At 48.4% G+C, this 56810-nt stretch carries 63 protein-coding genes and 1 riboswitch; of the genes, 53 read left to right on the top strand and 10 right to left on the bottom strand.

Features of this window, described 5'->3' with window-relative positions:
* Positions 1 to 93 precede the first annotated feature (93 nt).
* The 21 genes from F4V51_RS19175 to F4V51_RS19080 all read left to right on the top strand — a co-directional run bounded on the left by F4V51_RS19175 (position 94) and on the right by F4V51_RS19080 (position 22119).
* On the top strand, positions 94 to 480 hold the full coding sequence (locus F4V51_RS19175; protein WP_153979262.1) for a phBC6A51 family helix-turn-helix protein: 387 nt from the start codon (positions 94 to 96) through the stop codon (positions 478 to 480).
* A gap of 1054 nt (positions 481 to 1534) precedes the next feature.
* Entirely contained in the window at positions 1535 to 2971 is a 1437-nt protein-coding gene (terL, locus tag F4V51_RS19170) for a phage terminase large subunit (RefSeq protein WP_236146598.1), read from the top strand.
* A 13-nt stretch (positions 2972 to 2984) separates the two neighbouring features.
* A complete protein-coding gene (locus tag F4V51_RS19165; RefSeq protein WP_236146597.1) occupies positions 2985 to 4436 on the top strand; it encodes a phage portal protein in 1452 nt (483 codons plus the stop codon).
* Positions 4436 to 5278 carry a phage minor capsid protein gene (locus F4V51_RS19160; protein WP_153979261.1) on the top strand — a complete coding sequence of 281 codons (843 nt, stop codon included), beginning with the start codon at positions 4436 to 4438 and terminating at the stop codon, positions 5276 to 5278. Before F4V51_RS19165 ends, F4V51_RS19160 begins: the two co-directional genes overlap by 1 nt.
* Positions 5279 to 6427 carry an SGNH/GDSL hydrolase family protein gene (locus F4V51_RS19155; RefSeq protein ID WP_153979260.1) on the top strand — a complete coding sequence of 383 codons (1149 nt, stop codon included), beginning with the start codon at positions 5279 to 5281 and terminating at the stop codon, positions 6425 to 6427.
* Between the two features lie 79 nt (positions 6428 to 6506).
* Complete coding sequence (locus F4V51_RS19150; protein ID WP_153979259.1) at positions 6507 to 7115, top strand: scaffolding protein; 609 nt, start codon at positions 6507 to 6509, stop codon at positions 7113 to 7115.
* Positions 7116 to 7171: 56 nt separating this feature from the next.
* Positions 7172 to 8098, top strand: coding sequence for a major capsid protein (locus F4V51_RS19145; RefSeq protein ID WP_153979258.1), 927 nt, complete (start codon positions 7172 to 7174; stop codon positions 8096 to 8098).
* An 18-nt stretch (positions 8099 to 8116) separates the two neighbouring features.
* Positions 8117 to 8341 carry a hypothetical protein gene (locus F4V51_RS28870; protein WP_153979257.1) on the top strand — a complete coding sequence of 75 codons (225 nt, stop codon included), beginning with the start codon at positions 8117 to 8119 and terminating at the stop codon, positions 8339 to 8341.
* 15 nt (positions 8342 to 8356) lie between these two features.
* A complete protein-coding gene (locus F4V51_RS19135) occupies positions 8357 to 8740 on the top strand; it encodes a hypothetical protein (protein WP_153979256.1) in 384 nt (127 codons plus the stop codon).
* Positions 8740 to 9060 carry a hypothetical protein gene (locus F4V51_RS19130; protein ID WP_153979255.1) on the top strand — a complete coding sequence of 107 codons (321 nt, stop codon included), beginning with the start codon at positions 8740 to 8742 and terminating at the stop codon, positions 9058 to 9060. The genes F4V51_RS19135 and F4V51_RS19130 overlap by 1 nt, the downstream gene beginning before the upstream one ends.
* Positions 9060 to 9464: a hypothetical protein gene (locus F4V51_RS19125; RefSeq protein WP_153979254.1), complete on the top strand. Its 405-nt coding sequence runs from the start codon at positions 9060 to 9062 to the stop codon at positions 9462 to 9464. Before F4V51_RS19130 ends, F4V51_RS19125 begins: the two co-directional genes overlap by 1 nt.
* Positions 9464 to 9838 carry a minor capsid protein gene (locus F4V51_RS29480; protein ID WP_416226482.1) on the top strand — a complete coding sequence of 125 codons (375 nt, stop codon included), beginning with the start codon at positions 9464 to 9466 and terminating at the stop codon, positions 9836 to 9838. The genes F4V51_RS19125 and F4V51_RS29480 overlap by 1 nt, the downstream gene beginning before the upstream one ends.
* A gap of 57 nt (positions 9839 to 9895) precedes the next feature.
* Positions 9896 to 10426, top strand: coding sequence for a hypothetical protein (locus F4V51_RS19120; RefSeq protein ID WP_153979253.1), 531 nt, complete (start codon positions 9896 to 9898; stop codon positions 10424 to 10426).
* Between the two features lie 50 nt (positions 10427 to 10476).
* A complete protein-coding gene (locus F4V51_RS19115) occupies positions 10477 to 10872 on the top strand; it encodes a hypothetical protein (RefSeq protein ID WP_153979252.1) in 396 nt (131 codons plus the stop codon).
* A 77-nt stretch (positions 10873 to 10949) separates the two neighbouring features.
* Positions 10950 to 11159, top strand: coding sequence for a hypothetical protein (locus F4V51_RS19110; protein ID WP_153979251.1), 210 nt, complete (start codon positions 10950 to 10952; stop codon positions 11157 to 11159).
* A 6-nt stretch (positions 11160 to 11165) separates the two neighbouring features.
* Positions 11166 to 11765 (top strand): phage tail tape measure protein, encoded by a 600-nt coding sequence (locus tag F4V51_RS29135; RefSeq protein WP_236146596.1) that lies wholly within the window; start codon positions 11166 to 11168, stop codon positions 11763 to 11765.
* 1045 nt (positions 11766 to 12810) lie between these two features.
* Complete coding sequence (locus tag F4V51_RS19100) at positions 12811 to 16494, top strand: phage tail tape measure protein (RefSeq protein WP_268893512.1); 3684 nt, start codon at positions 12811 to 12813, stop codon at positions 16492 to 16494.
* Positions 16494 to 17279: a phage tail domain-containing protein gene (locus tag F4V51_RS19095; RefSeq protein ID WP_153979249.1), complete on the top strand. Its 786-nt coding sequence runs from the start codon at positions 16494 to 16496 to the stop codon at positions 17277 to 17279. Before F4V51_RS19100 ends, F4V51_RS19095 begins: the two co-directional genes overlap by 1 nt.
* A 17-nt stretch (positions 17280 to 17296) precedes the next feature.
* The gene (locus F4V51_RS19090) at positions 17297 to 19405 is read left to right on the top strand and encodes a right-handed parallel beta-helix repeat-containing protein (protein WP_153979248.1); all 2109 of its coding nucleotides are present in this window, start codon (positions 17297 to 17299) and stop codon (positions 19403 to 19405) included.
* A 10-nt stretch (positions 19406 to 19415) separates the two neighbouring features.
* Positions 19416 to 21527 (top strand): phage tail protein, encoded by a 2112-nt coding sequence (locus F4V51_RS19085; protein ID WP_153979247.1) that lies wholly within the window; start codon positions 19416 to 19418, stop codon positions 21525 to 21527.
* A 49-nt stretch (positions 21528 to 21576) separates the two neighbouring features.
* A complete protein-coding gene (locus tag F4V51_RS19080; RefSeq protein WP_153979246.1) occupies positions 21577 to 22119 on the top strand; it encodes a stalk domain-containing protein in 543 nt (180 codons plus the stop codon).
* A gap of 149 nt (positions 22120 to 22268) precedes the next feature.
* Here the strand turns inward: F4V51_RS19080 and F4V51_RS19075 are convergent, their stop codons facing one another.
* Positions 22269 to 22508: a hypothetical protein gene (locus F4V51_RS19075; protein WP_153979245.1), complete on the bottom strand. Its 240-nt coding sequence runs from the start codon at positions 22506 to 22508 to the stop codon at positions 22269 to 22271.
* Positions 22509 to 22576: 68 nt separating this feature from the next.
* Between F4V51_RS19075 and F4V51_RS19070 the strand changes: the two genes are divergently transcribed.
* From F4V51_RS19070 to F4V51_RS19055, 4 genes are all read left to right on the top strand, one after another.
* Entirely contained in the window at positions 22577 to 22771 is a 195-nt protein-coding gene (locus tag F4V51_RS19070; protein WP_153979244.1) for a hypothetical protein, read from the top strand.
* Entirely contained in the window at positions 22752 to 23060 is a 309-nt protein-coding gene (locus tag F4V51_RS19065) for a BhlA/UviB family holin-like peptide (protein WP_153979243.1), read from the top strand. The genes F4V51_RS19070 and F4V51_RS19065 overlap by 20 nt, the downstream gene beginning before the upstream one ends.
* Positions 23061 to 23124: 64 nt before the next feature.
* A complete protein-coding gene (locus tag F4V51_RS19060) occupies positions 23125 to 23748 on the top strand; it encodes an N-acetylmuramoyl-L-alanine amidase (protein WP_236146595.1) in 624 nt (207 codons plus the stop codon).
* Between the two features lies 1 nt (position 23749).
* A complete protein-coding gene (locus F4V51_RS19055) occupies positions 23750 to 23926 on the top strand; it encodes a hypothetical protein (RefSeq protein ID WP_153979241.1) in 177 nt (58 codons plus the stop codon).
* Positions 23927 to 23988: 62 nt separating this feature from the next.
* Here the strand turns inward: F4V51_RS19055 and F4V51_RS19050 are convergent, their stop codons facing one another.
* From F4V51_RS19050 to F4V51_RS19040, 3 genes are all read right to left on the bottom strand, one after another.
* On the bottom strand, positions 23989 to 24306 hold the full coding sequence (locus tag F4V51_RS19050) for a hypothetical protein (RefSeq protein WP_153979240.1): 318 nt from the start codon (positions 24304 to 24306) through the stop codon (positions 23989 to 23991).
* Positions 24307 to 24383: 77 nt separating this feature from the next.
* Positions 24384 to 25415, bottom strand: coding sequence for a tyrosine-type recombinase/integrase (locus F4V51_RS19045; protein WP_153979239.1), 1032 nt, complete (start codon positions 25413 to 25415; stop codon positions 24384 to 24386).
* Positions 25416 to 25712: 297 nt separating this feature from the next.
* Positions 25713 to 26483 carry a FlxA-like family protein gene (locus tag F4V51_RS19040; RefSeq protein WP_153979238.1) on the bottom strand — a complete coding sequence of 257 codons (771 nt, stop codon included), beginning with the start codon at positions 26481 to 26483 and terminating at the stop codon, positions 25713 to 25715.
* Between the two features lie 563 nt (positions 26484 to 27046).
* Between F4V51_RS19040 and F4V51_RS19035 the strand changes: the two genes are divergently transcribed.
* From F4V51_RS19035 to F4V51_RS19025, 3 genes are all read left to right on the top strand, one after another.
* Positions 27047 to 28084: an NAD(P)/FAD-dependent oxidoreductase gene (locus F4V51_RS19035; RefSeq protein WP_153979237.1), complete on the top strand. Its 1038-nt coding sequence runs from the start codon at positions 27047 to 27049 to the stop codon at positions 28082 to 28084.
* Positions 28085 to 28274: 190 nt separating this feature from the next.
* Complete coding sequence (locus tag F4V51_RS19030; RefSeq protein ID WP_236146594.1) at positions 28275 to 28919, top strand: hypothetical protein; 645 nt, start codon at positions 28275 to 28277, stop codon at positions 28917 to 28919.
* A gap of 536 nt (positions 28920 to 29455) precedes the next feature.
* Positions 29456 to 29932 carry a hypothetical protein gene (locus F4V51_RS19025; protein WP_153979236.1) on the top strand — a complete coding sequence of 159 codons (477 nt, stop codon included), beginning with the start codon at positions 29456 to 29458 and terminating at the stop codon, positions 29930 to 29932.
* A gap of 179 nt (positions 29933 to 30111) precedes the next feature.
* On the opposite strand, the gene F4V51_RS19020 is transcribed toward F4V51_RS19025, so the two are convergent.
* A complete protein-coding gene (locus tag F4V51_RS19020) occupies positions 30112 to 30705 on the bottom strand; it encodes a thymidine kinase (protein WP_095290464.1) in 594 nt (197 codons plus the stop codon).
* A 178-nt stretch (positions 30706 to 30883) separates the two neighbouring features.
* Between F4V51_RS19020 and F4V51_RS19015 the strand changes: the two genes are divergently transcribed.
* Positions 30884 to 31096: a hypothetical protein gene (locus F4V51_RS19015; protein ID WP_153979235.1), complete on the top strand. Its 213-nt coding sequence runs from the start codon at positions 30884 to 30886 to the stop codon at positions 31094 to 31096.
* 8 nt (positions 31097 to 31104) lie between these two features.
* Here F4V51_RS19015 and F4V51_RS19010 read toward each other — a convergent pair whose 3' ends face one another.
* A complete protein-coding gene (locus F4V51_RS19010) occupies positions 31105 to 31452 on the bottom strand; it encodes a potassium channel family protein (RefSeq protein WP_095290467.1) in 348 nt (115 codons plus the stop codon).
* A 165-nt stretch (positions 31453 to 31617) separates the two neighbouring features.
* Positions 31618 to 31935 carry a DUF2627 domain-containing protein gene (locus F4V51_RS19005; protein WP_095290469.1) on the bottom strand — a complete coding sequence of 106 codons (318 nt, stop codon included), beginning with the start codon at positions 31933 to 31935 and terminating at the stop codon, positions 31618 to 31620.
* A 229-nt stretch (positions 31936 to 32164) separates the two neighbouring features.
* Here F4V51_RS19005 and lpdA point away from each other — a divergent pair, with 229 nt between their 5' ends.
* The 5 genes from lpdA to lipB all read left to right on the top strand — a co-directional run bounded on the left by lpdA (position 32165) and on the right by lipB (position 38047).
* Positions 32165 to 33589: a dihydrolipoyl dehydrogenase gene (lpdA, locus tag F4V51_RS19000; RefSeq protein WP_153979234.1), complete on the top strand. Its 1425-nt coding sequence runs from the start codon at positions 32165 to 32167 to the stop codon at positions 33587 to 33589.
* 140 nt (positions 33590 to 33729) lie between these two features.
* Positions 33730 to 34758 (top strand): thiamine pyrophosphate-dependent dehydrogenase E1 component subunit alpha, encoded by a 1029-nt coding sequence (locus F4V51_RS18995; RefSeq protein WP_095290473.1) that lies wholly within the window; start codon positions 33730 to 33732, stop codon positions 34756 to 34758.
* Positions 34759 to 34760: 2 nt separating this feature from the next.
* The gene (locus F4V51_RS18990) at positions 34761 to 35747 is read left to right on the top strand and encodes an alpha-ketoacid dehydrogenase subunit beta (protein WP_095290475.1); all 987 of its coding nucleotides are present in this window, start codon (positions 34761 to 34763) and stop codon (positions 35745 to 35747) included.
* A gap of 71 nt (positions 35748 to 35818) precedes the next feature.
* A complete protein-coding gene (locus F4V51_RS18985) occupies positions 35819 to 37222 on the top strand; it encodes a dihydrolipoamide acetyltransferase family protein (protein WP_153979233.1) in 1404 nt (467 codons plus the stop codon).
* A 117-nt stretch (positions 37223 to 37339) separates the two neighbouring features.
* Positions 37340 to 38047 (top strand): lipoyl(octanoyl) transferase LipB, encoded by a 708-nt coding sequence (gene lipB, locus F4V51_RS18980; RefSeq protein ID WP_153979232.1) that lies wholly within the window; start codon positions 37340 to 37342, stop codon positions 38045 to 38047.
* 25 nt (positions 38048 to 38072) lie between these two features.
* Here the strand turns inward: lipB and prli42 are convergent, their stop codons facing one another.
* Positions 38073 to 38174: a stressosome-associated protein Prli42 gene (gene prli42 / locus F4V51_RS18975; protein WP_095290480.1), complete on the bottom strand. Its 102-nt coding sequence runs from the start codon at positions 38172 to 38174 to the stop codon at positions 38073 to 38075.
* Positions 38175 to 38259: 85 nt separating this feature from the next.
* Here prli42 and F4V51_RS18970 point away from each other — a divergent pair, with 85 nt between their 5' ends.
* Positions 38260 to 39393, top strand: coding sequence for a M20/M25/M40 family metallo-hydrolase (locus tag F4V51_RS18970; protein WP_153979231.1), 1134 nt, complete (start codon positions 38260 to 38262; stop codon positions 39391 to 39393).
* A 128-nt stretch (positions 39394 to 39521) separates the two neighbouring features.
* Here the strand turns inward: F4V51_RS18970 and F4V51_RS18965 are convergent, their stop codons facing one another.
* Positions 39522 to 39656 (bottom strand): Z-ring formation inhibitor MciZ, encoded by a 135-nt coding sequence (locus F4V51_RS18965; protein WP_153979230.1) that lies wholly within the window; start codon positions 39654 to 39656, stop codon positions 39522 to 39524.
* Positions 39657 to 39777: 121 nt separating this feature from the next.
* Between F4V51_RS18965 and F4V51_RS18960 the strand changes: the two genes are divergently transcribed.
* The 12 genes from F4V51_RS18960 to sigF all read left to right on the top strand — a co-directional run bounded on the left by F4V51_RS18960 (position 39778) and on the right by sigF (position 48797).
* Positions 39778 to 40362, top strand: a complete 585-nt coding sequence (locus F4V51_RS18960) for an NUDIX hydrolase (protein ID WP_153979229.1) — start codon at positions 39778 to 39780, stop codon at positions 40360 to 40362.
* Positions 40362 to 41579 (top strand): endonuclease Q family protein, encoded by a 1218-nt coding sequence (locus F4V51_RS18955; RefSeq protein WP_236146593.1) that lies wholly within the window; start codon positions 40362 to 40364, stop codon positions 41577 to 41579. Before F4V51_RS18960 ends, F4V51_RS18955 begins: the two co-directional genes overlap by 1 nt.
* A 133-nt stretch (positions 41580 to 41712) precedes the next feature.
* Positions 41713 to 42342: a stage II sporulation protein M gene (gene spoIIM / locus F4V51_RS18950; protein WP_153979228.1), complete on the top strand. Its 630-nt coding sequence runs from the start codon at positions 41713 to 41715 to the stop codon at positions 42340 to 42342.
* Between the two features lie 108 nt (positions 42343 to 42450).
* Positions 42451 to 42918 (top strand): ferric iron uptake transcriptional regulator, encoded by a 468-nt coding sequence (locus F4V51_RS18945; RefSeq protein WP_024630961.1) that lies wholly within the window; start codon positions 42451 to 42453, stop codon positions 42916 to 42918.
* A gap of 167 nt (positions 42919 to 43085) precedes the next feature.
* Complete coding sequence (locus F4V51_RS18940; RefSeq protein WP_153979227.1) at positions 43086 to 43328, top strand: DUF4227 family protein; 243 nt, start codon at positions 43086 to 43088, stop codon at positions 43326 to 43328.
* 74 nt (positions 43329 to 43402) lie between these two features.
* Complete coding sequence (locus F4V51_RS18935) at positions 43403 to 44293, top strand: tyrosine recombinase (RefSeq protein ID WP_153979226.1); 891 nt, start codon at positions 43403 to 43405, stop codon at positions 44291 to 44293.
* Between the two features lie 181 nt (positions 44294 to 44474).
* Positions 44475 to 45299 carry a purine-nucleoside phosphorylase gene (locus tag F4V51_RS18930; protein ID WP_153979225.1) on the top strand — a complete coding sequence of 275 codons (825 nt, stop codon included), beginning with the start codon at positions 44475 to 44477 and terminating at the stop codon, positions 45297 to 45299.
* 184 nt (positions 45300 to 45483) lie between these two features.
* Entirely contained in the window at positions 45484 to 45705 is a 222-nt protein-coding gene (locus F4V51_RS18925) for a hypothetical protein (protein ID WP_153979224.1), read from the top strand.
* A gap of 254 nt (positions 45706 to 45959) precedes the next feature.
* The gene (locus tag F4V51_RS18920) at positions 45960 to 47081 is read left to right on the top strand and encodes a D-alanyl-D-alanine carboxypeptidase family protein (protein WP_236146822.1); all 1122 of its coding nucleotides are present in this window, start codon (positions 45960 to 45962) and stop codon (positions 47079 to 47081) included.
* Between the two features lie 143 nt (positions 47082 to 47224).
* Positions 47225 to 47578, top strand: coding sequence for an anti-sigma F factor antagonist (spoIIAA, locus tag F4V51_RS18915; protein ID WP_036663380.1), 354 nt, complete (start codon positions 47225 to 47227; stop codon positions 47576 to 47578).
* A complete protein-coding gene (gene spoIIAB / locus F4V51_RS18910) occupies positions 47575 to 48030 on the top strand; it encodes an anti-sigma F factor (protein ID WP_095290499.1) in 456 nt (151 codons plus the stop codon). The genes spoIIAA and spoIIAB overlap by 4 nt, the downstream gene beginning before the upstream one ends.
* An 11-nt stretch (positions 48031 to 48041) precedes the next feature.
* A complete protein-coding gene (sigF, locus tag F4V51_RS18905; RefSeq protein WP_095290500.1) occupies positions 48042 to 48797 on the top strand; it encodes an RNA polymerase sporulation sigma factor SigF in 756 nt (251 codons plus the stop codon).
* A gap of 73 nt (positions 48798 to 48870) precedes the next feature.
* Here the strand turns inward: sigF and F4V51_RS18900 are convergent, their stop codons facing one another.
* Positions 48871 to 49818, bottom strand: coding sequence for a DMT family transporter (locus tag F4V51_RS18900; RefSeq protein WP_153979222.1), 948 nt, complete (start codon positions 49816 to 49818; stop codon positions 48871 to 48873).
* 109 nt (positions 49819 to 49927) lie between these two features.
* Between F4V51_RS18900 and F4V51_RS18895 the strand changes: the two genes are divergently transcribed.
* From F4V51_RS18895 to F4V51_RS18870, 6 genes are all read left to right on the top strand, one after another.
* Positions 49928 to 50839: a helix-turn-helix domain-containing protein gene (locus F4V51_RS18895; RefSeq protein ID WP_153979221.1), complete on the top strand. Its 912-nt coding sequence runs from the start codon at positions 49928 to 49930 to the stop codon at positions 50837 to 50839.
* 489 nt (positions 50840 to 51328) lie between these two features.
* Complete coding sequence (locus F4V51_RS18890) at positions 51329 to 51985, top strand: stage V sporulation protein AA (protein WP_153979220.1); 657 nt, start codon at positions 51329 to 51331, stop codon at positions 51983 to 51985.
* Positions 51966 to 52394, top strand: a complete 429-nt coding sequence (locus F4V51_RS18885; RefSeq protein WP_164764228.1) for a stage V sporulation protein AB — start codon at positions 51966 to 51968, stop codon at positions 52392 to 52394. The genes F4V51_RS18890 and F4V51_RS18885 overlap by 20 nt, the downstream gene beginning before the upstream one ends.
* 86 nt (positions 52395 to 52480) lie before the next feature.
* Complete coding sequence (locus tag F4V51_RS18880; protein WP_153980770.1) at positions 52481 to 54088, top strand: spore germination protein; 1608 nt, start codon at positions 52481 to 52483, stop codon at positions 54086 to 54088.
* A gap of 106 nt (positions 54089 to 54194) precedes the next feature.
* Entirely contained in the window at positions 54195 to 55526 is a 1332-nt protein-coding gene (gene lysA / locus F4V51_RS18875) for a diaminopimelate decarboxylase (RefSeq protein WP_153979219.1), read from the top strand.
* A gap of 214 nt (positions 55527 to 55740) precedes the next feature.
* Positions 55741 to 56172, top strand: coding sequence for a peptidylprolyl isomerase (locus F4V51_RS18870; protein ID WP_095290511.1), 432 nt, complete (start codon positions 55741 to 55743; stop codon positions 56170 to 56172).
* A gap of 155 nt (positions 56173 to 56327) precedes the next feature.
* Positions 56328 to 56492, top strand: a riboswitch (FMN riboswitch).
* Positions 56493 to 56810 lie beyond the last annotated feature (318 nt).

The raw sequence follows: 56810 nt of genomic DNA, 5'->3' as shown, positions 1-56810 counted from the left end.
CATGTTGGCAAGATCAAAAGAATAGCGCGGTATCTCTTACGCCTTGCCTGAGCGTAGGAGACTCGCATTATTCACGTAAAGGAGACGGTATTTATGGCGCTTAAACGCCTAGAGACGCATCACCTCATCGCTCTTAACTATCTCGCGCAGCCTAAGCGCGCAGGCATTACGATGGAGCAGATCGCAACGGAAGCAGGCGTTAGCCGCCAAGCGTTGTATGACTGGATGAAAGATCCGTTATTCGAACGTGAGCTAAAGAAACAGATTACGCGTAATGTACTCGATCGAATACCCGCAGTGACCGACGCAATGGCGCAAGCAGCTATCGAGGACCGGAACGCAGCGGCTGCCAAGTTGCTACTAACTATGACGGAGATGCTGACGGAGAAGATCGACGTTACCAAGACGGATGCGACTACGCTTGACCGTGAGGAGCTGGACCGTAAGCTTGCGGAGTACCAAGCTAGACGCGGAGTGTAAAGCGTATAGATGGCGTGTGTTTAGCGCGTCATTATATGAAGGAACGCGATGGAGTGCGTATGTACTGCGGTTGACAAGACGTCAATTACATCTACTGCGCGCTCCTGGCGCGTGACCCTTCGAAATTTTTCGTTTTGCCTTCGTAATTCACCACGTCACAGTACGAAGGGTTATTCACTCCTCGGTGAATGACGCTGTATAACGTGTGAATACGGAAGGGCAAAGACACCGGGAAATGACCGTATATTTTTCCAGTGGGTAACGGGTGTAATCCGCATAGCAACGCGGGTTGTACGCGTTATTAATTGGAAATGTATATGCGATGCATAACACGTAATTATACATCGTTCATAAACGTAGGCTGGGCGCGGGTTTGCGGATCAGACTAGTGTCTAGTATCTGGCTTTTGTGCACAAGTCTGTGCATAACGTTGCATAAACGGAAGCTTACGATTATGCAAAAGCGGATGAATAAACGGAGTGATTGCGGAAGGGTCAGCGAGTGAGAGGGCGGCCCACCCCCCTCGACCCCTAACGACCGCCTCAACAAGTGCCGGAAAAATCCGCGAACAAAAATTAACTTTGGACTCGGAATGTTCCCGTAGTTTTACCGTGCTTTCAGCGTGTATTTAGCGCGTTTAACCAAGTCCGAGTGTATTCGGTAGGGTCACGCAACAACAGCGTTATTTCACGCTGAAAATTAGCGAAGAGGAGGCGGAGTCATGGCGTGGGTAAACGATCGGTGGGTCGATAGAGATGAGCGCGAACAGATTATCGATAGATTAGACGCGTTAATTCACGCGATGACTGCGGAAGGTGTTCCGGAGTTGCTAACGAGTGAAGAAGAAGCGGAACTAACGCAGTACCTCGACGAATCAGAGCGATTGTCACGAATCCATAGAGCGGAGGCCGACCTCCTATACTTCGCGCTCGAATATTTCTCGGAGGTACATAATCCTGGCAACGCGGGTAACTGGGACGGATTCGACGTCGAAAGTGTCGAAGATTCACCGTCGTTTCACCGTGAAATTTGCGAGACAATGGACGACGTATCCATGCGGGAGATAAATGCTAAGGTAGTGCGTGCGGCGCCCCGTTCTCACGCGAAATCGTCGTACTTATCAAAGGCATTCCCTCTACGTGAGATCGCGTATAGACATCGTAAATACATCATCAACATATCGGAAACGCCTGCGGTATCTACTGGCAACCTTGAGTGGATTGCGAATCAGCTCAAGAGTAACGCGAAACTACGCGCAGACTTTGGTCCGTTACTGAATCCGAAGCAGCAAATGAACCCGAAAGATAACTCCTCGGAGTTTGTTGCGTGGGAGCCTACAGCGGACGGCGGCCAGCGTCAGTTAACGAAGATGGAGGCGGCATCCAGTAACCAGGCATTGCGTGGACGTAACTGGGAGGGTGTACGTCCTGACCTGATAATCTGCGATGACCTGGAAGACATACGCTCTAACGCGGCCACTCCGGAACTGCGCCAGAAGATGCGCGATTGGTTTTCGCAAACGGTGGTGCCGCTCGGTGATCCGAAAGGTAAGCGGACTGCCTTCGTATATATGGGAACGGTTGTACATGCTGAGTCGCTGTTAAGAACGGTTATGAAGCGGTCCGACTTTAACTCAAAGCTATACAAGGCGTTGATTGAAGAACCGGAGCACACCGAACTGTGGGAAAAATGCCGCGCTATATACTTGAATCCTGACATCGAGGATAGAGTTAAGGCTGCGCGAGCGTTCTACGAAGCAAACCGAGAGGAAATGGACAGAGGAGCGGTCGTACTTTGGCCGGAAGTTCAGCCGTTATGGGCACTGATGACCTGGAAGTGGGCCAACGGATCAAAAGCGTTTAACACGGAATATCAAAATACTCCGATCGATGAAGAATCGATGATATTTAACCCGGAATTGTTCCGGTATTACGATGAATCGGATCTTATTGATAAATTCGGTCGAGAACTTCCGCTTGATTATTACGCTTTCTGGGACATCGCGCAGGGCAAAAGCTCGCGTTCCGACTATAACGCGATCGTAACGGTCGGAATAGACCGGAACACTCGTGTAATGTACGTAATTGAGGCATGGGCGAGGAAATGCGCAGCTCATATAGCGTTGGAGCAGGCGGTTGAGATTATCAAACGTTACGGACATAAGGCTTTTGCAGTGGAAACGGTCGGTGCGCAGCATGATATGTATCGGCAATTGAGCGAAAGATTACGGAAAGAAGGCATCGGAAGCGTACGCCTCAAGGCGGTTGTGTCCCGTACAAAGAAAGAAATACGCATTGAATCATTGGAGCCGCTTATCGAGAGCGGTTTTTTGCGTTTTAACAAATCGCACAGGCTATTGCTCGAGCAAATGGAGCAGTTTCCCTCCGGAACTCATGATGATTTACCGGATTCTCTTGCTGGCGCGGTTGAGGCTGCAGGAGGCATAGCAAGACGGGGAAGATCGTGGAGCAAAAAACCTATAGGACTATAAAGGAGGCGTCGCATTGTTTGAGGTTGGTAAGATGTATCCGCCAAAAGAACACAAGGAACGGGTAGACCGATACCGGGAAAACGCGGAGCTTGTCAGATGTAACGCTGATTTGATAAAGAGACTGAGCGAAGAAATAGAAGTTGAGCCCAAACGCTATATCTACGCTAACTACGCGGGATTGATATGCAAGAAAGCTGCCGATTTGCTATTTGGAGACTCTCCGATTTATAGCGCAGGAGAAGAGGCGTCAGCAGAACAAACCGCGTTGGACCGGATAGTCAAAGAAAATACGCTCAATACGACAAACTACGAAATGGCTCACGGAAATGCTTACCGTGGAGACTCGTTTTATAAGGTCAAATGGGCGCAAGAATATCGCGGAATCTTACCGGAATCACAAGATCCTTATCGCGCGGTGATTGAATCACAGAATGCGGCTTATGTTTTTCCGGAAACAGTGCCCGGCAATGCTAAAAAAGTCGCGGCATACCACATAGCTGTCCCAATTGCCTTTACTGAAGAAGGGCGGATTCGCTGGGAGCTGCACGTTGAAACTCATGTTCCAGGTGAGATTACGTTTTCCAAGTTCGAAATGACCGCTTTGACTACGCGAAATGATGAAGTTACCTCGTGGTCTATTACGAAAGAGTTGGAAGACGTTGAGGCACCGCTGAAAACTGGAGTGCCCGCGCCTCTTATCGTACACGTCCCAAACTTCTCTTTTGACGATACATGGAGCGGATCGGACGATATAAGCGAGCATAAAGCTTTGTTCCGAGAGATTAATAACCGATTGACTCAAATTGCATCAATCTTAGATAAACACGCGGACCCGATATTAACTGTTCCGGCAGGAGTTTTAGAGGATGGTCCGGACGGAGTTCCTCAACAAAGAGCTGCTTATGCTAAAGTCTTTGAAGTCATAGACTCTGGCTCAGTCGTACCTCAATATGTTACTTGGGACGGTCAGCTTGAGTCGGCATTTAAGGAACTCGACAAGCTCATAGACACACTCCTGACCACATCAGAGCTCCCACCCATTGCATTAGGAAAAGAGAATGCAGGTACTAGCGGAGCGACAGGACTCGCGGTCAAATATCGCATGAATCCTTTGCTTTCTAAAATAGCGCGTAAACGTCAGTACTTCGATAAGGCGCTCACAGAGGCACTTTTTATCGCGCAACTCCTTGAGCAGGCGCAATCTAAAGCTAGTATCGACTACACGCCAACAAAGCCGCACATTATATTCTCTGACGGACTTCCGACGGATGATCGTGAGCAGGCAGAAATAGCGCAAATCCGTACCGGTGGTAAACCGACGATGTCCGTACGTGACGCAGTTAAACGACTTGACGGGCTCACTGATGAGCAGGCGGAACAAGCGATGAGCCGCATTGACGACGACGAGAAACGAACGGCAGGCACCGTCGACGGCACGATATTTAACGAAGAGGTAGTCGTATAATGGCGCGGATTCCTGATCCGAACTATGACCGCGATATCAACCGTCTCGTCGACGCCTACAAACGCGGAATCCTCGCAATCACAACGGAATTATCACGCCTAGACGTTTCCGATATATCACGCGCACATGCAAAGGCCGCTCTCGCTGAGATTGCGGCTATTTTGCGTGATCTAAACGCGGAGTCGGCCGCCTGGGTTGCGGAGTATGTGCCGAAAGCGGCAACGGATGGAGTAGCGCGGGCTATCGTAGGGCTAGGCGTCGCCAATACGCTAGCCGAAGCGGAAAAGATCGTTAAGTTTAACCGGATCAACCGCGAAATGGTAGCGTCGGCTATTGCGGATACACAAGCGGATTTGCTTGCGGTTACGCAGAACATCGACCGCCGAGTCCGTCAGGCCGTCCGCCAAGCAACTGCGGAGTCTTTCCGCGCTAACATGGCGTCGGGCATCAACGGCCGCAGAACGATTAACGCGGACACGCTCGCAGGCATCCGTAAGACACTAGGCCAGGCAACAGACACCGGTATTATTGACGCGGCAGGACGGCGTTGGAAGCCGGAAGTCTACGTCGATACCGTAACACGTACGAAACTTAATTCCGCGCACCGAGACGCAACGATAAATGAGGCGATCGGACGCGAAACATATTACGCGCAGATATCAAGTCATGGCGCGAAAGATGCGTGTCGTAACTGGGAAGGCCGCATCGTCAAGTTAGTACCGGATGCTCCCGGAGATTATCCGTATGTAGGCGATTTACCTCGAAGAGACATATTCCATCCGCGCTGTCGTCACGTGCTTTCTCCGGTCCGCAATCCGGAAAATATCGGAGGAGGAATTTAGATGGCGCACGATTCACGCGCGAGATACAGCGCGAGGAAAGTACTGGAACAGGTGAAGCAAGCGGAGAAACAATCCGGGTACTTGTATAACGGAGACGAAGGACTTACGCGTTGGCGGTCGGACTTGGCCAAAGTACAAAACGGCGACAAAATAGCCAATCTAGTCATCATTGGATCTAGCTCAGTAGTAGGCCAAGGCGGCGGAGGCGGTGGTGTTGACGGTAGTGTTGCGATTGATAAACAACTAGGATGGTTCAATGGCGGGTTTGTCGGACGATTCCGATCCAAATTAGCGAAGGAGTTCGGAAATGTCGGTAGGGGATTTATTCCACACACTCATCCAGACTTTTTCGTAAATAAGACGGGAACTTGGAACAACCTCGCAACGCATGGGTTTCTCGGAGTTCCGGCGATTAAGTCTTCCGGAGACGCTTCGTTATCAATTAAATTCTCTGGAACTTCTTTAACACTTATCACGGTCTTGGGGACACTGGGTGCCGGATTCACTGTTGCGGTAGATCAAGGTGCTCCCAAATCTTTCACCTCAATCGGATCAGCTAGTCCCGCGGCTGAACTGGTCGTTGCTACAGGATTGACCGATGCGGAACACACCGCAGTCCTAACGGTTACTGATCGACCTCAGGCAGCCAGCGGAGTTACATTAATCGGAATGTACGAAGGAAGAGCCTCCGCAGGAGTGCGAGTTAATGGAATGGGTTTAAGAGGTTCGAGAACTAGCTCGGCACTCTCGGGAGAGAACTTTATGCAAACACAAATCGATATCTGGAAGCCTGCACTGACTGTAATCGCGTACGGATCGAATGACTATGCAGCTCAGGTCCCGCTTGATACGTTCAAGAATCAAACCCAAACGTTGATTGACCGCGCAAAGCAGTACGGAGACGTAATACTCTACTCGGCGGGATTCAGAAGTTCCGAGTTAGCGATCCCACTCGATGCTTACGTTCAGGTATACCGTGAGTTAGCTGAGCAAAATAACCTAGCTTTCTATGAGACGTACAAGCGCTGGCGAACATTTGATTACGCGAAGAGCGTACTGCAGTTCGTCGCGTCCGATGACGTCCACATGAACGACTACGGGCATCAAGACTTAGCGAACGCATTATATAACGCGATTATACACAACTAAAATCGCACGACCTACGATACGTCGTTAAACTGACGGATACTATGCGCTACGCGGCGCTAAAACGCGGGAGGATACAATCATGAAAACCGAACATATTCGCACTAAGTTTCCGATGAATCTGCAGCTCTTTGCGGTAGGAGATCCGGAACCGGCACCGCAAGAACCTGAAAAGACATTTACGCAGTCTGAACTAGACGCAATTGTCCGTGAAAGGCTCATGCGTGACCGTAAAGGACGTGAGGATTACGAGGATATTAAGGCTAAGTTAGCGGAGATGGAAGGTAAGCAGCCGGAATACGCGGCGGAGAAAGAAGCCGCTGAGAAACGCGCACAGGAAGCCGAGGAAGCTCGAACCAACGCGTTAAAAGTGGCGAATGAGCGCCTTGTTAAAGCGGAGTTTAAAGCTTTGGCGGCAACCGGCGAGCAAAAGATCCGGCCGGATGCGATCGAGGACGCGTTTAAGCTGGCGGATATTTCCGGAGTTATGGTTGATGATTCCGGCAATGTTGCGGGGATGGCTGAAGTTATCAGCGCGCTCATCTCTTCAAAGCCATATCTTGCAGATCAAAGCGCAGGAACACGCCAAATTGGCGGAGAGACCAACGGAGGCAGTCATAAGATTGATACTTCCGTAATGGATGCGCGCAGTAAGATGGCTCTCGGGTATTCGAGTACGAGTAACAAATAAGAACCTTGTCGGTTCTTTTTTTTTATTTTCAATAAATAATAGGGGGATTTTTAACAATGGCATTGACACTTTTAGAATCCGCAAAACTTTCACAGGACACGCTTCAACAAGGAGTTATCGAAACATTCGTTCAGAACGCTCCGGTCCTTCAATACCTGCCGTTCATGGAGATTCAAGGTAACGCTTATGCGTACAATCGCGAGGCATCTCTGCCTGGAGTAGCTTTCCGTGGAGTAAACGAGGGTTATGTGGAATCTACCGGCGCTGTAAACCAATTGACTGAATCTCTGTCCATCATGGGCGGCGACGCTGACGTCGATAAGTTTATCCAACGGACACGTTCCAATGTTAACGATCAGCGTGCGATTCAGACCGCATTGAAAACAAAAGCAGCGGCATTCAAATTCCAAGATACATTCTTCAATGGCGATATCGCTACTGACTCCAAGTCTTTCGATGGATTGAAGAAACGTCTTACGGGTTCTCAAGTCATTACAGCAGCTACAAATGGTCTAAATATCGGAGACGAAGGAAACTACGATTTGTTCCTTGAGGCACTTGAATCCTTGCTGTATCAAACGCGTGGACGTGCGGATGCATTGTACATGGACTCCAAAACGAAGATTCGTTTGAGCACGATCGCAAGAAAACTCGGATTCCACGAAAACAGCGTGGATGCATTCGGTAAACCGGTAATTGCATTCAACGGTGTCCCAATCTTCGACGCAGGAGATAACGCTGCTGGCGGTAAAGTAATCGGTCACAACGAAACTACCGGTACAGCTACGAACACAACCTCCATCTACGCGGTGAAATTCGGAGCTGACGAGTATACTTCCGGACTGACTAACGGCGGCGTACAAGTAACGGATTTGGGCGAGGTACATGATAAGCCAGTTCTGCGTACTCGTATCGAGTTCTACACTGGTATGGCGCTGTTCGACGGTAAATCCGCTGCTCGTCTGTCCGGTATCATCGTCTAATAATCGGGAGGTGCGCAGATGTTCGTAATCAAAACGCCGAATCCTAATTATGACGGAGTTACGTGCGGCGTAAAATTCGAAAATGGCACGGCCGTAGTTGAAGACGAAAATCTGCGCAGGGTTCTCGTTAACGACTACGGCTATTTGTCGGAAGCAAAATCGGAGGAAAAGCCACCGCAAGAAGAGGACGCGCCCAAAGCGCCTAAACCTCGGAAAGCAGCAGCCAAACCCTCCGCTAAATAATCGGAGGTGTGAGGCATGGCTCTAACAATAACTGCAGCAGACGCGTACATCGGCCTTAACGTGATTGATACAGAGGGATGGGAAGATTCTGACGCCGCCAAAAAACAACGAATGTTAAACGTGGCAGAGCGAACATTGAACCGTCTCTATTCCAAGTATACGATTCCGGACGAGGCTGTGTACGAATTCGCTGCGGCCTTATCTGTCGTCTTTAGCGATACGATGGTGCAAGCACAGCGCGGCATCCAGTCGACCTCAATAAGCGGGGCGGTTTCAGTCTCGTTTGGTGTTGGCGAAAGGAAATTAGCGCAATTAGTTCCGCAATCAAGTCGCGATATTATCGGAGATGAGAATGGCGTTAAGATTTCTGCGCAACGCTTCGGGAGGTTGATTCCTTAATGCCAGCTATGCCTTTGCGTCAGACCGTCATCGTCTCGCCATTCCTCAGCTATGATCCAGATTATAACGAACCGTCCTACGGCGATGATTACGCGTTAAAATGCCGCTTTTCCGAAGAGGTTAAATTAGTACGCAATCAGCGCGGAGAGGAAGTCGCCAGTGTTGGCGCGTTCTTCTTCGACCGTTTGCCCTCGTTAAATATTTCGGACCGACTCACGTACACAGACGAGAATATGCGGACGACATCGTACACGCCAATCGCAATCAGCGTAAAGAGGGCGCTCAACGGTAAGCCGATATTGACGGAGGTGCACGTGTAATGTCGATCGAGTTCGATATGACTGGTTTCTTCAAATCGCTAGACTTTTCGAAGGCAAACGTACAGGATGCGGCGGCCCTCGGCATGCATGACGCGACCGATGAGTTATTACGTATCTCACGCGAAGAAGCTCCGCTCGATAAAGGTACGCTTCGGGAGACGTCAGGTAAACGCGTCACGGTAAGCCCGACCGGAGTAACCGGCGAAGTCTACTATTCCGTAAATGAGCGCGGCAGTAGTGGCGATCGCGTTAACTACGCGTTGATTGTCCACGAAATGGATACGTTCAAGAACCCGACTACTCCCGGAACGAAGCCGAAATATCTCGAAGATCCGCTCACGCAGAACGCGTCGAAGTATCAACGCATGATTGCGGACGCGATCCGAAAGGGGCTGGCGGAGTAATGGCGATTCTAGGAGTGCCGGATATCACGGCTTATTTGCGCGTGGCTGTCCCGTTTACTTACGTTGCTAACGAGTTCGCGTCAGGCAATCCGGACGACTGCGCCTATGTACGTATGAGTGGTGGATATGAGCCGAGCGAATGGACGAGTAAGCGGAGGCCAGCGTTTCAAGTGTTAGTGCGCGCTAAGTCTCCGGCAAAAGCTACGCAAATAGCTGACGCGATATACGAGGACCTGGCGAGTAAAGGCGAGTTTTACTTCGGAAGCACACGCATAGTTAAATCTCGCGCTAACCAGTCGTCTCCGATTTATCTCGGCAAAGACACGAATGATCGAACGATGTTTTCCCTTAATTTCACACTGACAACAATCTAGGCGGTTCCCATACGGGGCCGTCTTTTTGTATGTCCAAATTCGAGGAGGAACCTACAAATGGCACAAGACTTTTCCAAGATTGAACTCGGTCCAGCTATCGTTGAGTACGGTACAGGCGTGGATATGGTTAAGTTCGAAACCACCATCGGCGGCGTAACGTTCGCAACCGAAACAACTTACCGCGATCAGCTCACGGACCAAACGGGCGAGACAATCGTCGGCAAACGGATCACTGGCCGTAACTGCAGCATTACTATCCCGTTCGCTGAGTACGAATTGTCCGTAATTCCGAAGATTATGACGGGTGCAAGCGTCGTAACGGACGGCACAGATTCGAAAATCGAGCTGAAAACGGGCGTCGGTCTCAACCTGATTGATTCCGCGAAGCAAGCTGTTATCAAACCGCTCGCGAAACTGAACGATCCGAACTATTGGGTAACGCTGCCTAAAGCGTATTCCGAAACGGACCTGAGCTACGCGTACGATAACGAAAACGAACGGATCACCAACGTAACACTGCGGTCGACTCCGGACGAAGACGGTGTGGTAGCGATCCTGGGCGATAGCACAATCACAGCAACGCCATAATTAACGCGCGGTCCTTCGGGGCCGCTATTTCTTTAACGGAGGCGATAATATTGCGATTAATCGGCGCGAACAAATACAAGATCGGCGGCAAGACGGTAACGCCACGTAAGATCACGATTGCACAATGGCGCGACCTGTTCGATTCAATCCACGCAGTACCGCAACTCATCGTGAGTGTAATGACCGCTGCTCCCGGAGACAAGGCGGCTTATTTCGTTGCAGCTATCCGCGAATCTTTCGACGATATCGTGCGAGTGACGGCCGTCCTGACGGGCATTGACGAGGAGTACATCGAACAAAACGCGTCCATTGACGAATTGGTGGCGTTCTACGGTGCGGTAGCGAAGGCGAACAATTTCGGTGAACTGCTAAAAAACGGGCGGGGCGTCCTGAACCTGGCGGGACTGGCAACGGGTCAGACTCCGGACGCGCAGAACGCAGAGTAACGATCGACGAGTTTTTTATAGAGTGCGCAGTCCGTCTCGGCAAGACGCAAGTCGAGTTTGAAACGGGCTATTTCGTCATGGACGTTTTTACCGCGCTTGAGGCTAAACGGAAAGTCGATGCCGAGGATTGGCTGACGTCATTGTCCGTTCAGCATTCGACCGGCGACGACATGAAAAAGCTCATTGGTAGTTTGCGGGAACGTGCCGGCATGAACGCGGTAACAAAAACGGAGTTTGACGAATCAGGATTCGAAGCCATGCGGAGGCAACTACAGCACGGACGATAAGGAGAGGTGATAGCGATTAGTACGGTAGATGTCGGAGGAATACGCGCAACGATTACGGCAGACGTCAGCGGTTATAACCAAGCGATCGACCGCGCAAAAACGAAAGCGAAGGAACTCGGGGATGCCGGCAAAGCTGCGTCCTCTTCTTTCTCTGCGCTGAATACGCGGCTGTCCGAAGTAGGCGCTTCGGCCGCACAAATCGAGAAGATAAACGCGAGCTTACGGAAGGCTAATCCGGAGCTCTTGCGTAAACAGATCGAAGCGGTCACCGCGGAGATGAAGCGTTTAGGCGCGAGTAGCACGGAGATTACGAAGATTACCAACGAGCTCGAAAAGAACGCGAAGTCGGCGAACGGTGCGAGTGCGGAGGTTAAGCAGCTAGGACTTGCGTATGCTGCGTTGTCGGCTGCGATGGCTGTCGTCATTACGAAGGCGATACAGACCGCGGCTACTTTCGAGCAATCTATGGCGAAGGTTAAGGCGATATCAGGCGCGACGGGCGAAGAGTTCGAAAAGCTACGTCAGCAATCGATTGACCTCGGTGCGACAACGGTATTTACGTCAAGCCAGGCGGCTGACGCTCAGAGCTTTTTAGCAATGGCTTAAATTCGGGTCAGTTCGGCAGAAATGCCGTTCTAAAAACACTTGGTGAATTCGGTGAAAGCTAATCCATCCAACGCTTATTCTAATAGATCGAAGGTGGTAGTTTGAATAGAAACTGCGACGGTTGCTCTAAAGAGATAAGCGTGAGCCCCCATAAAGTAAAAACTCAAAAGTATATTTTTTGTTCAAACGAGTGCTATAAAGCAAATATCGGTAAGTACTTTGCAGGAGAGTTGAATCCAAACTTCAACAGTCTGGAATGTACCTGCGAGACGTGCGGTAAAACCTTTCTCAGAAAACCTTCCCAAATAGGAAAGCACACTTTCTGTAACAATGAGTGCTACGGAAATTGGGCAAGACCCAAAACAGAGCCAAAGGGGAAGAGAGATTATTCTTGTGACTACTGTGGCGGAACTTTCAAAAGGTATCCTTCTCAAGTTAAGGATAAAAAATGGAAGTACTGCTCCGTTGGATGCAAGAATAGTCACAATTCGGTTATTCTTTCGGGAAAGAACCATCCAAAGTGGAACCCTGACTTAACCGAGGAGGATCGTATTAACGCACGTAAGTATCCTGAATATTTTGCATGGCGAACTAATGTATTTTCGCGAGATTCGTTCACTTGTCGCTGTTGTGGCGATAGTAAGGGCGGAAATTTAATCGCGCATCACATTTATAATTTCGCTGAGCACGCGGACATAAGAACGGAAATGTATAACGGAGTTACAATGTGCGACGTGTGTCATAAGGAGTTTCATGATTCCTTTGGCTACACACAAAACGACCTAACGCAATTAATAGAGTATTTCAAATTAAAGGGCAGAGTTGATTCTGCCTTATTTGCGTTGGATGGGATGCTAATACCGAGCGAAGCCTGTTGAGAAATCACAGGAACGTGTAGAGACTAGGCGGAGTAATCTAACTCTTTGGACATGAGGAAACGCCCACGAGCGCCGAGCACCGTAATGCGTAAAGGCAACGGTGAAGATATAGTCCGATACTCCGGGGAAACGCGGAGAGTCGAGGATAAAGAGCCTCGATGTAACGATTGGGATTTAAGACAAACGAGATTATGGCGGCCATGCCTGGCGTACTTAATCTCGCGGCGGCGGGCCAGATGGAACTCGCGCGTACAGCGGATATCGCTTCGAACATTTTAACGGGATTCCAACTCGAAGCCGGCGAAACGAGCAGCGTCGTAGACGTTATGGCGAAGACGATGACGAACTCGAATACGAACATTGAGCAGCTTGGTTACGCGATGAAATACGTCGCACCGATCGCAGCTAACCTCGGAGTTAGCGTCGAAGAGACGTCCGCAGCCGTTGCGAAATTGTCTGACGCCGGTATCCAAGGCGAAATGGCCGGTACCCAACTTCGCGCAATCATGCTCAGACTCGCGAGCCCTACGAAAGACGTCGCGTTTGTTATGAAGCAGCTCGGCGTAACTGTAACGGATGCGGCCGGTAACTTCTTGCCATTCGCGAACATTATCGGTCAGTTCGAAAAGGGCTTCGGTAAATTAACGGAAGCTCAGCGTGCACAGGCGGCTGCCATCGTCGCAGGACAAGAGGCGGCTTCCGGATTCCTTACGCTGATTAAGGCGGGCGAGGGCGATCTTAACGCGTTTACCGAATCGCTTAATAACGCCGGTGGTACGGCAGCACAGATCGCAGAAACGCAAATGGATACGCTAAACGGCGCAATCCAAGAGATGCAATCCGCACTCGAAGCGGTCGGTATTACGGTCGGCGATAACTTTGCGCCAGTTGTTCGGAAGGCAGCCGAAGGTATCTCCGCTTTACTGCTCGGATTTAACGATATGGACCCGGTACTGCAGAACGCTATTATCGCGTTTGCAACCGGTGCAACGGGCGCGCTTGCACTTGCGACAGCCATCGGTGTACTGTCGATCGCGCTAAAAGGACTTACGGTCAGCAATCCGATATTGCTTGCGATTTCGGTAACGCTCGGACTTGTGGCTGCGGGAGTGACGGCGCTGATTTCGAGTAACAGCGAGGCGGCTGATGCCGTACGTCAGCATGATGAGGCACAGCGCTCGCTCAATAATACGCTGTCTCAATCGCCGCTCGACCGTACTGTTTCCGAAGTTCAGGCGTTACAGGAGCAGACTGCGGAGTTGAACACGATTCTTGAGGAGCGCGCGCAGTTACAATCGCGTCTGAACGAAATCGAATCGTTGCAAGAACAAGGACTCGGAACGCCTGCGCTTCTTGACGAGATGATCGACATTAACGAGCAGCTTGCGGATATGGACGGTAAACTGCGCGGACTCGGATATGACGGCGTGGAAGATGCTACAAGCAAGCTTGATATTTTAAATCGTACTATTGAAGAATCGACTCCGGCGTTGTTGAAGATGCAAGAGGCCGAGATTGCGGATGTTACCGCAAAATATCGACAAGTGGAAGCTTCGGAAGCACTACTCGCACGTTACAACGAACTATCCTCCGCACAACAACTTGATGACGCGCAAAAACAGGAATTAGCTAGCACAGTCGATCAATTACGTAAAAAGTACCCCGATCTTATCCGCGTAATGGACGAATCAGGTCAGGTGCGGATTCAGAATATCGGTATTATCGATGAGCACATCGCTGCTGAACGAGCTTTCATTGATCAGTCAGCGGAAGCTGTAAATGCCTATGTTAGTAATATGGAGGCAATGGCTAAGGCAAACTTGGCCTCAGTTAAGGCGCAGATCAGTAACTACGAGAGTCTAGCGAAGGCTATGAACGCTGTCGGAGGTATTCAGTCTGGCCCCGTGAAGAAGACCGTTACAGGCATCGGCGGCATAAGCGTTAACCCTACGTTTGAGAGGATGGCAAACGGAGATAGCGAGATACTTGATGGGCTATACGAGAAAGAAGTAAAGGCACAGCAGGCGTTACTCGACATCTCACGTGCGAAAGAATCGCTCTCTTCCGGAGAAGCATACGCTCCTGCTAAAGGTAGCTCCGGAATTAGTCTGAAAGAGGATAAATCAAAGAAAGCCGCCGGCAAGAAGGCAAAGTCCTCGAAGGCCAAAACCGGAAAGTCTGCCGCAGAGGTTGCGAAGGACCTACGGGATGACGCGTATAATGCTGATCTCGCAACTATTCGCTACCAAGCGGAGATGTACGACTGGTCAGCGGATCAGCAGATTAAAGCGTACGAGAAGCTTAAGAAAGCTCACGCGCAGCATCTCAAAGAAACGGTCGAGGATTCGCGCACACTCAATCTGCAGCTCAAGCGCTTGGAAGAAGACAGCGTCAAATCGCGCTATGACTTCTCGATGACGTGGATCGATAAAGAGGAGCGCCGCATGGAGGATTCCGGTAAGTCCGAAGTCGCCATCGCTGAAATGAAGATCGCCGCGCTTACTCGGGTACGTGACCGTTATAAGAAGGATTCCGACGAATATAAGGACGCGGATGAGAAGCTGTACAAAGCGCGTAAGGAACTCGTTAAGGCGAACGAACAAGCGGTAGCTGATGCGTATGGCGCGTCCGAAAAGTGGATCGGCAAGGAAGAACGCCGCATGGAATCCGCAGGCAAATCGGAACTTGAAATCACGCAGATGAAGATCGCAGCCTGGACGCGAGTACGCGACCGTCACGCTAAGGATTCGGAGTATTACGAAAAGGCGGAGGACCAGCTTTATAACCTGCGCAAGAAGCTCGTCACCGAAACGGAGAAACTGGCAGATCAGCTCCTGAAAACGGAGAAGACGAATATTGATGCCGCGTTAAAGGCCGATCTCGCTGCGATTGAGGAGCGTAAGAAGGCGTACGTTGCGGAAGTCGACGAGAAGATTGCGGCGATTGACGCATTGATTGCGAAGGAAGCCGAGTACAATTCTGACGCGGACTATGAGACGCAACGTTCCGAAAAGCTGGCGCGCATTGACTTGCTATCATCCGCTGTCGGTCCGGAAGGTATCCAGGAACGCGAAGACTTGATCAAAGAGCTTGCGCGCATGGAACTCGAACACGATCGCGAACTTCGCAAACGGGATCTCGAATCGCAGAAGGCCGCGCTCCAGGACGAAAAGGACGCACGCAATACGGCTTTTGACGAAGAGAAGTCCGCAACACAGCGACAGTACGACGCGCTTAACGATGCGTTCGAGAATCACGCAGATGACGTTAAGTTTATCGAAGCGGCCATCGCGGAGTTCCGTACGAATGCTAACGCGGAAGCTAACGCAACAATCCTCGCGTCACTTGATTCGTTTGTCACCGAGTATAACGCAAAGATGGCTACGTTGAGTACTGGCATTCCTTCCGCTGGGACTAACGGGGACCTCGCCGAATACAACGCGAATAAAGACGCATGGGACGCGGCTAAGGCGAAAGGTGATACGGCTGAGATGGCGCGTCTGACCGCACGTAACGAGGAATTGCGTAAGCTTTACGGCATCGACAAGGATACCGGTAAGCTACAGCAATTTGCGGAAGGTGGCGTTGTCCAAGGTCCGAGAGGTGCGGCGGTACCTGTAATCGCGCATGCTGGCGAGATAATCCTTAATCCGGAGCAGATCGGCAATGTCTTCCGTATGATCGCGTCCGGTCCATCAGATACTGTCGCGGCACCAACGCAAGTCGTTAACCACATCGATATGTCCGTTAATGACGTTACTCTCGCGGATAAGGCGGATACCGAAACGTTGTACGACGAGAGAGCACGCGCAGTCCAACGATTACAGACGCAGGGGGTGAAGACGCGCTAATGACGGAATGGGGTATGAAGATAAACGAGATTGACCTCGAAACGATCGGCTTCGCTTTAACCGAGCGGAGCCTGCCCGTTCTTCCGGAAACGGAGGACAATACGGTTAAACTCGCGGGATCGGACGGCGTACTTGATTTCGGGTCTACGTTTGGACCGCGCGTAATTAACGTGACGCTTTATTGCTTTGCGCAGGATTACCACGGGGCGCTAGCGAAATTGGCGGCGATGCTGAGCGTACACGGACCGCAGATCTACGTTGAGTTTCACGACTTGCCCGCGAAGAGATATCCGGTAGTTTATAGCGGGACACTTTCTGTACAGGCAACCGGAAGTCGCACGATTAACCTTCCGCTTAAGATGAACGATCCGTGGCCGCAATCTTTACGTGATACCACGGTAAATGAATACGGTCAGGGGTTATCCTACGGACAGGGTTACGTATATTCGGATTACGCGCAATTCTTTAACGCGGCGGGTGCGATGCCGGTACGAAACGAGGGGACATTGCCGCAATCGCCCGTTATCAAAATTAGCGGCGCGTTTACGAATCTTACGCTATCTGACGGAAGCCAAACGATAGTAATTAACGCAACGAGTACCGCGTCCGATACGTGGGAAATCAATTGCGAAAAATATACGGTTAAGAAAAACGGAGTCAACGCCTACGGATCAAGTAACGGCGTCTTTTTTGCGTTGAATCCAGGAACAACGACGATTACGGTTGGAGGCGCGGGTCTTGCAGTATCGCTTGCGTTCGTCTTCCGTTACAAATACCTCTACTAACGAAGGGAGCGCGGACAATGGCATTTAATCCGCAAACGATTAACAAAGAGCTGGACATGGCTAACCTCGCGAAACATAATGCGAACTACTCCGCCATTAAAACGGAGCTTGACGCACATGATACTCACGTAGCCGCTCAAACTGCGCACGGGTCAACTTCGGCCGCAACCGCGGGCAAGATTATGCAACGAGATAGTGCGGGACGGGCGAAAGTAGCTGCGCCGAGTGAATCGGATGACATCGCGCGTAAAGCGGAAGTTGACGTGGTTCAGACGAACCTAGACGCGCACGGAGCGGACAGCATCGCGCATCTAACTAGCGCGGAGCACACGAAGCTGACTGGGATTGCCGACGGCGCAGAAGTGAACCAAAACGCATTTGCGCAAGTGAATAACGTTGTAGCTAGTGCGGAATCCGATACGCTGACTATCGCAGGTGGAACGGGCATCACGGTATCTTCGAACCCGACCACGAAGACTCTCACGGTTACGGCTACGGGAGATGCTACGCCGGGTGCGCACGGATCTTCGCACAATAACGACGGAGCCGATCCGATTCCGGATTTAGTCGCAATACGTGCGGAGTTTGATATGATTCGGGATGAGTACGGGGATCAGTTGAAAGATACGATGCAGGTTGCGAATGTTAAAACCGGATTCGGAGCAGTAGGCGATGGAGTTGCGGATGATACCGCGGCTTTCGTGGCGGCTTTTAGTTCGGGGAGTTACATCGGTATTCCGCCAGGTACGTACAAAATAAATCAGATGACGGTACCAAGTTCGGTTAAATTACTCAAGGGATACGGAGAGGTAAAGCTTGTTCCGGGGGATCTGGTCCCAGCAGAATCGGCAGCTTCGTGGGTTACCGCTCTTGGCTTAAGCAACGCTGAGATTAGCGGAATCAGTTTCGAGGTAGATAGTGAAACTTACCCTGAACTCCGTTGCTTGGACCTCACTCTATGTATAAACGTGCTCGTCGAACGAGTCCATGCTATCAAAGGCGGTGGAATAGCGATCTATGGCGCGCAATGTAATTATGTGACCGTGCGAAAGTGTAAGATCGAGTCGTTTTCGGTGAAGGGTATTTCCTTTGATGGCGCGCAGCAGTCTAACAACACCATTGAGGATAATGTGGTAATTGGGACCGGTCTTGCACACTGTATCTCTGCTCAGTTGGGTACTCAGCTAAAGGTTACCCGGAATTTCTGCAAAAATACTGCTACTTTCGGTATTGGTCTTTATCAGGTGACCGACAGTATTATCTCTGACAACACTACTCTGGATACAGGTAAGGAAGGAATCAATATCGAGGACAGTAGTTCTGTGACGATTTCAGGAAATATATGCAAGTGGACGACAGGCACAGGGAGTGAGACCGGCACCGATTTCGGTATCTCTGTCTTCGGTAACGCCGTAGCAACTCAGTTTAACTCCGTTACTAATAATACGGTCGTTAGTCCGTTCGCATCCGGAATAGCCCTGGCTGACAACGTTAGCTTCAACCTCGTATCGGACAATCAGGTATTAAACGCTAATCAAGGAAGCGTCGCGAACCATGCGGGTATCTTGCTCTACGGAGCAGACTGCCTAAAGAACAAAGTCACTGGCAATAACGTCACGGACACCGCGGGCACTCACCACAACTGGGGGATTGCAGAGTACGACTTCGGGACCGGTTCGCCCATGCTTAACGAAATTACCAACAACCGGGTTGAGGGGTATGCTGTAGCAGACATTAAGACAACGAACACTACTACAATTACCGCGATGAACAGCAAGGATCTTTCCGGTTTCCGTACGTACACTCCTACCGTTAGCGCCTCAGCTGGCTCAGTTGGAGCAGCGAGTGCAACCGGACACTATTTACAGATCGGCAAACTCGTTTTATTCTACGCACGGGTAACGGTCTCGACTAACGGATCAGGAGCGGGAGCTCTGCGTGTTGGTCTTCCGTTTACAGCGGCAATGGGCTCCGGTTCGGGTAAAGAGATCGCTACCTCTGGGAGAGCCTGCACCGTGGAAATCAACGCAGACAGGAATTACGCTGAGGTCCGGGTGTACGACAACTCTTACCCAGCCGCGAACGGATCAATCGTTGACATCATCGGAATTTTCCAAATCAGCTAAGCGGAGGTGAATCGCAATTTTACGTATATTCGATAAATCACGCAATCCCATCGGAGTCCTCCCGTCCGCATACGATGTCCAGCGTCAGCGCCGCATCAACTCGGATTACACGCTGACTTTTAACATTCCGATGTCTTCGGAGGAGTACCGCGAGCTCATAGCGCTAAAAGGCCACGTTCAAGACGAGCGCGGCCAACTTTACGTTATCAATTCGCGCAGACGTAATCGCGAAGGCAAGACGTTAAACGCGCAAGTATCATGTTCTCACGTTATGTTTAAGCTCGCGGACTATAAAATGCCGTACTCTTCGTATATTTCCGAGGCGTACGGCATTCATATTTCACGGCTTACTGACGCTATTAGCGCGGCCACTAACGGTAGATTTACGTTCTCAATCGATGATACATTCGACTTGTACGACGTGAAGGATTGGGGCCGCACGAACGCACTCGAAGCGCTAAACGCGGTAATATCGATGTACGTTGCGGAAGTCGATCCGGATAACTTCGTCATTCATTTGCGCAAGAAGATCGGCGGCGACTTCGGCCATCAATACCGGATTAATAAAAACATTGTATCCTCTTCGTACGGTGACGACGGCAGTGCGTTAGTTACCCGTATGTACGCGCAGATGAAAGACGGACGCACATGGATCGGACAGCCTGCGACCATTCTTACCGCAGATGAGCGCGCAAGGTTGGCGGCAATTCCCGGCGCGATCGTTAACGGCGTGCTGCAATCGAATTACCTCGTATCGCAATATGCCAGCGCCTGGGCTACGTCAGACATCGCGTATTATGACGGTGAGATTATAGAGCAAAATATTACGGATGTTGCGGAGCTAGTACGGAAGACGCGTAAGGCTCTCGCGGATAATGAGGTGCCTGCACTTGAGCTTTCCGTTAGCGCTGCGGACATTCACAAAATCGACGCGTCCGAATCGACCGTTGCGCTCGGTGACGTCGTGTACTGTTACGATCCGGAAATGGGACTCGCGAATATAACGTCCCGCGTAACGGAGCTGGCCGAGTATCCGTTCGATCGCGATAAGCACACGCAAGCAACAGTGGCTAACGTGATGACGCGGGATTTCAGCGACATCATTGCGGATCTCGACCGAGCCAAGCGGATTGTCAACGATATTATGAGCGCGGGAACGATTCGGACGGAGGTATTCGAGTCATTTGCGAAACAGGCGGTCATTGACGTCGACGCGTCCAAGACGGAGGTTAAATACGATACACGCGGTATCATTCTGCAGGATAAGAATAACGCGCTGAACCAGGTCGTCATGACTGCGAATGGAATCGTATTGACAACGGACGGAGGCGCAACAGCAAGGGCAGCGGTTACGGCTAACGGAATTATTGCGGAACGGATTATCGGGCAGCTCGGTTCCTTCGTGTCGTTACTCATCGGATCCGGAAACAATGTGACGCAGATTAATACGAACGGTATAGCGGCGGGCCATGCGGTGTTTAACTCTGCGCCTTTCCGCGTTGATATGCAGGGCAATACGACGATGAACCGTTTGACCGCGAACAGTGCGAATATATTCGAATCGAATCTTAACGCATCTACGTGGAAAGACGGATATTTCAGCGGGAATATTACGGCGCTCGGCGAGATTACTGGCGGTACGTTGACGGGCGCTCTAATCCGGACTGCTGCAAGTGGGCGGCGAGTTGAGCTAAGTGCGTCAGGCTTCCGGTCTTACGATGCGAATGGAACAACGCGCGTACAGATACTCACGTCGGATAACTCGTCCGCCGCTGCGATTGTATTACGGGATGCGAGCGGCACATCGGTTGGCGAACTCAATTCGTACGCGAATAACGGTACGCTGACTATGTACGGGAATAGTATCGTGATCGGATCGAATAATACCGCTAATCCTATACGTCTGCAGGGAGCGGTTACGTTTGGCGGATCGGTAAGCGGATTGAACTTGCAAATAGCCAATGTTAGTGGCTTACAGAGCGAGCTGCAGGCTCTCTGGATCGCAGTTAACGGCAAAGCTCCGTCTGGACATACGCATACTGTTTCAGTACCGAACCACAACCACGGTAACCCAGACAATGCTACATCTGGCGGTGGAACCTTCACAACCTCGTCCGCGTAATGGTAGTATAGGAAATATGAACCATATACTACATCGCGGAGGATTAATCATGAAAAAAATAGCATACATTGCCGGTGGTATATTGATCGGATTCGTTCTTTCGACATCCGCCGGCGCATTTGCGGACAGCGTAAAGTCACTTGTCGGTAAGAAGGTATCCGGAGAATACACAGTCATTGTTAACGGACAGAAACTACCGGATAAAGGCGCGATTATCGACGGGAAGGCTAACGTACCTGTTCGCGGAATATCTGAGGCGTTGGGAGCGGATATCAAAGTGAGCGGAAAAACTATTACGGTTACCTCAGTAGACGGACAATCAGCGGAAGAAGTCACTGTCGCTGAGAATAAGTATACAGGTCGGTCCAAGTCTGACTTAGAAGAAGTGATACGTGTTCTCAGGGAACATGTAATACCTTTAGGGGAATCAGGTAAGGATTACGCGGAGAAAGAGATCGCTAGACTTAATTCAATCGGACAGACAGATACTCTCGATAAGTGGGAAAGCGAATTAAGAAGTTCGGAAGAAAGTATTACAAAAGCAAAAAATGATCTAGCGCAAGCCGAAGCCGCACTCGCCGCGCTTAAATAAACGAATACATTACGCAGAGGTCTCGCCGTCAGGCGTGGCCTTTTTTTGCGTACACAGAAACGGAGGGAATGCGATGAGTATTAAACATGCGAAAGAAACCACCGAAACGGATACGGTGGCTGTAAAGGAATGGTTAGAACAACGTAAGGTTATCGCTCAAGCCGTTCGGTCAGTAACTCATCAAACGCGCGGCTGACTAGTTCGGTAACATAAGTTTCGAGGTATTCACGTTGGAGCGTAATCTCCGCAAATAGAGCGGTGCCTCTTGTTAGTTTGCCTTGGTCATCTGCGAGCCCTTCGAATGCTGCCTTAATTTTTTCCTCGTGAGCCGGCAATAGACTTTCTCGAATATCGATAGCTAGCTTATGTACCACTTCTTTTGTTGACATGTAATCACCTCCTGTCCTGGTAACCATTTCGACAAGGAGGATAATTTTTCCTTCTAGGAGGTTCATATATGAAGTCACGTGTATTACTCGAATGTACGATCGACCTGGCGCAACCAGTTCCGGAAATTACCGCAGTCATCTCAGAAATACTCGCACACTATCCGGACGGCCAGGCGGAAATACTCCGCGCACTTGATCACGAAATAGGAACGGCATTGGCTGCGCTGGATAAGGGGGCCGACGATGGAGCAAGCGATATTTAATAGCGCGTTAAAGGAGGGGCTGTTCGCAGTCCTCTTCGTTGTGGCCGGGTTCTTACTTTGGCGTCAGATGGCGCGTATTCAAGACGATGGGAAGGCGCGGGAAGAACGTATGCTTGCGGCCGCCAAAGAACGCGAGGATCAGATGTATTCGGACGCTTTGCGTAGGGAGGAGCGACTGATGCGTTTGGCCGAGGATCTGACGGGGCGGTTCGAAACGTTGGCGTCGCAGTACGAAACTCTGGCGATTGATGTAACGGAGATCAAGTCCGTAATGAAAGGGGAGCGGTAACATGAACTATCGCAAAGATTATATTCCGAAAGGGACCGCGTTTAACCGGCGGCCGGGCTACGTTATGAACGCAACGACTATTACGATCCACAATACGGGAAACGCGAACTCTACCGCGGCTAATGAACGCAGTTGGTTGACGAATCCGACCAATGCGCGCCAGGCTTCGTTCCACATCGTAGTCGATGAGCGCGAGGCTATCGAATGTATTCCGCTGAATGAGAACGCATGGCACTCCGGAGATGGTAGCGGAGCCAGTTCCGGCAACCGTACGTCAATCGGCATCGAAATCTGCGAGAGCGGCAACTACGCTAAAACGCTAGATAACGCGGCGACTCTCGTTGCGTCGATGTTGAAAGAGCGCGGATGGGGCGTAGATAGATTGCGCCGTCACTACGATTGGTCCCGTAAAATCTGCCCGCGCTTAATGTACGATGGCGGCGCGTGGACCGGATGGGGTCTGTTTAAGGCGGCGGTGCAAGCGAAATTAAACGAAAAGGTGGCGGACGCGAACGTGAAGAAGGACGTAATCGTAAGCGTAGTTGTTAACGGTAAAAAGGTGACGGACGGTGTGCTTGACGGAGGTACTACGTATACGCCTGCGCGGGCAGTAGCCGAAGCATTGGGCGCGAAGGTAGTGTGGGATTCGAAGACTAAAACGGTGACGATTACGAAGGAGGGCGTATAATATGAAGAAACGTTTAACTAATCCGTTGTTTATCGCGGCTGTAGTGGGGCTAGCGTACCAGGTGCTCGAAAAGTATAACGTTGCGCCTGAGTTCGGAATGTGGCAAATCGGCGTTGATGTCGTAACGTACGCGTTGATCGGATCGGGTGTATACTCAACGTTTAAGAAACCGGAATAATACGTATAAAACAGGCGCAGTTCTCGCGGGATGATCCGTTGAGGGCTGCGCCTTTTCTTCGTTTACTCTTCTTCTGAAATAGTTTCTTCTAAATCTTCAATGAACGTCTCCATAACTAGATTAGAGATGTCTACGTTTTGTTCCCTTGAGATAGTTACAATTCTAGTACCGTCGATGTTAAATTTGTAACCATCGACCTCAACAGACCAAAACTCAATAGTTCCGGGAACTCGGACGAAGGAACTCGGAACACCTGCTTTGTTAAGACGGTCTACGAGATTCGTGACGGTCTCGTCAATCACACCGTACAAACTATCAATCACTGAGTTTCTTGATCTTGACTTACTTAAAATTGCCTTAACTTTTTTCTCGAACTCCATTGTCTCATCCCCTTTATATTCCAATTATAAGGCAGAATTATTAAAGTAACAATACAACAGTGGTAAATAAGCTGTTGTTATCTGAACACACGTTTGCCGCGCTTCTTCTCGTTACCCTTATCCACCAGATCCGAAATTGGACTCGCTTTATCATGTTGCTCTCGCAGGTCCGTTCCAGTAAATTTCGCGTATACTTGCGTTACGTTAAGCGAGGTATGTCCGAGGATACGCGCCAGGCTTAGAGCGTCGCCACCTTGCCGCAGATATTTTACTGCAAAGTAGTGACGGAAGGTATGCGGAGATACTCTCGGACCTGTAACGCCTACACGTTTTGCGTAGAGCTTAAGCATTTTTGCATAAGTGTCTCCGAAGTAACGCTCACCGAATTGCGTAAGCCAAAGCGGGTCATCGTCACTGACGTCCATATACGATACTAGACTTTCAAGTTCGCGAGCAGTCAGCGGAGAAATAGGTACCACACGAGTCATATTCGTCTTTGACGTCTCCGCTCGGACTACGATTTGCCGCGTCTTAAAATTGACGTCGGATACGCGTAGGCTTGTGAGCTCTTTAATACGGAGACCACAATCGCAAAGTACGAGCATCATGCAGTAATCGCGGCGACCAGTATACACCCTTCGATTGGGTGCGCTGAGTAGCCGGAGAACCTCTTCGTCAGTGAAAATTTCGAATGTGTCTCGAGCCTCCGCTTGGTACTTAATAGCCTCCATGGGATTGTACGAGATAATTTTTTCTTCTATTAAATAGTTGAAGAAAATGCGCATGTTCCGGATAACATTGTTTACCGTTCTTGCTGAAAGTCCTTTCTTTCCGTTTGGGCTTGTAGGGTGATCGTCCCAGCGAACTTTTGCAAACGAAAGGTACTCGATGTAATGGCGCAATATATCGGTAGTAATGTCGTCATACCCGTGTTGCGAATGCCACTTCTGAAATTGCGATAATACCTGCGCGTATGCACTTATCGTTTTAGCTGCGCGTCGTTCCCTACGTTTAGAATCGAGGAACTGCGCGATACGATCTTCAAGCGCAATTATGAGCGGCTTTCCTTCCTTTGATACAAACGTAAACTTCGTTTTTTTCTGCGCCATTTATAAGCGCCTCCTTAGCGACAAATTTTCGCTAAATGTTCCGATAAACTTACGAAATCTTTATCGCAATAACGGTTCTCAAATCCGCGGAAGTTCCCGCCAAACTTAACGTGACGTTGTCCGATTAAACTAGCGGGGATTTATTGACTCCGAATTTATCGCTATGGTTGCCGACAAGCTGAGAATCGAGCATAAGGTGTCTTGAAAGGACCGGGAGTAGTAAAACAAAGAAGCAAATCTTAGAAATAAGAGATGCTTCTTTTTTGCATTAATATTATTATGTAAATTTTTGTTTTATTAAATTCGAATATCAATTGATTTTTGTTTAGTATCTGGACTCTGCTGAGATTCTTGAATACTGCTTTGGTCTGTATTGTCAACTTTGGTGTTACTTTGTTCATCAAGTTTAGAATCCGATACAATACCTTCATCTGGAAGAGAATTTTTTTCGTGAACTTCTTCTATAATTTCACTTATTTTGTCTTCTATTTTACTGATTTTAGCAATTTCTTTTTGTACAAATTCACGCTTTTTTTGTAAAACGGTCATTTCCGCATTTTCTAACATGACTGATTTACCAGAATCTTTATCATGCGCGGACTTTATTTCATGAGGTAAAGTATGAGTCATTCTGTCAGAACGAATTTCACCTTCCACAGAACGATTGGTATTTGTTTTTTGACTAACTAAACCTATTAGTTGACCTAATTGATTATAGCTTTGTGCCTTTTGAAGAAGTGGATCCAGAGAATCATCCTTTGTATTATTACTTGATTTGTCCTGCTTGGAAGAATCCATTTGGCTTTTCTTGTTTTTTTCTTCAATTTCTTCAGTTTTTATTTGTGAAATGTGTGCGTCTAGTTGTTGTATCGACTCTTGGAGGGACTTTATTCTCTCCTTTTTAATCTCATCGTTCATTTCATCATTTGATCTAATGTCATTTAATTGTTCATTTAGTCTACCTTTTTGCTCTAACAAATTTTGAATTTCCTTATCTCTTTTTGAAGTAGGAAGGGGTGAAACCGGGGTTACTGTAGACTTAGTGAAAATGGGACTTATAGTTGACATTTAATCGCCTCCTGATTACATATGATTACAATTAAATATCGGTTGTTAGTTGAACTATTTTTAGTTTTTTCTAATGCTAGATAACCGAGCATTTCCTAACTTCCTAAAACCAAGGTAAAACATGTTGTTTGGAACAAACTTCAGTTACACCATTTTCGCTTCAGTTTACATTTATGCAAGAGAGTTCTCATGTATTGTTGAGTTATTAAAATGATAAGGAGAGGGCCTCAACTCAAGCAAAACCAGAAGGATCAACTTCATGGAAACTGTTTTATCAATTTGTGCACGAACACGTTTCAACTTGCAAGACCAGTAAATACGTAGAACTCATCCAGATCCCATGAAGAAACTTTGCCGGTAAATTTTCATCCATTATGGGGAAACTAATATGCACGTTTAAAGCCGAATGGATTTTTGGAAATGTAAAAGATATCTATAAAAATTGTTTTGTTTTTATCCATTGTATTTCGATAAGATTCCCATTAAACTATGAATTAAGTGATAATGAGAATCGATATCAAATACTCGATGTTAGGGATCGAATTAACGGAGGTAACTTTAATATGGATCAGCAGTTGGAACTATATGATGTAACCATTATCGGCGGAGGTCCCGCCGGGATGTACTCTGCCTTTTATAGCGGTATGCGTGATATGAAAACGAAATTGATTGAAGCACGGGACAGACTCGGTGGACGCATGCTCTTTTATCCGGAGAAGATGATCTGGGACGTGGGTGGTGTAACACCGATTTTATGCGCTAATCTGATTAAGCAGTTGGAAGAACAGGCGAGAACGTTTGAACCTACGATTGTGTTTGAACAGCAAATTGAAGGGTTTGAACGTCAGCCGGACGGTACGATTATTCTGACGGCTGCTACTGGTGAGAAGCACTGGACTCGCACCGTCATTATGGCAATCGGTTATGGAATATACAAAATGGCGAAGCTGGAACTTGAGGGAGCTGACCGTTACGAGGTAACGAATCTGCACTACACAGTGCAGGAGTTGGAACCTTTCCGTGGCAAACGTGTGCTTATCTCTGGGGGAGGCGATTCTGCAGTCGACTGGGCCAATGAGCTTGAAGCTCTGGCAGAACAAGTCACGGTTGTACATCGACGCGATCACTTCGGCGGACTGGAGCGAAATGTCATTCGTATGAGAGAATCCTCGGTGGATGTTCGTACACCCTATGCAGTGAATACGCTGCACAGTGCTAGTGGCGAAGTCATTGAACAAGTGACGATATCCCACGTGGAAACAGGTCAAAGTGAACTGCTGGAAGTCGATGCAATTATCGTTAATCACGGCATGAAGAGTGACTTTGGCCCCATTCGGGACTGGGGATTGGATCTTGGAGAGTGGCACATAACCACAACAGAGAAGCTTCAAACCAATATTCCGGGTGTATTCGCTGCAGGTGACTTTGTGGATTATGGCAGCAAGCTATATCTTATTGCAGGAACTTTCACGGATGCTGCCCTGGCGGTCAACAGTGCCAAACTATACATGGATCCTGAGGCAGAAAAAGTAGCCTATGTATCTTCTCATAACAGCCGATTCAAAGAGAAAAACAAAGCTCTCGGTGTAGTAGAGGAATAAATGCCACCATTAAGTTCTAGCAGATTCTGTTGTATACAGAAGCTGCTTTTTTTTGCGTGTATGAACTCTGTGCAATTGTGCAATATAAGATGGGGAGAAATTGACAAGAGGTGTCCATTGTCTATAATATTGCCTGTAAATATATAAGTCGATTGTTGTCAAATAGATCAGAGCGGGAGCATGATAAAACATGAAGAAAACGATTCAGCGTGCAGCCAAATCGACGGCGCGATGGGTCAAGCGCTTTAAGATAAAACGAATCAAATACGCAGCCATTTATCTTGCTGTTGCCGGTGCTTTGCATCGATTACTGGTGGAGAGCAGGCGTGAGCGATCCGCAGCCAAACGGCTGCAGCAGGATCTTCCTGTCGCAGAACTGGGGCAAATGAAGCTGGAACCGGGAGATATCGTGTACACGCCAAGTTCTGAATCGACCTATTATGCAGGACATATGGGGATTATTGGGCTGGACGGCAAAGTGTATCATGTTCATCCTTATGGACCCGTGTTCGCTGATTCCCTGGAGTGGTATCTTACAAGGTTCTATGAAGGAGATCGTTTCATTGTATTTCGTTCACGTTTAAACCAGGCTGGACAGCGTGCGGCCGAGTGGGTGCATGAACACTACAAGCAGGTTAAGTTTTATCGATTGCAGACCAATTTGCGAAGCATTGAACGAAATTATTGCTCCAAATTTGTATATCAGGCCTATCAATTTACCTCGGGGCTGGATCTGTGGAGCAGAAGGTTTACCCGGTTTAATCAAGGGTATATCTATCCGTTCCGAATTGAGCGTTCACCTGCGCTGGAAGTATTGGGTACCTTTTATAAATAATGAATCAATACTGACACGGCTGTCCTTGACCCTCGATAGGGAGGATAGCTTTTGTCGGTTTTTTTTGATATGTGTACCGATTAAAGACAGGAAAAGGCTCTAAAACGTCGAATAGATTATGAGATAGACGTGCACAACTGGGAATTGTATACATAATACTGGCAGGTTCAATTTGACCGGAGAACGACGAAGAATGGCTGCAATCTAGTCTAGAGAAAGAGTGAGAGTGAGATGAAATGGCTGGGCTTCTTACACGGATTCAGACGCAAACAAAACGTAGTGAAGCTATCTGACTACACACCTAAAAAAGAAAGGAGGCACTACTGCTCCATTTGCAAGAAAAAAGTTGAATCAGTCGTTCATTACGCAGCGCCTCAGGGAAATGTTACAGGTGTATGCAGTTCTTGTAAGCTGTTGGCGGATGAACGTGGAATGTACCCCATTTAATAGGAAGAATCATGCTCAGGAAATAACATTGCTTTGATTTATGAGCATTTTTGTAGTACATTAGCAAATGTATTCGAAGGAGGATTCTAATGTACTCAGGTAGACAAGACGATACTTTATACATCATGACCTACACCTTAAACAGCGGTATCAAGGGTACGGTTCCACTGTCTAATAAGCAGATTGTTGAGTGGCTGGATTGCTACAGAAATGAGAAGCGCTTCGTGACCGAGATTGGGAAAGAGTTCTTTGGATTGAATGCAGGCCTCGTGGCCGATTTCAAAGTTCAAAATCATTTATCCGATTATCAACAGACCATCATGCCCACACAGCAGCAGGATAGTCTGGAACGCTTATCCAGTGCATATAAATCAACCGAGCTATTGATGAAAATTGATTGCAAGTGCGGTACGGCATATGTAACGGAATCTCCATATAAGCGAACCAAATGGTATTGTACGAAGTGTAAAGAGATCGTATTTCTGGACGCCAAAAAAGGAATGGTAGAAACGTCCCGCGGTGACGCATACTACATGACCAACAAATATTTTGTTTCCCGCGACTAGTGGGAGACTACGAATTAGAGCATCGCTTTGAAGCGGTGCTTTTTTGTAATGAATGTTGAACCGGGTAGAGCGAATGCGGTGGTCAAGCAAAAAAAGCCCTTCAGGGCTTTTTAAGAACAGGCAGGTCTGACTCTGAGTTCTGCTTCAGAGAACCTGCCGAATATATAATAAAAGCTGAACTAGCATTCTACTTTGTGAGGAGGAATGAAACAGCAGCGGCAGCGTGGTTCGTAGGCTTCCGAATCGCCAATCATGACAACCGGACCAAGAGTGACTGGTTCTCCGTTCACAATACGTTGAGTGAAGGCAGCATCAGGGCTTCCGCAAACCGCACAGAATGCGGAGAGCTTCTCAATGTCATCTGCCATGGCGAGCAGACCCCCAATATATCCGAATTCCTTGCCACGATAATCCATATTAAGACCATCTACAATCACGTGTTTGCCGCAATAGGCAAGCTCGGAGACGAGGTCCATGATGGCACTGCTGAAAAATTGCACTTCATCAAAAGCAACCACATCAGCATCTTTGGTCTGAGCAAGAATCATCTCCACGGATTCCGGAGTTAATTGCCGGGGGATGGAATGGGCAGGAAGACGATATCCGATTCGGCTGACAATCTCGTCCTGAGCAAACCGATCATCTTCGGCTGGTTTGTAAGCAACGACCTTTTTACGGCCAAATTGAATCAATTTCTGACAACGGCGAATGAGTTCACCGGATTTTTCACTGAACATCGGTCCAGTAATTACGGTAATACGTCCTGTTTGCACGGTGCTGCTACTCCTCTCACATACGGATTCAACAAAAAAAGCGACCATTACAGAGTACCACAAAATCTCCGGTCAGAGCTAGAACTAATCCAAGCTGCTTTGTGTTACTATATGGATTATTACACTGTTGGGAACGGCAGTTGTGAAGCTGTAGTATTGGAAAAGAGGTGTTTTACAAGTGAGTGGAGCAATAAATGAAATGCAGCAGCGGTATGAGGAATTAAAGGGACAAGCTGTCCTTCATGAAGGCACAGAGGCACTGATTGCCGATCTGTTTGCGGAAATAGAGCGGCTGCAGGCCAGCAATTTAACCCTGCGCAGAACCATTCTGAAGTCTTCTTCCAAAGAATCCCGCATGTCAACGAAGCTGAGGGATGCATTATACGAATAACCCGGAGATTACTCCGGGTTCTCTTCTGTCTGCAATTTGCGAGGAAATAGAATACCTGCTGTAATTCTGGCAATCATGGCAAAGGTAAGGCCAATGCCGGCATACATGTAGATTACGGTAAATGCTTTGCTGAATCCGGTGGTAGGCACAAATTCAGGATGCCCCACCGTCGTCAAAGTCACGGCGCAGAAATAAAGCGCATCGATCCAGTGCAGCCCTTCAACACGGGTATAGAACAAGGTTCCTGACAGCAGTGTTGCTGCAGTCAAGATAAAAAGTGCGAGAAACTTGGGGTCCTTGAACGCGTGGAAAATGCCCTTGAGTAATCTTTTCAGCGTCATGAGAAACGATATCATGTTAAACCATCCTGTCTTTTTTGAAGTCGATCATTCACATCATTTTCTTCTAGTAACGTGTGGGAAGATGCAGAGATATCCATGAGAAATCCATGTGAATAAATAAGCATTATACCCGATCCAGATTGAATGATAAAGCTAGGGAGAACAGCAAAAAGCCCGGACTTAGGAAAGCTTGCCGGGTGTCTCTGCCTGTTCGGTTGTGTTTTTGGAACGGAAACGGGGACCCACATAATTGCGTTTACGGTCACGGAACAAAATCCAGCCCCCCAAGAAACTCATGCCTGCAGCAAACAGGAGAAGCCCGCCTCCAAAGGAAAGCCACTGGAATCCTGGTGAGATCTGATCATTCCCGTGCTCAGCATAATATAGGAAAAGGGCGTCTTTCATCATCAAAAAACCTTTCATGGCCATTAGTCCAGGAATAACCAGGACCAAAATCGCCAAAAACCGTGCAAAGACCAGTCTAGTATTCATCACCATTTAACCCCTTCTGCCAAATGTCGACGTAAAATAAAGGTTGCGCTTACAGGTCATGCCTGATTCCATCATAGCTTGGTTTGTGCACGCTGTCCATGTGTTAGGACAAACTTTGAGTTGACTGCCCAAGGGGAGTACAATGAAATATAGTAAAGTTCTGCAAAAGGCTTTTCATCATCATCAACATCGTTCCATTCATAACTAATCATATTGATAGAGGAGAACATAAAAGATGCCAATTACATGTGATGTTGCCATTCTCGGAGGAGGGACCGGAGGTTACGTTGCCGCAATTCGTGCTGCCCAGTTGGGTAAACAGGTTGTCATTATTGAGAAGGACAAGCTTGGGGGTACCTGCTTGCATCGCGGGTGTATTCCTAGCAAGTCGCTATTGAGAAGTGCCGAAGTGTACGCTGAGATTCAAGAGAGCGAATCGTACGGAATCGAAACAGCAGGAGCAACGCTGGTATTTCCCAAGGTACAGGCGCGCAAGGACGCCATTGTGGAGCAGCTGCATCAAGGTGTTCAATATTTGATGAAAAAAAATAAGATCCAGGTTGTATATGCCAAAGGCCGTGTAATCGGACCGTCCATATTCTCACCTCAGAGCGGAGCGGTAGCTGTGGAGTTTGAAGATGGGGAGATGGATACGGTTGTGCCAACCAATCTCATCATTGCTACCGGGTCACGTCCGCGCGTACTTCCGGGCCTGGAGCCGGATGGCCGGTATATCATGAGCAGTGACGAAGCTCTGCGGATGGATGAATTGCCAACATCACTCATCATCGTGGGTGGTGGCGTGATTGGACTGGAATGGGCATCCATGCTGAATGACTTCGGGGTGGACATTACGGTTGTCGAGGCTGCCGATCATGTATTACCCGCAGAAGACGAAGACGTGGCAAGGGAGATGCAGCGGCTGCTTGGCAAACGCGGAGTACGCTTCCTGACAAAGGCTAAAATCATGCCAGAATCATATGAGGCTGGTCAAGAAGGCGTTCGAATTAATGTTCAGATGAATAACGATCAGCAGGAGACGCTCAGTGCGGACAAAATGCTGATATCAGTGGGGCGGCAGGCTAATGTCGAAAATATTGGACTCGAAAACACCGATATCAAATTGGACCGCGGATTCATCGCAGTAAACAAGCATCTACAGACTGGTGAAGGACATATCTATGCGATCGGGGATTGCATTGGTGGATTACAGCTTGCACACGCTGCGAGTCATGAAGGCATTCTGGCCGTGAATCACCTCGCAGGTGAATCGGTTCATGCCGTCGAATCCCACCGTATTCCCCGGTGTGTGTACACTCGTCCTGAAGCAGCAAGCATTGGTTTCACGGAGCGTGAAGCGAAAGAGCGTGGTTTCGATGTCAAAACCGGCAAGTTTCCGTTTCAGGCGATTGGCAAATCACTCGTTCATGGAAACCGGGACGGTTTTGTGAAGGTAATCGCCGATGCCAAGACGAATGATATATTGGGTGTACATATGATTGGTACCCATGTAACGGAACTGATCGCTGAGGCTTCACTGGCACAAATGCTGGATGCGACGCCATGGGAAGTGGGACAGACGATCCATCCGCATCCTTCATTGTCCGAAATTATGGGCGAAGCCATGCTGGCCGTAGACGGAAAAGCCATTGGAATGTAGGTCTGGACAGACTTATGAGAAAGGTTCTTTCCTTTTTTGGGCAAAAGGGATTATAATAAGGTTAAGCCAAGTCTTAGTACCAGGTTATAAGATCGGGTTGTAAGACGGGCACAGGCTCTGATTAAAAGGAGGTACCTCATATGAGTTCACAAGGTACTGCAGATGCGGTCCACCGGCATGAACAGCTGGGACTTAGCGATGGAGAAGTATTGGACATGTACAAATACATGCTGCTTGCACGCAAGTTCGATGAACGTTGCTTGCTCTTGCAGCGGGCCGGCAAAATTAACTTTCACGTATCCGGTGTAGGTCAGGAAGCTGCACAAGTGGGTGCTGCTTTTGGACTGGACCGGGATCACGATTATTACTTACCTTATTACCGCGATTACGGCTTTGTATTGGCGGTAGGCATGACGCCTCGCGAGCTGATGCTCTCTGCTTTTGCCAAGGCGGAAGATCCGAATAGCGGCGGCCGTCAGATGCCGGGGCATTTTGGTCATAAAAAGCTGCGAATTGTTACGGGCTCAAGCCCGGTTACTACTCAAGTACCGCATGCCGTAGGTTTTGCACTGGCAGCAAAAATGCAGAAAAAAGAATTTGTTTCTTTTGTTACGTTTGGTGAAGGCTCAAGCAACCAGGGAGACTTCCACGAAGGGGCTAACTTCGCTGGAGTTCACAAGCTGCCTGTCATTATTATGTGTGAGAATAACCAGTACGCCATCTCGGTTCCGGTCCATAAGCAGCTTAGCGGCAAGATATCGGATCGTGCACTGGGATACGGCTTCCCTGGACTACGGGTTGATGGCAATGATGCGCTCGAAGTATATGCTGCCGTCAAAGAAGCGCGCCGCCGTGCAATTGCCGGTGAAGGCCCTACCCTGATTGAAGCCATGATGTACCGTTTGTCTCCTCACTCCACTTCCGACAATGATCTGGCTTACCGGACCAAGGAAGAGGTTGATGAGAATTGGAAGAAGGACGGCGTTCTTCGGATGAAAAATTATTTGATTGATTGCGGCATCTGGGACGAAGCCCGGGATGCGGATCTGGCTTCCCAGCTCGCGCTGGAAATGAAAGAAGCGACTGAATATGCAGACAACGCGCCATATCCGAAACCTGAGGACACTCTGACGCACGTTTATGCGGACAGCGAAGAAGGGGGACGGTAATCATGGCGGTTATGGAATATATAGATGCGATCCGTCTTGCGATGAAAGAAGAGATGGAGCGAGACGAGAATGTCTTTGTACTGGGTGAAGACGTCGGTGTCAAAGGCGGCGTGTTTACCACAACCAAAGGCTTGCAAGAGCAATTCGGCGAGATGCGTGTGATGGATACACCTTTGTCCGAATCGGCCATTGCAGGAGTAGCCATTGGGGCGGCTATGTATGGCATGAAGCCCATTGCGGAGATGCAATATTCAGACTTTATGCTGCCGGCAACCAATCAGATCATTAGTGAAGCGGCCAAAATCCGTTATCGTTCCAACAATGACTGGAGCTGTCCGATTGTTATTCGTGCGCCGATTGGAGGAGGGATTTTCGGAGGATTGTATCATTCACAATGTCCGGAATCCATTTTCTTCGGTACACCTGGTTTGAAAATCATCGCTCCTTACTCGGCATACGACGCCAAAGGTTTGCTCAAAGCTGCCGTCCGTGACCCGGATCCGGTATTGTTCTTTGAAAATAAGAAGTGTTACAAGCTGATTAAAGAAGATGTACCAGAGGATGATTACATCGTTCCGATCGGCAAAGCAAATGTGCTTCGTGAAGGTGCGGATATTACGGTTATCGGGTACAGCCAGCCGCTGCATTTTGTAATGCAGGCAGCGGAAGAACTGGAGCGTGAAGAAGGGATTACTTCCCACGTTCTGGATCTGCGTACACTGCAGCCGCTTGACCGTGAAGCGATCATCGCTTCGGCTCGTCAGACAGGTAAGGTGCTTATTGTTCACGAGGACAACAAAACAGGTGGTGTTGGTGCCGAAGTTGCGGCTATTATCAGCGAAGAGTGCCTGTTCGATCTGGATGCACCTATTCAGCGTCTTTGCGGACCGGACGTACCGGCAATGCCAATCAGCCCTACACTGGAGAAATTCTACATGCTTAGCAAGGATAAAGCGAAGGAAGCCATGCGCACCCTTGCGGAGTATTAATTCGGTTGAATATAAGTTTCGACAACCTATTCGAAAAAAGGTTAAAAGCAAAGTTTGGAGTGATATAACAAATGGCTGAACGTATGAAATGGATCGAGGTCATTATGCCGCAGCTGGCAGAATCGCTGGTCTCGGCTACCATTGGAAAATGGTTAAAAAAACCGGGCGACCGGGTTGAACAATACGAGCCAATCTGTGAAGTAATTACCGATAAGGTCAATGCAGAGATTCCATCGACAGTTGATGGAATCATGGGCGACCTTCTGGTGGAAGAAGGTACGACGATTGCTGTTGGTGAAGCCATCTGCCGTATGCAGGTAGCAGCTGCGGATGATGAACAAGTTGCAGAGCAAGTGACACAAGTATCCCAGCAGAACAATGCACAGCAAGGATCAGTAACTCCAGCAGGTCATGATGCCAATCAGCCTATGCGTAATCGCTACTCTCCTGCGGTACAGTCACTTGCAGCAGAGCATGGTCTTAACTTGCAGGCCATTCAAGGCACAGGAGCAGGCGGACGCATCACACGCAAGGATGTGCTTGCTGTAATCGCTCAAGGTGGCCAAACAAGTATACCGTCAGCACAATCTTCCTCTGAAGCTAGTCCATCTGCTTCACCGTTTAGCGGTTTGAACAAAAGCGGTGCAGAAACGGGAATCTCCGCAAGAGAAGCGGTTTCTGCGGCGGATGCAGGCGTTCCCGTGAGACATTCAGGGATTCATTTGACGGAATCTCCGAAAATCCCGCAGATTGAAGTAGAAGGTGGCGGCCAGGGAAGATCGGAATATTTTATCGATGTTACTCCTGTGCGTAATGCCATTGCCCGAAACATGCGTCAAAGCGTGTCGGAAATTCCTCACGCATGGACCATGATTGAAGTGGATGTTACCAACCTTGTTATGCTGCGCAATAAGCTCAAGGATGAGTTCAAGCGTAAAGAAGGTATTAATCTGACATACCTTTCCTTCATGATGAAGGGTGTTGTAAATGCGATTAAGGATTACCCGATCATGAACTCGGTTTGGGCTGTTGACAAAATTATCGTTAAACGGGATATTAACTTGTCCATGGCGGTAGGTACAGAAGACTCTGTACTAACACCTGTGATCAAACATGCGGATCAGCGTAATATCGCAGGTTTGGCCCGGGAAATCGATGATTTGGCACGTAAAACCCGTGAAGGTACTCTGAAGCTGGATCATATGCAAGGTGGTACGTTTACAGTCAATAATACCGGTTCGTTTGGTTCAATTCTTTCGCAACCGATTATTAACTATCCACAAGCGGCAATTCTCACGTTTGAATCGATCGTGAAGAAGCCTGTAGTCATTAATGACATGATTGCTGTTCGTTCAATGGCCAACCTGTGTCTGTCTCTGGATCATCGGATACTGGATGGCGTCATCTGCGGCCGGTTCTTACAGCGGGTCAAGGAAAACCTTGAAGGTTATAATATGGAAACAAAAGTGTATTAATGAAATAGAGTTGTCAAGGGAAAGTGTATGTGCCACAGGCCGTGCACTTTTCCCGCTGTCTGCGGTTAAACGATCAAATATGGTTTGGACAATGAAGCGGAAGGGTGTGGGGAAATCATGAACAAGCCGCTGGATGTGACATACATACCGATGCTTGATTATGAACAGGCTTGGAACCGCCAAAAAGCAATTGTACAGCAGCTGGACGAAGGTGAGGGAATCGAGCAGATGCTTCTGCTGCAGCATCCTCCCACATATACAATCGGATCTCAAAATCACCCGGAGCATCTGCTTCTCAGCAAGGAGGAGCTCGAGGCAAAGGGGATTACCTTGTTTCAAATTGATCGTGGCGGTGATATTACATATCATGGTCCAGGTCAGCTTGTTGGTTATCCGCTGTTCGTTCTCGGCCGTGATGAAGCTCTTGATTTACATGGATATTTGCGCAATCTGGAGCAGGTCATCATTGATTACCTGGCAGATGAGGGTATTGAGGCTGGCCGGAAAGAAGCATACACCGGAGTATGGATCGGGGATATGAAGATCGCTGCCATCGGGGTAAAGTTTAACCGTTGTAAACATCGGCGAGGATTCGTGACGAGTCATGGTTTTGCTTTTAATATTACTTCAGGTATTCAGGATGAAGGGTTTCAAGGGATTATCCCTTGTGGCATAGAGCAGTACGGCGTGACCTCTCTCGAGGACATCACCGGCAGAACCTACACCGTGGAGCACGTTGCCCAGCAGATTGTCCCATATTTCGGACGTATTTTTCCATATGAGATGACTTGGAGAAACGAAAAAGAAGCCATTGTCCGTCTCTAGTTCAGACAGTCAAGGGCTTCAGATTCTATCCAAATAGTAGGGGTTCAAGAGCGATGAAAAGGGTAGACCCGATCATGGCAATCAGCATGAGATAGATCACGATTTTGAACCATTTCTTTTTTTGCATGAAGAGAGAACTCCTTTCAACAAATGAAAAATAAACAAGCATATTAATTGTATTGTACCGTATCCATGAGAGGGAGGAAAGTCCTATGATTAAACAGGAACGTGTCATACATCAGTTTATGGAACTGGTGCAGATCGACAGTGAAACGAAGAATGAACATAACATCTCCAACGTATTGAAGGAACAGTTTACCCAGCTGGGTCTCAGCATATATGAGGACGATACCTTGGAGAAAACCGGGCATGGAGCAGGTAACCTGATTGTTACCTGGGAAGCGGATGGTGCACCGGAGGCAGCGCCGATCTTTTTTACCTGCCACATGGATACCGTAACTCCTGGACAGGGAATCAAACCCGAGCTAGGAGAAGACGGTTGGATTCGAAGCGATGGAACAACGATCCTTGGAGCAGACGACAAGGCAGGTATTGCTGCTCTGCTTGAAGCGATTCGGGCGATTCAGGAGAACAAGGTTCCACACGGGAAAATTCAGTTCGTCATTACCGTTGGCGAAGAATCCGGTCTCGTCGGTGCCCGTGCAATGGATCCAAAAGATATTGAGGCTGAATTCGGTTATGCACTTGATTCCAATGGTGCAGTGGGAACGATATGTGTGGCTGCCCCGGCGAGAGCCGAGATTCAGATGAACATTTATGGGAAGTCGGCACATGCAGGTGTGAACCCCGAAGATGGCATCAGTGCCATCCAAGTGGCGGCGAAGGCCATTGCAGCAATGACACTGGGACGGATCGATGATGAGACTACGGCCAATATTGGCAAGTTTCAAGGCGGATCTGCACTGAATGTTGTATGTGATTTTGTACAGATTGAAGCGGAAGCACGCAGTATTGTGCAGGAAAAAGTGGAAAAGCAAATTGCTCAGATGCGTGAAGCTTTAGAAACAACCTGCCGCAAATATGGTGCCACAGCCGAATTCCGAAGCGAGATTTTGTATCCTGCCTTCGGGTTCCACGATGAGCATGAGGTTGTGCAGCTTGCGCAGCGTGCGATTCGCAGCCTGGGTCTGGAAACAAGTACGTTTGCTTCAGGTGGTGGCAGTGATGCCAACATCTTCAATGGCTTCAACATTCCGACCGTCAATCTGGCGGTAGGTTATGAGGATATTCATACGACGAAAGAGCGCATTCGTGCGGAAGATATCGTTAAACTGTCCCAGGTTGTCGTAGCCATCATTCAGGAGACGGCTTCTGGCAGCAAGTAAGCATATATAGAGGTGTTACTTGGAAGGAAGCGCCTCTCTACGTAAAAGTCCGAAACCGGTTAGCATCGGATTCGGACTTTTTGCGAATTCATGTTATATTTTATGGGAGAAATGAAAGTCAACAAGGATTACTTTCGTCCCGCTATCAGTTCACTCAGCTTGGCATCAGGGCCCCATTCACGCATCCATTGCTTGAGTATAAGCTGGACTTGCCTTGCTTGTCCGACCACATGTACTGATTGAGATGTCACATAACTGTTCATTGGATATCCCCCTGATTTGTTTTTTTATTTCTCGAAAGGCTATAGGCTCACGATATGCCAAAAAACGGGGGATTATACGTATTGTGAATATAAAATCTTGAAAAAGTGGAGTTGATCCTATATGAATCCTACCAACCAAACGGGTACTAACCACCCGTCTAATCCCAAGCTCGATGAAGTAACAGTCTCGACGAAGCCAATCTTTGAAGGAAAAGTCATTTCTCTTCAGGTCGATACGGTCAAGCTGCCTAATGGTCAGACAGCTTCACGTGAGATCATCCGTCACCCTGGTGCGGTAGCAGTACTTGCTTTGAACGGGGATCGCATGCTGGTGGTTGATCAGTATCGTCAGGCGATGGGGCGTACCGAGGTGGAAATACCTGCAGGCAAACTTGATCCGGGAGAAGAGCCGGAGGTTGCGGCCGCTCGTGAATTACGGGAAGAAACCGGCTACGCAGCCAAGTCGCTCCGTCATCTGCGTTCATTCTATACATCACCCGGTTTCGCAGACGAGATCATTCACTTGTACATTGCCGAGGAGCTCGAAGCCGGAGACATGGCACTGGATGAAGATGAATTTCTCGAAGTATCCGAAATCACGCTTGAGGAAGCGTATCAGCTGATGGATCAGAACCGGATCAGTGATGCCAAAACGATGATGGCTGTGTACGCTTGGGATCTGTACAAAACGACAGGGCGGTTTTAATGATGCCAGATCAGCAGACAACGTCTAACACGTGGGATTCCTGTTACGCAGACCTGCATATCCACATTGGGCGTACGTCCCGCGGTGAAGCTGTTAAAATTAGTGGCAGCCGGGATCTGACCTTCGAGAATATTGCCCGTGAAGCGTCAGAGCGCAAGGGAATTCATCTGCTCGGCGTCATAGACTGCCATTCACCAGTGGTACAGATGGATATCGAGCAGCTGCTTGAGAGTGGTACGATGTCGGAGCTGAAGGATGGGGGCATTGCCTACCAGGACACCACGATTCTGCTCGGTACCGAAATCGAGCTGCGCGAACCGGAGATGCGGGAATATCACATGCTGGCCTACTTTCGTGATCTGACAACGATGAAGTCATTCACGGAGTGGATGCAGCGTTATATGAAAAATGTGAATCTCAGTTCACAACGGGTATATGTCTCATCCCTCGAAATGCAGGACGAGATAAAAGCCCGTGGCGGGCTCATCGTGCCCGCACATGCCTTTACACCTCACAAAGGCATCTATGGCAGCACGGCTCCGCGTATGGCGGATGTACTGGATACAAGCCTGATTGATGCGGTGGAGCTGGGATTAAGCTCAGACTCATCGATGGCCAGCTACATTCAGGAGCTTGACCAGCTCCCTTTTCTAACCAATTCGGATGCACACTCCCTTGGTAAAATTGGACGTGAGTATAATGAGCTGCAGATTGCCCATCCTTCATTTGATGAATTCAGCATGGCATTGAAGGGGCAGGCTGGAAGAAGTATCAAGGCCAATTACGGCTTGAACCCGAGGCTTGGCAAATATCACCGCACGTATTGCGCAGCCTGTGGCAGCATCATGGATGAACAAGCGATGTCAGCAGACCGCTGTCCCTATTGCGGCAGTATGAAGCTGGTGCAGGGCGTTCTGGATCGTATACTGGCCATAGCAGATCGGGAGAGCCCTCACGTACCAGAATTCAGGCCACCGTACCACTATCAGGTACCGCTTGAGTTTATCCCGGGACTGGGCAAGGCGAAGCTGCGTCAGCTTCTGGAACACTTTGGCACCGAAATGAATGTCCTTCATCGGACAAGCGAAGAGGAGCTTGCGAGTGTTGTGGGACCCGTTCTGGCCAGTCTTATCGTTGCTGCTCGAAATGGTCGACTGGAGTTGTCATCCGGAGGCGGGGGAACCTATGGCAAGGTCTCTGGTAAAGAAACGGACTAAGGCAGGCAGGAGGGAAGGATAGGGCGTGTATCGGGACAAGGAGTCATACCCACGTATTTCGGTTCATAGAATGACTGTGTGGATTTCTTAGAGATCCTGCAGCATGATAACCGGAAAGGGGACACGTTCCTGTATGCGTTCTTCCTACTTCACGATCAAAGGTCAAACCTCGTTATATGTATTTGTAGCTGTCTTGTTTCTGGTCGGTGTCATTTTTGGCGCCTTGATGGTGAATGCCCTGTCACTTGAACAGCGTCAGGATCTGGAGGGTTATCTGGGCAATTTTTTCATGACAGTCCAGCACAGCGGGCAGATTGTCGAGTCCGGAACCTATTGGGATATAGCGATACTTCATCTGAAATGGGTTGGCCTTATCTGGATACTGGGCCTGTCCGTCATCGGATTGCCGGGGATATTGGTTTTGGATTTTCTAAAAGGAGTGCTGATAGGATTTACCGTTGGATATCTCGTCGGACAGTATTCCTGGAAAGGGCTGCTGTTTGCCCTGGTATCCGTCGCGCCGCATAATTTGTTCGTCATTCCGGTATTGCTGATCTGCAGTGTGTCGGCCATGACCTTTTCCTTATATATCATTCGGAATCGTGTACTCATGCAGCGGGCGCCGGGTGGACAAAGGCCGTTTGCTTCTTATGTGCTGTTAACGCTGGTTATGGCTGGACTGCTGTTAGGCGTCGCGTCTTTTGAAACATGGGTAACACCCGCGATGATGCGCTGGGTAACGCCAATGCTGCTCCCGGCGTAGCGCCGCAACGGACAGTGTAAAATGTTGACTTTAATTACGCACTCCCCCTATAATGAAAGAAGTGGGTTAAGTTGCAGTGTGCAGTGATTTCCTAGGGGGAGGGAGAAAATGGAAGCACGGATCGATAAAATTAAGCAGCAACTACAGTCCCAAGGTTATAAATTAACGCCCCAGCGGGAAGCCACCGTAAGAGTACTTCTTGAGAATGAAGAAGATCATCTGAGTGCGGAAGACGTATTCATGCTCGTTAAAGAAAAAGCTCCCGAAATCGGTCTGGCAACCGTGTACCGTACCCTCGAACTGCTGAGTGAGCTGCATGTTGTAGAGAAAATCAACTTCGGCGACGGTGTAGCGCGTTATGATCTGCGCGGAGATACATCCAAGCATCACCATCATCACTTAATTTGCGTTCAATGCGGAAGTATGGATGAAATACGTGAAGACTGGCTTGGACCGCTTGAAGAGCGTCTGGAGCGGGAATTTAACTTTTCGGTAGTAGATCACCGACTGGATTTTCATGGGATTTGTTATCGTTGCAAAGCTAAAAATGACCAGAAGCCCAAAGATGAAGAATAACATAGCATATCTTCAAGCTCTCACCGGCGGTTTTGACGGGAGAGCTTTTTTGGTCCAGTACATGATGTAAGGTTATCTCTGATGGCATCTCAAATGTCATATTCCTGTGTTTGTCGTCATACCCTGATTCTAGATGAATTGGATTCAAACCAGGAGGGGGACAACCCATGATTATTTCACTGCGCCGAGGGCTTCGTTTTATACGATTTATTATAGTTTTTGCAGGATTGGTTTATCTGTTCTATCATGTTCTGGATTTGTTCAACGGCTGGATCTCACCTGTGGATCAGTATCAGATGCCTACAGGAAATGCAGTCAAAGTCTTTCAGGAGACGGATTGGCCAGGCAATGGAGAAGCACGTCTTACGCTGGCGGAGAGACTCCGTTTGTTTTATTGGTATGGAGAGTAGTCCGGACAGCCAGGGATGCAAATACGGAAGCAGGTTGCCAGTTCGGCAATGCTGTCAGATGAGGAGCGTTGTACATGAGACAGACGATACACCCCTATGCCTTATACTTGGAAGAAGATAAAGGGATGTCAAGCAGTACGCTGGAGTCGTATCTTCGAGACGTGGACAAGTTCATCGAATTTGCAGATAAGGAATACGGTATTCGTGAGGCAGGGCAGGTGCGTCGTACTCATGTTATTTTGTTTATCGGCAAACTGAAGCAGGCGGGGCGTGCCAATGCGACTATTGCTCGCAGCGTGGTATCCTTGCGTTCCTATTTTCATTTTTTGATGCGCCGTGGCGAGATTCTGCAGGATCCAACGTTTGATGTCGAGGCTCCGAAAGCGGATAAAACCCCGCCACAGGTATTAACGGTGGATGAAATTGAACTCCTTCTGGCCTCGCCCGATACTCGCTCTGCCCAAGGGGTGCGTGATCGTGCCATGCTTGAGCTTTTGTATGCTACCGGTATTCGCGTCTCGGAATTGATCGCACTGGATATACGGGATGTTCAACCTGGCATGCGGTTTATTCGCTGCGGAGGTGCAGGCAAAGAACGAATTCTGCCGATTGGCGCACCGGCAGCACACTGGGCAAGTGTGTATGTTAACGATTTTCGTAACCACCTGCTCAAAACAGACTCGGACGAGCAGGCCCTGTTCGTCAACGTGTCCGGAAGACGTTTAACCCGCCAGGGCTTCTGGAAGCTGCTCAAGAAAGCGGCGATGGATGCGGGGATTTCAGGAGAGATTACGCCGCACACGCTGCGCCATTCCTTTGCGGCCCACCTGATTGCAAGCGGGGCAGATACTCGTGCCGTGCAGGACATGCTGGGTCATGTGGAGCAGGCAGGACAACAATATGGGAATCATGGCCGCAAAACGATGAAGGAGATCTATGAAACGCATCATCCGCGAGCAAAATAATGGGCTTTAACGCTAAAAGTTCAATAATAGATGCGGAACATATCGCTGATTTAGGATAAAATAAACTGTACACATTTAAACGCCGTTATACATAAGCGAGCGCGTCGTCAGAAGGAATATACCTGAACGATGCAGCTAGCTGACATAGACGGAAGTTTCAACTCAAGGGGGAACATTTGAAATGACACCATTAAATCAACAGATGATTCAGGAAGCTGCTTCTTACATTCAAAGCAAAAGCTCCATCAAGCCGGAAGTCGGTTTGATTTTGGGTTCCGGTCTTGGCATTCTGGCCGATCTTATTGAAGATGGCGTAAGTATTGCCTATCAGGATATTCCTCACTTCCCGGTCTCCACGGTAGAAGGGCATGAAGGGGAATTGCTGGTCGGCACCATCAAAGGCCGTCCGGTTGTTATGATGAAAGGCCGTTTCCACATGTACGAAGGATACGGACCTGAGCTTACAGCGTTTCCTGTACGTGTCATGAAAGAACTGGGTGTATCTTCACTGCTCGTAACCAACGCGGCTGGCGGTGTAAACACTTCGTATGAGCCAGGCGATCTGATGCTCATCTCCGATCACTTGAATATGACGGGCAAAAATCCGTTGATCGGGCCTAATGACCCGGCTATGGGCGTGCGCTTCCCTGACCTGTCTGAAGCCTACAGCCGCCGACTGCGCGCACTGGCGAAAGATACAGCGGCTTCACAAGGCTTTAACGTACGTGAAGGCGTATACGCAGGCTTGCTGGGTCCTAATTATGAGACACCTGCTGAGATCGTCATGCTGCGTACGCTGGGTGCAGACGCGGTGGGTATGTCTACAGTATCCGAGGTTATCGTGGCACGTCATGCTGGTCTGGAAGTGCTCGGCATTTCCTGCATCAGTAATATGGCAGCCGGAATCCTAGATCAGCCGTTGTCCCATGATGAGGTTATGGAAACGACCGAGCGTGTTCGTGAATCATTCCTTGCGCTTGTTCTGGCCGTGATTCCGCAAATGTAATCAGAAGCTACAGTAAGACAACCTATGGTGATCCTTGGGATCATTCAAGAGGTTGTCTTTTTTATTTTTTACAGAAAAGTGAAATTCAGAAAATAAAAAAAGAGTAACATGAAAATAGTTCTGCCTAAGGAAAAAACATTTAGTGGGGTTATAACGATCTATATGTGATGCAAGGAGGTTTGATATGAATATTGACCGTCTCATCGGAGTCATACATATTGGCGTGCTGCTGCTGCTTTTCTTTGTGAAAACGAATATTGCGTTTATGGCTGCGAGTATCATTATCGTTTTGATCATGGCATATCAAACCTATACCTCTCCGACAAAGTGGAACATCCGTATATCTGTCGTATTAACTTCTTTTCTTGTCTTCTGGAATATCTATTCATGGGATTTTGGGGGTTAATCCCCTCTTTACAGTATCGTGTGTAATTACGTGTTCTCTTTTCAATTAGGGGGCACGTTTTTTGTGCATTTGTTTGAGAATAGAAAAAGTTCGGGAAATCATTCATGGGATGGAATAATTTACTGTAAACGCGCCGACAATGATTAGCAGTACATGCATGGAGCATGCAGTAAGCAAGTCATTTGAGGAGGTTAACCCTAGTGAAGAAACGAATAATGGCATCGTTCATGACCCTATGTATTTTGCTACCCCTTATGGCGACAACAGCGCTGGCGGAGGAAGCACCCAAAACGGCAGGAGGGACAGATCTTGCCCCGTCGGCTCGTTCTGCCATTTTAATGGATGCCGATACGGGAACAGTTATTTTTGAGAAAAACAGTCATGATCAGCTGCCTCCGGCGAGTATTACAAAGATTATGACCATGCTGCTGACGATCGAAGCCATCGATTCCGGCAAGCTGAAGCTGACGGATAGGGTGAGAACGAGTGAATATGCTGCATCCATGGGGGGGTCACAGATTTTCCTCGAACCTGGCGAAGAGATGACTGTCGATGACATGTTGAAAGGAATCGCCATGGCTTCCGGTAATGATGCATCTGTTGCGATGGCAGAGAAAATTGCCGGATCAGAAGAAGCTTTTGTGCAGCTGATGAATGAACGGGCCAAAGAGCTCGGCATGAAAGATACGCACTTTGCCAATTGTAATGGACTTCCAGTGGAGAATCATTATTCTTCCGCACATGACATTGCGCTGATGAGTCGTGAACTGCTGAAACATTCAGGGATTACGAAATACACGGGAGCATACCAGGATTACCTTCGTAAAGATACGGAAAAGCCCTTCTGGCTGGTGAATACCAATAAACTGGTCCGGTTCTACTCAGGCGCAGACGGTCTGAAAACGGGTTATACATCAGAAGCCAAATTCTGCTTGTCAGCTACCGCTATGAAGGACGGTCTGCGTACGGTTGCTGTAGTGCTGGGTGAACCGAATACGAAAACCCGAAATGCTGAAGTGGCTTCGATGTTCGACTATGCGTTCGGACAATACACGATGAAACCTTTGTACAAAGCAGGGGATCAGCTCGGCAGTCTGAAGATTGAAAAAGGGGAAGTGGCTGAACTGCCGCTGACGGCTACGCAGAATTATAGTGTGCTGATGCGCAAAGGCGCCAAAGCCGATGAGTTCCGCCATGAGCTGTTAATGGCAAAAAAAGTGAAAGCACCCGTCAAGGCTGGTCAGAGCGTAGGTAAGCTTGTCGTTTACCAAGGAAACGAGGTCATCAAGGAGTTTGATATCCAGGCCCCTCAGGATGTGAATAAGGCTGGCTGGTGGAAGCTGTTTAAACGAACAACATCGAACCTGTTTGATTAAATGCCGATTTGCGCGTTCTGCATACATTCCTTGAACGTATTTTGTAGTTAATTAGGGGTTTTCTTCTAGTTTTGTCGGGGGGCAGGAAAAGCCTTCGGAAACGTAGAAATCCTTGTTCAAGACTGGGAGGAGAGTGAGCAAACGTGAACTTGCATGTGGAAATGGAACATCACCGTGGGATTCTGATTGTGCGATTATCCGGGGAGCTGGATCACCATACAGCCGATATGGTTCGAATGCAAATGGATGAGGCCATCCAACGCAGACAGTGTGAACATCTGGTGCTTAGCCTGAAAGATCTTCAATTCATGGACAGTTCGGGTCTGGGTGTCATTTTGGGCAGATACAAACTCATTAAAAATAAAGGCGGCAAGATGGTTGTATGTGATGTTAATCCGCCGGTCTATCGTTTGCTGGAAATGTCGGGCTTGTTCAAGATCATGCCGATTTACGAAAATGAGGGAACAGCTCTCTCGGGTCTGGAGGTCGTCTCATGAGTGAAGGTACGGGAACAAATTTCATGAATCTGCAATTTGCGGCCAAGTCGGAGAACGAATCGTTCGCAAGGGTGACTGTCGCTGCGTTCATCTCTCAGCTTGATCCCACAATGGACGAGCTCAGCGATCTGAAGACGGTTGTCTCGGAAGCGGTGACGAACAGTATCATCCACGGGTATAACAACAATCCCGAGGGTGTCGTGTCCATTCAGGCGCAAATTCGCGAAGACATGATTACAATTATTGTGGAAGATCGCGGAGAAGGAATCGAAGACCTGGAACTGGCCAAGCAGCCGCTATATACATCCAAACCCGAACTTGAGCGGTCGGGCATGGGCTTCACCATTATGGAAAACTTCATGGATGAATTCGAAGTCAGCAGTGAGCCCGGCAGAGGCACCTCCATCAAGATGAAGAAGAGGATTGAATCCAAGAAAGCAATGTATAATTAGGGGTTGGTCTAATGGATGCTGAAGTGAAACAGTCTTCACAGACCTATTTGGACGATGCCGAGGTCAAACGGCTGATTGCGCTCAGTCAGTCGGGTGACCATGTCGCACGGGATACGCTGGTGAACTGCAACATCAGACTCGTCTGGTCTGTCGTTCAGCGTTTTATGAACAGGGGATATGAACCGGAGGATCTGTTCCAGATTGGTTGTATCGGCCTGCTCAAATCGGTGGACAAATTCGACCTTAGTTATGATGTGAAGTTCTCTACCTATGCGGTACCGATGATCATCGGAGAAATTCAACGTTTCCTGCGGGATGACGGGACCCTCAAGGTGAGTCGTTCCCTGAAGGAAATGGCGAATAAAGTCCGCAAAAAAAGGGACGAGCTGTCCAAACACCTTGACCGTCTGCCAACGATCAAGGAAGTGGCTGAACAGCTGGGGGTGACCCCGGAGGAGGTTGTTTTTGCCCAGGAAGCGAACAAACCGCCGACGTCTATTCATGAGACCGTGTTTGAGAACGACGGGGATCCAATTACATTGATGGACCAGATTGCCGACGAATCTCAGGAACGCTGGTTTGATAAGCTGGCGCTCAATGAAGCGATCGGAGGCCTTAGTGAGCGGGAACGACTGATCGTTTATCTACGGTATTACAGGGATCAGACGCAGTCGGAGGTCGCGACGAGGCTGGGGATTTCTCAGGTTCAGGTTTCCCGGCTGGAGAAAAAGATACTTCAATCGATTCGCGATCAGATCGCGCAGTAGATGGTGGAGTACGGACTCCAACACAGGTGCTGAATCGCCAATATACGACAACTAACAACCTTTAATCGCGCGCCTAACGCGATTGAGGTTGTTTGTCGTTCAACCGTTTAGATGATCCTGAGCGATTGAATTGCATGACCAGAATCAACCCGATAATACAGGCAGTACCCAGCCATTGATAGAAACCAAAGGGTTCATGGAGCCATACGACGGTTGTACCAACAGCAGCCAGAGGTTCGGCACTTCCAAGCAGGCTGGTCTCCTTGGGTGTAAGGCTTTTTAAACTCGCAATGTAGAAACAAAAAGCAATCATCGTCCCGAAGATTATCGTAAATATTAAGTACCCGTATGTTTCAGTCGAGATGCTGGCAAAGTCCGCTTTCCATGGCGGGTGGATCAAGCTAAGTCCCAGGCCACCAATAATCATGGCCCAGCCAACGATAACAAGTGAATCGAATTTCTTAATCAGCTGTACAGCATAAAGGGTATAGAATGCAGCGGCTACCCCGGATAATAATCCCCATATGACGGCAAGCCAGGAGACAGATAACTGTGTAACCGAGCCATTAGTCAGCAGTAAAAAACAGCCCAGAAGTGCGAGGATGCCGCATGCAAGGTCCTTGCGCGTGAGTACAGCCTGCTTCCGCAGTGCGATGTAGATCATGATCATGATGGGGGAAAGGTACTGAAGGAGAGTGGCAACCGCGGAGTTACCGTGTTTAATGGAAGCCATATACGTATACTGTACAGCGAGCATACCTGCTAATCCAAATAGGATTAGTTGTACAGCTGTCTTTTTATTTCTCCATACATCAATAATCTGTGATCTGCCGTTTGTAAAAGATTGAATAACCAGAAGCAGAATACCTGCGCTTAGCAATCGAACGGTTACATACCAATTGACTTCAATACCATCCAGTTGAAACAATTTTTGCGATACGGTTCCTCCGATTCCCCAGCAGATGGCTCCTGTTAGAACAAGGAGGATACCCGATATCTTGGAACTTGCAGATGTTGTCACTCTTGATCGCCTCACCTTTAAATATAAGAATAGTGCTATATTAAGGAGAAATGGGATATATTAATATCAATATCACACGTAAAAATATAAATATATTGAGATGAGGCTTATGCAAAAGACAGAATTTATCATTGATCATAATTTGAAGGAAATGACGAAGCATCGGACCGATACTTTACCTGTTGCCTGCTATGAAACAACCATTGTGAATAACATACATGGACACATCCCCCTTCACTGGCATGATGAATTGCAGTTTGTTGCGGTTCTCCAGGGTACAGCGTTGTTCCATATCAATGACCAGAAAATTAGTGTAACCCAAGGTAACGGCATTTTTATTAACAGTGGAGCCATGCATATGGCCGAAGATCATGGAGGGAATAGTAACTGCATTTATCTATGTCTGAATTTGACGCCCCAACTTGCTGCGCCTTCAGATCTGTACGTAAAGTATGTTCACCCCTATATAACGGCTACCAATTTGCCTTTTCTCTATATAGATGGGGGCATTGCCTGGGGAGCACAGATTTTGGAGGTCATCAGGTTAATTAGAACGGAGCTTGTATGTCAAACCCCTTATTACGAATTGAAAGTGGCTTCAGCGCTGCTGGATATGTGGACACTTTTGATTAAGAACGGTTATGCGTTAGAGTATGATGCATCCGAGATGACCAGGAGCAGAAGAATGAAGGATATGCTGCAGTGGATTCATCTAAATTATGCCGACCCGGTCAGGTTGGAGGATATTGCAAGGACTGGACAGTTAAGCCGATCGGAGACATGTCGCTATTTTAAGCAAATCCTGCGAACTACACCCATGCAATATGTTATGGATTACCGGATCCAAAAAAGCATTGAACTTCTGCGGTTCTCGGGCCGAACCATCACCGAAATCGCGTATGAGGTCGGTTTTAACAGCACGAGCTATTACATTAATCAGTTTCGGAAAAGTATGAAAAAGACGCCTTTACGATACAAAAGAGAGCTGGCCGAGAAGAAGCAAGAGGAACGAAACAATTAAGTGTTTTTCTGCCAGGTTATCCAGTCTAATCGCCACATGGCGGCTTTTTTGTTGTGGAAAAGGATGTTTGTGCACCTTCCTTCTATCACTTCCCAGGATATTTATTGAATTTTTTTGGAAAGCGGGGACATGTGCAGCGGAGGGATGGAATCGGTCAAAGGAGCGAAGCGCAGGAGGTTTACTTCATACTTACACTAGCAACGCAGGCGGCAGAATAAACCTGAAGAAGCGAAGCGATCGCCTTTGACTCCGAATTTCTACAACAGAGAATTTAATTAGGGAAATTTGGAGTCAACAGCGATCGGAAGGTTGGTCTGCCGCCGAAGTGTCCGCGTGTAAGTACTAATCTTTAACATTCGAAGAACAGCGGCCAGTGACCGATCCATCCCGGAGCGTCTGAGTACCCGAACCTTTTTTCCAACCCGAATGTAATAAATTTGCACATTCTTCAAATACTAACCTAAATTACGCAGTAAAGGAGTGTTTCGGATGTCTCTGACACCCACTCCAACGGTCTACATTCGTCTGCGCAGCCGTATCCGCATCCAGAGGGGCAGAGGCGTCAAGCTTGGTGATATCGCTCATGTGTTAACCTCTCCGGAAGATGGGGAACGAAGGCTGCTTGAGCTTGAACTGCTGCGCCCGGGACCGGAGGACGGCAATCTGATCCTGATTGACATCTTGCAGATCATCCCGCAGATACGGCGCATGCTGCCGGAAGTGACCGTCGAACTTATTGGTTCGGGGCATACGCTGGTTGAGGTCGTTGCGGGAACGGGCAAACCTTCCAAATCTCTATTCATCCTGGTCTGGCTGCTGTTGTTCTTTGGATCGGCCCTGACCATCATGAATTTCCATGCAGATGTGAACATGCAGGAAGTTCAAATTCGAATCGTGGAAATGATAACGGGTCGCCGGGACGAGCATCCTTATCTGTTTCAGGTGGCATACTCCATCGGAATCGGGTTTGGTATGGCTGTATTCTTTAATCATTTATTCAAGAAAAAGTGGAATGAAGAACCTACTCCGCTTGAAGTGGAAATGTTTTTATATCAGCAAAATGTAGACAAGTTTGTGGTCATTGAAGAAACCGAACGAATGCATGAGCAGGAACGCGGGGAGATGAATGCCGATGAGCGTTCTTAATGGTGCGATCAGTATTGTACTTGGAATTGCGGGAGGAGTTGCCGTAGGTAGTGGTGTGATCGCCCTCATTCTCGTGCTTGATATGATCCCCAGATTGGCACAGCTGACCCGTTCTTATGACAAAACGCATTGGTATGAAGGGGCACTGATCGGAGGGTCGCTCGTCGGAACCATCGCGGATTTCTGGCATTGGAAGGTACATGGGATACTGATCCTGAGTCCGATTATTGGGTGCTTTTGCGGTGTGTTTATCGGCTTGCTTGCCGCGGCACTGACCGAGGTATTGAATGTGCTGCCAGTACTTGCTAAACGTCTGGGCATGAAATCGTATTTGTTTGGACTGCTGCTGGCCATGATTTTGGGCAAAATGACAGGTTCCTTATTTGACTTTTTTGTATACCAGCGTTAGGCCAAGGAATCGAAGGAGGAAAGAAAATGGATGTGAGATCTGATAATGCTGGACAGGGTTCAGGTGAGGGAGTACCCGAAGAGCTGATGCATAAGAGTCCTTATGAGATTCAAAAGGAAGAGGAGCGCAGGGCATACGAAAAAAAGAAGCAGGATGAGATGTCCGATAGTGTTGAAGAATCGGTACAGTACTGGCAGGACAGGGATGATATCTCCGCTCGCATGAGTGAGAACAAGTATACATTGAAGCAGGTTTTGGGTCTCGGGGAGTCCTTTGATGTGAATATGAGAGAGATGGTCCTGGGAGGCAAAAATGTCGGATTATTGATGCTGACGGGATTTGCAAAGGACGAAATTTTGCTGGAAGTGTTGAAAAGACTGACCTATCTTACCCCTGATCAAATATCAGGCCATGCGCTTAAGTCGTATTTCGATTGCTACATTCCACATATCCAGGTTGAGAAAGTCGATAAAATGAGTGCTGTCATCAACAAGGTTCTTACGGGGATGAGTGCTTTGTTTGTTGAAGGGGACCGCTCCGTATTAGTGATGGATACACGGAGTTATCCGGTACGATCACCCGAAGAGCCTTCTCTCGAACGCGTAGTCCGTGGGTCAAGGGATGGCTTTACCGAAACACTGCTGACCAACGTGACATTGGTAAGACGCAGAATTCGCGACCCTGGATTGAAGTTCGAGATCATGCAGGTGGGCCGAAGAACACAAACCGATGTTTGCGTAGTGTACATCGACGATATCGTCGATAAAGTGCAGGTGGATTCGGTCCGCGAAAAAATCAAACGGGTAGATGTCGATGGCATACCGGCAGCAGATAAACAGCTGGAGGAAGCGATTATCAATAAGGGATGGAACCCATTCCCTCTGGTACGCTACTCGGAGAGGCCCGATGTGACAGCATCGCACCTGCTTGAAGGAAGAGTCGTCGTATTCGTTGATACATCGCCAAGTGTCATGATTTTGCCTACAACCTTCTTCGATCTGTGTGAGCATGCAGAAGAGAACAGACAGACTGCGTTTATGGGAACTTACTTGCGTTGGGTCCGCTTTGCCGGCATATTAATCTCGTTGTTTTTGCTGCCGCTATGGATGCTGATGGTGATTGATCCTGCGCTCAAACCGATGGGGCTGGATTTTATTGGTCCCCAAGAGAATGTGAAGCTCCCGATTATTTTGCAGTTCCTTCTGATTGAACTTGGGGTCGACTTGCTGCGTATGGCGGCAGTTCATACCCCTACACCTCTTGCATCGGCAATGGGCTTGATTGCAGCCATATTGGTCGGGGACATCGCTGTAAAAACAGGATATTTTGTCAATGAGGTCGTTCTGTACATGGCTATTGCTGCCATCGGTATGTTTGCGACACCAAGCTATGAGCTGGGGCTTGCGAATCGGCTGGTGAGGCTGGTCCTGCTGATTGCTGTTGCCATGTTCAAGGTGCCGGGGTTTGTCGTGGGTACAACTTTACTCATTATAGCGCTGACCATACATCGGTCCTATAATTCCTCTTACTTATGGCCGTTTATACCGTTTAATGCAAAGGCCCTGGGAAACTTCCTGTTCCGTATGCCTCTGCTTGAAAGTAAGAAACGTCCATCATTTAACAAAACAAGAGATAACACCAAAATGTCCGACGATCCGGATGGTGAAAAGCGAAAAAGTAAAAAACACAAATGATCTGCCTAAAAATCCATTCTTCTCGCTGACGAATTTGATATACTGGTGTAAAATCATTGGAATAGAAGAAGCTGTTCCAGTATATAAAAAGTGAGGAATGCTGATTATGTATTTACATGGTACAAGTAAAATAAATGCTCAAGGCCATCTGGAAATTGGCGGAGTAGATGCAACGGACTTGAAAGAACAATTTGGAACACCACTGTATGTTGTGGACGAGCAATTGGTTCGCGATCGCTGCAGAGAATACATGGATGCATTCCGTGCTTCTGGACTTGGTTTCCAAGTTGCATATGCAAGCAAAGCTTTTTGCGTTATGGCGATGTGTGCTCTCGCTGCGGAAGAAGGGCTCTCCCTGGATGTGGTTTCGGACGGTGAACTGTTTACAGCACTGCAAGCAGGATTCCCTGCTGAACGCATTCATTTCCACGGCAATAACAAAACATTGGAAGAGATTGAAATGGCACTTGATGCCGAGATCGGCTGCTTCGTTGTGGATAACTTCAACGAATTGCACTTGCTGCAGGCTGTAGCTGCAGAGAAAAATCGTCAAGTGAACATCCTGCTTCGCGTGACGCCTGGTGTTGAAGCGCATACGCATGAATATATCTCCACTGGTCAAACAGATTCAAAATTCGGATTTGATATCGGTAACGGAACAGCATTTGAAGCGATTGAGCTGGCTTCCAAACAGTCCAACCTCGTATTGCTGGGTGTTCACTCCCACATCGGTTCTCAAATCTTTGAGGTGGAAGGCTTCCAAATGGCGATTCAACGTGTAGCTGAATTCGCTGCAAGCGTATATGAGCGTATCAACGTAGCGTTCAAAGTGGTTAACCTGGGCGGTGGATTCGGTATCCGCTATACAGAAGGGGATACTCCACTTGAAGTCGCACAATACGTTAAAGCCATCACAGATGCTGTCAAAAATCACTTTGCCCAAATTGGATATGACGTTCCGGAAATCTGGGTTGAACCAGGCCGCAGTATCGTTGGTGAAGCAGGTACAACGCTGTATACCGTTGGTACGAGCAAAGACATCCCTGGTGTACGCAAATATGTCGCAGTGGATGGCGGCATGACGGACAACCCGCGTCCGGCGCTGTATGAATCCAAATATGAAGCTGTACTTGCCAACCGTGCAAATGAGTCGGCTCAAGAGACCGTATCGATTGCCGGTAAATGCTGCGAGAGCGGCGACATGTTGATCTGGGATCTGGACCTGCCTAAAGTTCAGAGCGGTGATTTGCTTGCCGTTGCCTGCACAGGTGCGTACAACTACTCCATGGCTAGCAACTATAATCGGATTCGTCGTCCGGCAGTTGTGTTTGTCAAAGACGGCCAAGGTGATGTGGTTGTACGTCGTGAAACGTATCAGGACATCATTCAGAATGACCTCGTGCCTGAGCGTATCGCTAAACAGCCTGTAACCCGTTAATGTTAAGAAATACGAAATAGTAAAAAAGACAAAAAGGAACATTCCTTTTTGTCTTTTTTTTGCCTTTAAACCCAACATTGCAGAAAAAAATTGAGGTTTATTTTGCGGTTGGACTCATTTCGGTGTACACTAAGAAAAGTGCTATAGAGCTTGGCCCAGGGTCATGCAGAATGGCACCACTAACGATGGTCAATACGAAAGGAGTCATTTACATATGGCGAAACAAGCGAAAATCAAAATGGCAAACGGCGGAGAAGTTCTAATCGACCTGTTCGATCAAGAAGCTCCAAACACAGTGGCAAACTTTGAGAAACTGGCTAACTCCGGCTTCTACAACGGTCTTGTGTTCCACCGCGTAATTCCAGGCTTCGTTGCACAAGGCGGTTGCCCTAACGGAACGGGTGCAGGTGGCCCAGGATACACAATCAACTGTGAGATCAATCCTAACAAACATGAGCGCGGAACACTTGCAATGGCACACGCAGGCCGCAACACAGGTGGAAGCCAGTTCTACATCTGCTACCAGCCACAGCCGCATCTGGATGGACAACATACCGTATTTGGTAAAGTAACCAAAGGTATGGAGTTCGTAGATGCTTTCGAAGGTCGCGACAAAATGGAAACTGTTGAAGTTGTAGAAGTTTAATCGTTATCCTTAGTGATAATAATGACCGTTTCGTTGATAAGACGAAGCGGTTTTTTTATATCCTTTTGCTTATTAAAAGTTAGTATGTGACAAAAAGGAACAAAAAACAATTGATTTTTCGGCGTTAAAGTGCTAACATCCAATTAATAACGAAAGCGATCCTTCAGGGCAGGGTGCAATTCCCTACCGGCGGTGATGCACCTGTGTGAGGATATCTATCCAGCACTGTTGCAAAGTCCGTGACCTGTCTGCCTGTGGCAGATGGCTGATCTGGTGTAATTCCAGAACCGACAGTATAGTCTGGATGGGAGAAGGAGAGGGTGCAGCCTTAATTGGACTGCATTCCGCAGATGCGTTGCTGCACAGCAGACGATGTTTATTTCTGTGCAGGGAAAGTCGGTTATCCGGCAGTTTCCATACATATGCCACATCATAGAAGCTCTTTACCTGTAATTGTGTTCTTTAGGTATGTGTTTGCTTTCACTTGCCTGAAATGGAACTATGGCGGAGTGCTGTTGGCAATCGTATCAACGACATCCTGCTGGTGACACATGTCTCTCATCATCCCTACCCGAACGATTGTTCGAGTGGGGATTTTTTATTTGGATATGGTATAACCGCCTCTCTGCTCGATGGGA

Origin of the sequence: Paenibacillus xylanilyticus (assembly GCF_009664365.1) — a bacterium.
GTDB lineage: Bacteria > Bacillota > Bacilli > Paenibacillales > Paenibacillaceae > Paenibacillus > Paenibacillus xylanilyticus_A.
Note: the sequence above shows the minus strand (reverse complement) of the source record. Positions and strands in the feature narration are given on the sequence as shown.

Bases quoted from the DNA above. Each gene is read 5' to 3' on its own strand.
- F4V51_RS18990 (WP_095290475.1), top strand. From the start codon at position 34,761: ATGGCGGTTATGGAATATATAGATGCGATCCGTCTTGCGATGAAAGAA.
- F4V51_RS19010 (WP_095290467.1), bottom strand. From the start codon at position 31,452: ATGATATCGTTTCTCATGACGCTGAAAAGATTACTCAAGGGCATTTTC.
- F4V51_RS18940 (WP_153979227.1), top strand. From the start codon at position 43,086: ATGATTATTTCACTGCGCCGAGGGCTTCGTTTTATACGATTTATTATA.
- spoIIM (WP_153979228.1), top strand. From the start codon at position 41,713: ATGCGTTCTTCCTACTTCACGATCAAAGGTCAAACCTCGTTATATGTA.
- F4V51_RS18995 (WP_095290473.1), top strand. From the start codon at position 33,730: ATGAGTTCACAAGGTACTGCAGATGCGGTCCACCGGCATGAACAGCTG.
- F4V51_RS19025 (WP_153979236.1), top strand. From the start codon at position 29,456: ATGTACTCAGGTAGACAAGACGATACTTTATACATCATGACCTACACC.
- F4V51_RS19070 (WP_153979244.1), top strand. From the start codon at position 22,577: ATGAAGTCACGTGTATTACTCGAATGTACGATCGACCTGGCGCAACCA.
- F4V51_RS18925 (WP_153979224.1), top strand. From the start codon at position 45,484: ATGAATATTGACCGTCTCATCGGAGTCATACATATTGGCGTGCTGCTG.
- F4V51_RS18965 (WP_153979230.1), bottom strand. From the start codon at position 39,656: ATGAACAGTTATGTGACATCTCAATCAGTACATGTGGTCGGACAAGCA.
- F4V51_RS19150 (WP_153979259.1), top strand. From the start codon at position 6,507: ATGAAAACCGAACATATTCGCACTAAGTTTCCGATGAATCTGCAGCTC.
- F4V51_RS28870 (WP_153979257.1), top strand. From the start codon at position 8,117: ATGTTCGTAATCAAAACGCCGAATCCTAATTATGACGGAGTTACGTGC.
- F4V51_RS18890 (WP_153979220.1), top strand. From the start codon at position 51,329: ATGTCTCTGACACCCACTCCAACGGTCTACATTCGTCTGCGCAGCCGT.
- F4V51_RS18970 (WP_153979231.1), top strand. From the start codon at position 38,260: ATGATTAAACAGGAACGTGTCATACATCAGTTTATGGAACTGGTGCAG.
- F4V51_RS19160 (WP_153979261.1), top strand. From the start codon at position 4,436: ATGGCGCGGATTCCTGATCCGAACTATGACCGCGATATCAACCGTCTC.
- prli42 (WP_095290480.1), bottom strand. From the start codon at position 38,174: ATGCAAAAAAAGAAATGGTTCAAAATCGTGATCTATCTCATGCTGATT.
- F4V51_RS19120 (WP_153979253.1), top strand. From the start codon at position 9,896: ATGGCACAAGACTTTTCCAAGATTGAACTCGGTCCAGCTATCGTTGAG.
- F4V51_RS18985 (WP_153979233.1), top strand. From the start codon at position 35,819: ATGGCTGAACGTATGAAATGGATCGAGGTCATTATGCCGCAGCTGGCA.
- F4V51_RS18880 (WP_153980770.1), top strand. From the start codon at position 52,481: ATGCATAAGAGTCCTTATGAGATTCAAAAGGAAGAGGAGCGCAGGGCA.
- F4V51_RS18935 (WP_153979226.1), top strand. From the start codon at position 43,403: ATGAGACAGACGATACACCCCTATGCCTTATACTTGGAAGAAGATAAA.
- F4V51_RS19030 (WP_236146594.1), top strand. From the start codon at position 28,275: ATGAAGAAAACGATTCAGCGTGCAGCCAAATCGACGGCGCGATGGGTC.
- F4V51_RS19080 (WP_153979246.1), top strand. From the start codon at position 21,577: ATGAAAAAAATAGCATACATTGCCGGTGGTATATTGATCGGATTCGTT.
- F4V51_RS18870 (WP_095290511.1), top strand. From the start codon at position 55,741: ATGGCGAAACAAGCGAAAATCAAAATGGCAAACGGCGGAGAAGTTCTA.
- F4V51_RS18960 (WP_153979229.1), top strand. From the start codon at position 39,778: ATGAATCCTACCAACCAAACGGGTACTAACCACCCGTCTAATCCCAAG.
- F4V51_RS19125 (WP_153979254.1), top strand. From the start codon at position 9,060: ATGTCGATCGAGTTCGATATGACTGGTTTCTTCAAATCGCTAGACTTT.
- terL (WP_236146598.1), top strand. From the start codon at position 1,535: ATGCGGGAGATAAATGCTAAGGTAGTGCGTGCGGCGCCCCGTTCTCAC.
- F4V51_RS19075 (WP_153979245.1), bottom strand. From the start codon at position 22,508: ATGTCAACAAAAGAAGTGGTACATAAGCTAGCTATCGATATTCGAGAA.
- F4V51_RS19065 (WP_153979243.1), top strand. From the start codon at position 22,752: ATGGAGCAAGCGATATTTAATAGCGCGTTAAAGGAGGGGCTGTTCGCA.
- F4V51_RS19055 (WP_153979241.1), top strand. From the start codon at position 23,750: ATGAAGAAACGTTTAACTAATCCGTTGTTTATCGCGGCTGTAGTGGGG.
- F4V51_RS19130 (WP_153979255.1), top strand. From the start codon at position 8,740: ATGCCAGCTATGCCTTTGCGTCAGACCGTCATCGTCTCGCCATTCCTC.
- F4V51_RS19110 (WP_153979251.1), top strand. From the start codon at position 10,950: ATGGACGTTTTTACCGCGCTTGAGGCTAAACGGAAAGTCGATGCCGAG.
- lipB (WP_153979232.1), top strand. From the start codon at position 37,340: ATGAACAAGCCGCTGGATGTGACATACATACCGATGCTTGATTATGAA.
- F4V51_RS19045 (WP_153979239.1), bottom strand. From the start codon at position 25,415: ATGGCGCAGAAAAAAACGAAGTTTACGTTTGTATCAAAGGAAGGAAAG.
- F4V51_RS19040 (WP_153979238.1), bottom strand. From the start codon at position 26,483: ATGTCAACTATAAGTCCCATTTTCACTAAGTCTACAGTAACCCCGGTT.
- F4V51_RS19095 (WP_153979249.1), top strand. From the start codon at position 16,494: ATGACGGAATGGGGTATGAAGATAAACGAGATTGACCTCGAAACGATC.
- F4V51_RS18945 (WP_024630961.1), top strand. From the start codon at position 42,451: ATGGAAGCACGGATCGATAAAATTAAGCAGCAACTACAGTCCCAAGGT.
- F4V51_RS18955 (WP_236146593.1), top strand. From the start codon at position 40,362: ATGATGCCAGATCAGCAGACAACGTCTAACACGTGGGATTCCTGTTAC.
- F4V51_RS19135 (WP_153979256.1), top strand. From the start codon at position 8,357: ATGGCTCTAACAATAACTGCAGCAGACGCGTACATCGGCCTTAACGTG.
- F4V51_RS19035 (WP_153979237.1), top strand. From the start codon at position 27,047: ATGGATCAGCAGTTGGAACTATATGATGTAACCATTATCGGCGGAGGT.
- F4V51_RS18885 (WP_164764228.1), top strand. From the start codon at position 51,966: ATGCCGATGAGCGTTCTTAATGGTGCGATCAGTATTGTACTTGGAATT.
- F4V51_RS18930 (WP_153979225.1), top strand. From the start codon at position 44,475: ATGACACCATTAAATCAACAGATGATTCAGGAAGCTGCTTCTTACATT.
- F4V51_RS19050 (WP_153979240.1), bottom strand. From the start codon at position 24,306: ATGGAGTTCGAGAAAAAAGTTAAGGCAATTTTAAGTAAGTCAAGATCA.
- spoIIAB (WP_095290499.1), top strand. From the start codon at position 47,575: ATGAGTGAAGGTACGGGAACAAATTTCATGAATCTGCAATTTGCGGCC.
- sigF (WP_095290500.1), top strand. From the start codon at position 48,042: ATGGATGCTGAAGTGAAACAGTCTTCACAGACCTATTTGGACGATGCC.
- F4V51_RS19090 (WP_153979248.1), top strand. From the start codon at position 17,297: ATGGCATTTAATCCGCAAACGATTAACAAAGAGCTGGACATGGCTAAC.
- lysA (WP_153979219.1), top strand. From the start codon at position 54,195: ATGTATTTACATGGTACAAGTAAAATAAATGCTCAAGGCCATCTGGAA.
- F4V51_RS19175 (WP_153979262.1), top strand. From the start codon at position 94: ATGGCGCTTAAACGCCTAGAGACGCATCACCTCATCGCTCTTAACTAT.
- F4V51_RS19145 (WP_153979258.1), top strand. From the start codon at position 7,172: ATGGCATTGACACTTTTAGAATCCGCAAAACTTTCACAGGACACGCTT.
- F4V51_RS19060 (WP_236146595.1), top strand. From the start codon at position 23,125: ATGAACGCAACGACTATTACGATCCACAATACGGGAAACGCGAACTCT.
- F4V51_RS19155 (WP_153979260.1), top strand. From the start codon at position 5,279: ATGGCGCACGATTCACGCGCGAGATACAGCGCGAGGAAAGTACTGGAA.
- F4V51_RS18920 (WP_236146822.1), top strand. From the start codon at position 45,960: ATGGCGACAACAGCGCTGGCGGAGGAAGCACCCAAAACGGCAGGAGGG.
- F4V51_RS29480 (WP_416226482.1), top strand. From the start codon at position 9,464: ATGGCGATTCTAGGAGTGCCGGATATCACGGCTTATTTGCGCGTGGCT.
- F4V51_RS19005 (WP_095290469.1), bottom strand. From the start codon at position 31,935: ATGGTGATGAATACTAGACTGGTCTTTGCACGGTTTTTGGCGATTTTG.
- lpdA (WP_153979234.1), top strand. From the start codon at position 32,165: ATGCCAATTACATGTGATGTTGCCATTCTCGGAGGAGGGACCGGAGGT.
- F4V51_RS18895 (WP_153979221.1), top strand. From the start codon at position 49,928: ATGCAAAAGACAGAATTTATCATTGATCATAATTTGAAGGAAATGACG.